Origin of the sequence: Pseudomonas sp. NFACC37-1 (genome assembly GCF_900101575.1) — a bacterium.
In the GTDB taxonomy this organism is placed as follows: domain Bacteria; phylum Pseudomonadota; class Gammaproteobacteria; order Pseudomonadales; family Pseudomonadaceae; genus Aquipseudomonas; species Aquipseudomonas fluorescens_AA.
The window spans coordinates 226,145-281,647 of sequence record NZ_FMUZ01000006.1; the positions used below are offsets into that span (position 1 = coordinate 226,145).

53 protein-coding genes and 5 pseudogenes (2 of these 58 only partly in view) are annotated in these 55,503 nt (G+C 61.0%); 21 read left to right on the plus strand and 37 right to left on the minus strand.

From position 1 onward, the window contains the following. The 4 genes from kefC to BLP82_RS10300 form a co-directional block, all read right to left on the minus strand. Positions 1 to 1,060: the 5' portion of a glutathione-regulated potassium-efflux system protein KefC gene (kefC, locus tag BLP82_RS10285; protein WP_092167205.1), read on the minus strand. Its footprint begins 767 nt before the window's first position; only the first 1,060 of its 1,827 coding nucleotides appear in the window; it begins with the start codon at positions 1,058 to 1,060; its stop codon lies off the left edge, out of view. 1 nt (position 1,061) lies between these two features. Next, entirely contained in the window at positions 1,062 to 1,583 is a 522-nt protein-coding gene (gene kefF / locus BLP82_RS10290) for a glutathione-regulated potassium-efflux system oxidoreductase KefF (RefSeq protein WP_092167207.1), read from the minus strand. A 176-nt stretch (positions 1,584 to 1,759) separates the two neighbouring features. Next, entirely contained in the window at positions 1,760 to 3,106 is a 1,347-nt protein-coding gene (locus BLP82_RS10295) for a sensor histidine kinase (RefSeq protein WP_092167209.1), read from the minus strand. Then, positions 3,103 to 3,813, minus strand: a complete 711-nt coding sequence (locus BLP82_RS10300) for a response regulator (RefSeq protein WP_092167329.1) — start codon at positions 3,811 to 3,813, stop codon at positions 3,103 to 3,105. Before BLP82_RS10300 ends, BLP82_RS10295 begins: the two co-directional genes overlap by 4 nt. A gap of 383 nt (positions 3,814 to 4,196) precedes the next feature. Here BLP82_RS10300 and BLP82_RS10305 point away from each other — a divergent pair, with 383 nt between their 5' ends. The 4 genes from BLP82_RS10305 to BLP82_RS10320 all read left to right on the plus strand — a co-directional run bounded on the left by BLP82_RS10305 (position 4,197) and on the right by BLP82_RS10320 (position 7,216). Then, positions 4,197 to 4,985: an MlaA family lipoprotein gene (locus BLP82_RS10305; RefSeq protein ID WP_092167211.1), complete on the plus strand. Its 789-nt coding sequence runs from the start codon at positions 4,197 to 4,199 to the stop codon at positions 4,983 to 4,985. Further along, positions 4,978 to 5,214 carry a hypothetical protein gene (locus BLP82_RS10310; RefSeq protein WP_092167214.1) on the plus strand — a complete coding sequence of 79 codons (237 nt, stop codon included), beginning with the start codon at positions 4,978 to 4,980 and terminating at the stop codon, positions 5,212 to 5,214. The genes BLP82_RS10305 and BLP82_RS10310 overlap by 8 nt, the downstream gene beginning before the upstream one ends. Before the next feature lie 152 nt (positions 5,215 to 5,366). Further along, on the plus strand, positions 5,367 to 6,668 hold the full coding sequence (locus BLP82_RS10315; RefSeq protein ID WP_092167216.1) for an Nramp family divalent metal transporter: 1,302 nt from the start codon (positions 5,367 to 5,369) through the stop codon (positions 6,666 to 6,668). Between the two features lie 68 nt (positions 6,669 to 6,736). Beyond that, complete coding sequence (locus BLP82_RS10320; RefSeq protein ID WP_092167219.1) at positions 6,737 to 7,216, plus strand: VOC family protein; 480 nt, start codon at positions 6,737 to 6,739, stop codon at positions 7,214 to 7,216. Positions 7,217 to 7,366: 150 nt separating this feature from the next. Here the strand turns inward: BLP82_RS10320 and BLP82_RS10325 are convergent, their stop codons facing one another. Then, complete coding sequence (locus tag BLP82_RS10325; RefSeq protein WP_092167221.1) at positions 7,367 to 7,768, minus strand: RidA family protein; 402 nt, start codon at positions 7,766 to 7,768, stop codon at positions 7,367 to 7,369. Between the two features lie 133 nt (positions 7,769 to 7,901). On the opposite strand from BLP82_RS10325, the pseudogene BLP82_RS10330 reads away from it, so the two are divergent. Together BLP82_RS10330 and BLP82_RS10335 are read left to right on the plus strand one after the other, a co-directional pair. Continuing rightward, positions 7,902 to 8,829 (plus strand): annotated as a pseudogene (locus BLP82_RS10330) (LysR substrate-binding domain-containing protein). 33 nt (positions 8,830 to 8,862) lie between these two features. Next, on the plus strand, positions 8,863 to 9,255 hold the full coding sequence (locus BLP82_RS10335) for a GFA family protein (protein ID WP_092167223.1): 393 nt from the start codon (positions 8,863 to 8,865) through the stop codon (positions 9,253 to 9,255). A 189-nt stretch (positions 9,256 to 9,444) separates the two neighbouring features. Here the strand turns inward: BLP82_RS10335 and BLP82_RS10340 are convergent, their stop codons facing one another. Beyond that, positions 9,445 to 10,398: an alpha/beta fold hydrolase gene (locus BLP82_RS10340; protein ID WP_092167226.1), complete on the minus strand. Its 954-nt coding sequence runs from the start codon at positions 10,396 to 10,398 to the stop codon at positions 9,445 to 9,447. Positions 10,399 to 10,579: 181 nt separating this feature from the next. After that, a complete protein-coding gene (locus BLP82_RS10345; protein ID WP_092167228.1) occupies positions 10,580 to 10,813 on the minus strand; it encodes a hypothetical protein in 234 nt (77 codons plus the stop codon). A 284-nt stretch (positions 10,814 to 11,097) separates the two neighbouring features. Here BLP82_RS10345 and BLP82_RS10350 point away from each other — a divergent pair, with 284 nt between their 5' ends. Further along, positions 11,098 to 11,844, plus strand: a complete 747-nt coding sequence (locus BLP82_RS10350) for a substrate-binding periplasmic protein (protein WP_092167231.1) — start codon at positions 11,098 to 11,100, stop codon at positions 11,842 to 11,844. Here the strand turns inward: BLP82_RS10350 and BLP82_RS30365 are convergent. Beyond that, positions 11,791 to 12,009, minus strand: a complete 219-nt coding sequence (locus BLP82_RS30365) for a zinc-binding dehydrogenase (RefSeq protein WP_139197837.1) — start codon at positions 12,007 to 12,009, stop codon at positions 11,791 to 11,793. The two genes, BLP82_RS10350 and BLP82_RS30365, sit on opposite strands and share 54 nt — an antisense overlap. 151 nt (positions 12,010 to 12,160) lie before the next feature. Between BLP82_RS30365 and BLP82_RS10355 the strand changes: the two genes are divergently transcribed. Further along, entirely contained in the window at positions 12,161 to 14,098 is a 1,938-nt protein-coding gene (locus BLP82_RS10355; protein ID WP_256576580.1) for a M10 family metallopeptidase C-terminal domain-containing protein, read from the plus strand. Positions 14,099 to 14,110: 12 nt separating this feature from the next. Here the strand turns inward: BLP82_RS10355 and BLP82_RS10360 are convergent, their stop codons facing one another. Then, entirely contained in the window at positions 14,111 to 15,034 is a 924-nt protein-coding gene (locus BLP82_RS10360; RefSeq protein ID WP_092167237.1) for a LysR family transcriptional regulator, read from the minus strand. A gap of 122 nt (positions 15,035 to 15,156) precedes the next feature. Here BLP82_RS10360 and BLP82_RS10365 point away from each other — a divergent pair, with 122 nt between their 5' ends. Beyond that, positions 15,157 to 15,624, plus strand: a complete 468-nt coding sequence (locus tag BLP82_RS10365; protein ID WP_092167239.1) for a DUF6196 family protein — start codon at positions 15,157 to 15,159, stop codon at positions 15,622 to 15,624. A 49-nt stretch (positions 15,625 to 15,673) separates the two neighbouring features. Here the strand turns inward: BLP82_RS10365 and BLP82_RS10370 are convergent. Next, positions 15,674 to 15,856, minus strand: a pseudogene (locus tag BLP82_RS10370) (alpha/beta fold hydrolase); the annotation flags it as partial. On the opposite strand from BLP82_RS10370, the pseudogene BLP82_RS10375 reads away from it, so the two are divergent. Further along, a pseudogene (locus BLP82_RS10375) lies at positions 15,838 to 15,996 on the plus strand (helix-turn-helix domain-containing protein); the annotation flags it as partial. The pseudogenes BLP82_RS10370 and BLP82_RS10375 sit on opposite strands and share 19 nt — an antisense overlap. A 69-nt stretch (positions 15,997 to 16,065) precedes the next feature. On the opposite strand, the gene BLP82_RS10380 reads toward BLP82_RS10375, so the two are convergent. Both BLP82_RS10380 and BLP82_RS10385 read right to left on the minus strand, forming a co-directional pair. After that, positions 16,066 to 17,676 (minus strand): GMC family oxidoreductase, encoded by a 1,611-nt coding sequence (locus tag BLP82_RS10380; protein ID WP_256576581.1) that lies wholly within the window; start codon positions 17,674 to 17,676, stop codon positions 16,066 to 16,068. A gap of 64 nt (positions 17,677 to 17,740) precedes the next feature. After that, positions 17,741 to 18,514, minus strand: a complete 774-nt coding sequence (locus tag BLP82_RS10385; RefSeq protein WP_092167242.1) for an alpha/beta hydrolase — start codon at positions 18,512 to 18,514, stop codon at positions 17,741 to 17,743. A gap of 87 nt (positions 18,515 to 18,601) precedes the next feature. Between BLP82_RS10385 and BLP82_RS10390 the strand changes: the two genes are divergently transcribed. The 4 genes from BLP82_RS10390 to BLP82_RS10405 all read left to right on the plus strand — a co-directional run bounded on the left by BLP82_RS10390 (position 18,602) and on the right by BLP82_RS10405 (position 24,177). Next, entirely contained in the window at positions 18,602 to 20,041 is a 1,440-nt protein-coding gene (locus BLP82_RS10390; protein ID WP_092167245.1) for an HD domain-containing phosphohydrolase, read from the plus strand. Between the two features lie 182 nt (positions 20,042 to 20,223). Then, entirely contained in the window at positions 20,224 to 20,724 is a 501-nt protein-coding gene (locus BLP82_RS10395; protein ID WP_092167248.1) for an RNA polymerase sigma factor, read from the plus strand. A gap of 2 nt (positions 20,725 to 20,726) precedes the next feature. Next, positions 20,727 to 21,653, plus strand: coding sequence for a FecR family protein (locus tag BLP82_RS10400; protein ID WP_092167250.1), 927 nt, complete (start codon positions 20,727 to 20,729; stop codon positions 21,651 to 21,653). A 124-nt stretch (positions 21,654 to 21,777) separates the two neighbouring features. Then, the gene (locus BLP82_RS10405; protein ID WP_092167253.1) at positions 21,778 to 24,177 is read left to right on the plus strand and encodes a TonB-dependent receptor; all 2,400 of its coding nucleotides are present in this window, start codon (positions 21,778 to 21,780) and stop codon (positions 24,175 to 24,177) included. 1,843 nt (positions 24,178 to 26,020) lie between these two features. Here the strand turns inward: BLP82_RS10405 and BLP82_RS10415 are convergent. The 3 genes from BLP82_RS10415 to BLP82_RS10425 form a co-directional block, all read right to left on the minus strand. Further along, entirely contained in the window at positions 26,021 to 26,440 is a 420-nt protein-coding gene (locus BLP82_RS10415) for a hypothetical protein (RefSeq protein ID WP_256574138.1), read from the minus strand. After that, a complete protein-coding gene (locus tag BLP82_RS10420; protein ID WP_092167258.1) occupies positions 26,440 to 26,745 on the minus strand; it encodes a hypothetical protein in 306 nt (101 codons plus the stop codon). The genes BLP82_RS10415 and BLP82_RS10420 overlap by 1 nt, the downstream gene beginning before the upstream one ends. Before the next feature lie 107 nt (positions 26,746 to 26,852). Then, the gene (locus tag BLP82_RS10425) at positions 26,853 to 27,125 is read right to left on the minus strand and encodes a hypothetical protein (protein WP_092167261.1); all 273 of its coding nucleotides are present in this window, start codon (positions 27,123 to 27,125) and stop codon (positions 26,853 to 26,855) included. Between the two features lie 497 nt (positions 27,126 to 27,622). On the opposite strand from BLP82_RS10425, the gene BLP82_RS10430 reads away from it, so the two are divergent. Then, positions 27,623 to 28,582, plus strand: coding sequence for a hypothetical protein (locus tag BLP82_RS10430; RefSeq protein ID WP_092167264.1), 960 nt, complete (start codon positions 27,623 to 27,625; stop codon positions 28,580 to 28,582). Between the two features lie 91 nt (positions 28,583 to 28,673). Next, positions 28,674 to 29,306: a pyridoxamine 5'-phosphate oxidase family protein gene (locus BLP82_RS10435; RefSeq protein WP_092167266.1), complete on the plus strand. Its 633-nt coding sequence runs from the start codon at positions 28,674 to 28,676 to the stop codon at positions 29,304 to 29,306. Positions 29,307 to 29,394: 88 nt separating this feature from the next. Here the strand turns inward: BLP82_RS10435 and BLP82_RS10440 are convergent, their stop codons facing one another. From BLP82_RS10440 to BLP82_RS10450, 3 genes and pseudogenes are all read right to left on the minus strand, one after another. After that, complete coding sequence (locus BLP82_RS10440; RefSeq protein WP_371914130.1) at positions 29,395 to 29,727, minus strand: c-type cytochrome; 333 nt, start codon at positions 29,725 to 29,727, stop codon at positions 29,395 to 29,397. An 88-nt stretch (positions 29,728 to 29,815) separates the two neighbouring features. Further along, positions 29,816 to 29,944: pseudogene (locus BLP82_RS31585) on the minus strand (HIT family protein); the annotation flags it as partial. A gap of 357 nt (positions 29,945 to 30,301) precedes the next feature. Further along, positions 30,302 to 31,168, minus strand: a complete 867-nt coding sequence (locus BLP82_RS10450) for a LysR family transcriptional regulator (RefSeq protein WP_092167272.1) — start codon at positions 31,166 to 31,168, stop codon at positions 30,302 to 30,304. A 110-nt stretch (positions 31,169 to 31,278) separates the two neighbouring features. Between BLP82_RS10450 and BLP82_RS10455 the strand changes: the two genes are divergently transcribed. After that, positions 31,279 to 32,208: a DMT family transporter gene (locus BLP82_RS10455; RefSeq protein WP_092167274.1), complete on the plus strand. Its 930-nt coding sequence runs from the start codon at positions 31,279 to 31,281 to the stop codon at positions 32,206 to 32,208. Between the two features lie 174 nt (positions 32,209 to 32,382). Here BLP82_RS10455 and BLP82_RS10460 read toward each other — a convergent pair whose 3' ends face one another. From BLP82_RS10460 to BLP82_RS10480, 5 genes are all read right to left on the minus strand, one after another. Beyond that, on the minus strand, positions 32,383 to 32,925 hold the full coding sequence (locus BLP82_RS10460; RefSeq protein WP_092167277.1) for a hypothetical protein: 543 nt from the start codon (positions 32,923 to 32,925) through the stop codon (positions 32,383 to 32,385). A gap of 77 nt (positions 32,926 to 33,002) precedes the next feature. Continuing rightward, the gene (locus BLP82_RS10465) at positions 33,003 to 33,641 is read right to left on the minus strand and encodes a response regulator transcription factor (protein WP_092167279.1); all 639 of its coding nucleotides are present in this window, start codon (positions 33,639 to 33,641) and stop codon (positions 33,003 to 33,005) included. Beyond that, complete coding sequence (locus BLP82_RS10470; protein ID WP_092167282.1) at positions 33,628 to 34,686, minus strand: sensor histidine kinase; 1,059 nt, start codon at positions 34,684 to 34,686, stop codon at positions 33,628 to 33,630. The genes BLP82_RS10465 and BLP82_RS10470 overlap by 14 nt, the downstream gene beginning before the upstream one ends. Positions 34,687 to 34,744: 58 nt before the next feature. Continuing rightward, positions 34,745 to 36,049, minus strand: a complete 1,305-nt coding sequence (locus BLP82_RS10475; protein WP_092167284.1) for an ABC transporter ATP-binding protein — start codon at positions 36,047 to 36,049, stop codon at positions 34,745 to 34,747. Between the two features lie 10 nt (positions 36,050 to 36,059). Next, positions 36,060 to 37,808, minus strand: coding sequence for an ABC transporter permease (locus BLP82_RS10480; RefSeq protein ID WP_092167287.1), 1,749 nt, complete (start codon positions 37,806 to 37,808; stop codon positions 36,060 to 36,062). 729 nt (positions 37,809 to 38,537) lie between these two features. On the opposite strand from BLP82_RS10480, the gene BLP82_RS10485 reads away from it, so the two are divergent. Further along, positions 38,538 to 39,071: an REP-associated tyrosine transposase gene (locus BLP82_RS10485; protein ID WP_092167289.1), complete on the plus strand. Its 534-nt coding sequence runs from the start codon at positions 38,538 to 38,540 to the stop codon at positions 39,069 to 39,071. Between the two features lie 473 nt (positions 39,072 to 39,544). Here BLP82_RS10485 and BLP82_RS10490 read toward each other — a convergent pair whose 3' ends face one another. The 9 genes and pseudogenes from BLP82_RS10490 to BLP82_RS10530 form a co-directional block, all read right to left on the minus strand. Further along, on the minus strand, positions 39,545 to 40,618 hold the full coding sequence (locus BLP82_RS10490; RefSeq protein WP_092167292.1) for a protein-glutamate methylesterase/protein-glutamine glutaminase: 1,074 nt from the start codon (positions 40,616 to 40,618) through the stop codon (positions 39,545 to 39,547). 2 nt (positions 40,619 to 40,620) lie between these two features. Beyond that, a complete protein-coding gene (cheD, locus tag BLP82_RS10495) occupies positions 40,621 to 41,118 on the minus strand; it encodes a chemoreceptor glutamine deamidase CheD (protein ID WP_092167294.1) in 498 nt (165 codons plus the stop codon). After that, the gene (locus tag BLP82_RS10500; RefSeq protein ID WP_256574274.1) at positions 41,115 to 41,951 is read right to left on the minus strand and encodes a CheR family methyltransferase; all 837 of its coding nucleotides are present in this window, start codon (positions 41,949 to 41,951) and stop codon (positions 41,115 to 41,117) included. Before BLP82_RS10500 ends, cheD begins: the two co-directional genes overlap by 4 nt. Then, complete coding sequence (locus BLP82_RS10505; protein ID WP_060741651.1) at positions 41,948 to 42,484, minus strand: chemotaxis protein CheW; 537 nt, start codon at positions 42,482 to 42,484, stop codon at positions 41,948 to 41,950. Before BLP82_RS10505 ends, BLP82_RS10500 begins: the two co-directional genes overlap by 4 nt. A gap of 39 nt (positions 42,485 to 42,523) precedes the next feature. Beyond that, a complete protein-coding gene (locus BLP82_RS10510) occupies positions 42,524 to 44,182 on the minus strand; it encodes a methyl-accepting chemotaxis protein (RefSeq protein ID WP_092167296.1) in 1,659 nt (552 codons plus the stop codon). Between the two features lie 33 nt (positions 44,183 to 44,215). Continuing rightward, a complete protein-coding gene (locus tag BLP82_RS10515; RefSeq protein WP_092167333.1) occupies positions 44,216 to 46,318 on the minus strand; it encodes a chemotaxis protein CheA in 2,103 nt (700 codons plus the stop codon). Between the two features lie 28 nt (positions 46,319 to 46,346). Further along, positions 46,347 to 46,631: an STAS domain-containing protein gene (locus tag BLP82_RS10520; RefSeq protein ID WP_092167299.1), complete on the minus strand. Its 285-nt coding sequence runs from the start codon at positions 46,629 to 46,631 to the stop codon at positions 46,347 to 46,349. 15 nt (positions 46,632 to 46,646) lie between these two features. Beyond that, positions 46,647 to 47,015 carry a response regulator gene (locus tag BLP82_RS10525; RefSeq protein ID WP_003203044.1) on the minus strand — a complete coding sequence of 123 codons (369 nt, stop codon included), beginning with the start codon at positions 47,013 to 47,015 and terminating at the stop codon, positions 46,647 to 46,649. An 11-nt stretch (positions 47,016 to 47,026) separates the two neighbouring features. Continuing rightward, positions 47,027 to 47,971: pseudogene (locus BLP82_RS10530) on the minus strand (methyl-accepting chemotaxis protein); the annotation flags it as partial. Positions 47,972 to 48,658: 687 nt separating this feature from the next. On the opposite strand from BLP82_RS10530, the gene BLP82_RS10535 reads away from it, so the two are divergent. After that, positions 48,659 to 50,005: an MATE family efflux transporter gene (locus BLP82_RS10535; RefSeq protein ID WP_092167304.1), complete on the plus strand. Its 1,347-nt coding sequence runs from the start codon at positions 48,659 to 48,661 to the stop codon at positions 50,003 to 50,005. A gap of 78 nt (positions 50,006 to 50,083) precedes the next feature. Further along, entirely contained in the window at positions 50,084 to 50,752 is a 669-nt protein-coding gene (locus BLP82_RS10540) for an HAD-IA family hydrolase (protein WP_092167336.1), read from the plus strand. 125 nt (positions 50,753 to 50,877) lie between these two features. Here the strand turns inward: BLP82_RS10540 and ppnN are convergent, their stop codons facing one another. Further along, positions 50,878 to 52,251, minus strand: a complete 1,374-nt coding sequence (ppnN, locus tag BLP82_RS10545) for a nucleotide 5'-monophosphate nucleosidase PpnN (protein WP_025213122.1) — start codon at positions 52,249 to 52,251, stop codon at positions 50,878 to 50,880. A 218-nt stretch (positions 52,252 to 52,469) separates the two neighbouring features. Here ppnN and BLP82_RS10550 point away from each other — a divergent pair, with 218 nt between their 5' ends. Beyond that, positions 52,470 to 53,003 (plus strand): DUF3087 family protein, encoded by a 534-nt coding sequence (locus BLP82_RS10550; protein ID WP_092167306.1) that lies wholly within the window; start codon positions 52,470 to 52,472, stop codon positions 53,001 to 53,003. Positions 53,004 to 53,007: 4 nt separating this feature from the next. Here BLP82_RS10550 and BLP82_RS10555 read toward each other — a convergent pair whose 3' ends face one another. The 4 genes from BLP82_RS10555 to BLP82_RS10570 form a co-directional block, all read right to left on the minus strand. Beyond that, positions 53,008 to 53,478: an arsenate reductase ArsC gene (locus BLP82_RS10555; protein ID WP_092167309.1), complete on the minus strand. Its 471-nt coding sequence runs from the start codon at positions 53,476 to 53,478 to the stop codon at positions 53,008 to 53,010. Between the two features lie 141 nt (positions 53,479 to 53,619). Next, entirely contained in the window at positions 53,620 to 53,799 is a 180-nt protein-coding gene (locus BLP82_RS10560) for a con-10 family general stress protein (RefSeq protein WP_060741657.1), read from the minus strand. 125 nt (positions 53,800 to 53,924) lie between these two features. Continuing rightward, positions 53,925 to 54,488 carry an ATP-dependent Clp protease proteolytic subunit gene (locus BLP82_RS10565; RefSeq protein WP_092167312.1) on the minus strand — a complete coding sequence of 188 codons (564 nt, stop codon included), beginning with the start codon at positions 54,486 to 54,488 and terminating at the stop codon, positions 53,925 to 53,927. A 133-nt stretch (positions 54,489 to 54,621) separates the two neighbouring features. Continuing rightward, positions 54,622 to 55,503: the 3' portion of a DNA topoisomerase IB gene (locus BLP82_RS10570; protein ID WP_092167315.1), read on the minus strand. Its footprint extends 156 nt past the window's final position; the window shows 882 of its 1,038 coding nt (coding positions 157–1,038); its start codon lies beyond the right edge, outside the window; it ends in the stop codon at positions 54,622 to 54,624.

The following is a 55,503-nucleotide window of genomic DNA, read 5'->3' on the forward strand; positions in this document are numbered from 1 at the left end:
CGGTCAAGATGCCGGCCACGGTCGCCGCGCCAAATACCACGAAGGCGAACTCGCTGCCCTGGCCCAGCAACACCGCCTGCCAGGAGCGCTGGCCGGCGGGGACGTTGAGGAACCGGCCCGCCATCTTGATCACCAGCAGCTTGATCAGGATGAAACCCAGGGTCAGGGTGATGACTTTCAGCGGTGCGTTGACCAGGGTGCCGAAGTCGATCGACATGCCGACGCCGATGAAAAACAGACCCAACAGTAAGCCCTTGAACGGCTCGATGTCGCTTTCCAGGGCATGGCGGTACTCGGAACTGGCCAGCAGCACCCCGGCGAGGAACGCGCCCATGGCCATCGACAGGCCGGCTTCCTCCAGCAGAAAGCCGAAGCCGAACACCAGAAAAAGCGCGACGGCACTGAAAATCTCCCGCAGGCCTGAGCGTGCGGCGAAGCGCAGCAGCGGTCGGGTCAGGTAGCGCCCCAACAGCACGACGATGGCGATGGCGGCGACGATTTTGCCAATCGATAGCAACAGCGCCGTGCCCGAAGGCGTGTCGCCGTGGGCTGACAACAACGGGATCATCGCCACCAGCGGAATGGCCGCGATGTCCTGGAACAGCAGCACGGCAAAGCTGCTGCGCCCGACTGCGGTGGCGGTCAGGTTGCGTTCGCTCATGGCCTGCATGGCGATGGCCGTGGAAGACAGGCTCAGGGTCAGGCCGACCAGCAACGCTGCCGTCCAGTTCAGGCCCAAGGCCGTGCAGAACAACCCAATGGCAGCGCCACAGGCGAGCATCTGCAGGGCACCGCCACCAAACACCATCCGGCGCAGGGCCCAGAGTCGCTTGGGGTCGAGCTCCAGGCCGATGATGAACAGCATCAACACCACGCCGATTTCAGCGAACTCCAGGATGGCCTTCACATCGGTAATCAGCTTCAGCCCCCACGGGCCGATGATGCATCCGGCCAGTAGATAACCCAACACCGGGCCCAGGCCGAATCGAACGGCAATCGGTACGATCAGCGTCGCCGAGGCCAGGTATATGAGCATTTCAATCAGGCTGTGAGTTTCCACTTCAATCTTCCTTCCAGGCGGCCAGGCGAGCGGCATAGTGTTCGATTTGGGCGTGTTGGGCGTCCGCTTCGGCGGCATAGGCGCCATGCACGACGACCGGCTCCAGCCAGCGCATGCCGCAATAGATGGCCGTGGCGTGGAGGGGTTGGGCCAACGCGGCAAAACCTGGGTAGTCGCCGATCTGGAAATGTCCCTGATCGCCGCCGGTGGTCACGGCCCACAGCAGGCGCTTGTCCTTGAGAACCGTGGCGCCTTTGCCATAGGCCCAGCCGTGGGTGAAGACTTTATCGATCCACAATTTCAGCAAGGGCGGAGAGCTGTACCAGTACATCGGGTGCTGGAGGACGACCAGCTCTGCTTGTTCCACCGCACGCTGTTCCGCCTCGACGTCGATGTCGAAGTCGGGATACAGCGCATAGAGCGAACGTATGACCACGTCCGGATGGCTGGATGCTCGCTTGAGCATCTGCTGGTTGACCCGCGATTTGTCGGGGTAGGGGTGCGCATAAATGATAAGAATCATCGGTGAATTCCTTGGTTTGGCTCCGTCGATTCTTGTCTGTCGTGGGCGCGAACGATGGCGCTGGGTCGGGCGATACAAACAAGAGCGCCTTTCCGGGACAGGGTCAGGCCGGAAAGGCCGGACATCCTACCGAGGAAGGCGCCGATTGTTTAGCGCGGATCGACACATCGGGGCCTTCAGTCAAGCGGCAGCGAGATCCTGGCCTCCAATCCGCCACCCTTGCGATTGCGCAGGGTCAGCGTCCCGCCATGCTCCAGCACCGTCGCCCGGGCCGCCGACAGGCCGAGCCCGACGCCGCCGGTGTGCTTGTTGCGAGAACCTTCGATACGAAAGAACGGCGTGAAGACCTGCTCAAGGTATTGGGCGGCGATGCCCGGCCCTCGGTCGAGGATGCGAATATCCACACGGTGGGCGTCGGCTTCGAGTCGAACCGTCGGCTCGCCACCATATTTGATCGCGTTGTCGATCAGGTTGACCAAGGCACGCTTGATGCCGATGGGCCGACCGACATACACCAAGCGCTGGGCACCTTCGAACCCAACTTCGGTGCCGGCGTCCTTGAGGTCATCGACGAGGGTGTGCAGCAGTTCGGCCAGGTCGAACGCGGTGGCATGTTCGAGCCGGGCATCGTCGCGGAAGAACTCCAGGGCTGAGTTGACCATCGCCTGCATTTCATCCACGTCCCTGAACAGGCGCGATTGCTGCTCGGCATCCTCGATGAACTCCCCGCGCAGGCGCATGCGAGTCAGCGGTGCGCGCAAGTCATGGGAGATGGCGGCGAGCATCTGGGTGCGGTCCTGCAGGAAGTGCTTGAGCTGGGCCTGCATGGCGTTGAACGCGAGGATCGCCTGGCGGATTTCGTGGGGGCCGATGACCGGAATCGGTGGCGCCTGATGGTCGACGCCAAAGCGTCGGGCGCCTTCGGCAAAGCGTTCCAGCGGTGCGGCGAGGTGCCGGGTGGCGATCAGCGCGACGATCAACGTCGAGAGCAGGATCAGCGCGATGATGATCCCGTTGCGCGCCCATTCGCCCAGCCCCCAACTGCGCGACGGCACGGAGAAGATCACCCACGAATGGTCGGCCAGTTCGATGATCACCGCGTAGCGTGCATCCGGTTGGTCGGCCGGCCAGTCCCCCGGTTCGTAGGCTTCGATCCGGGCATCCGGCCGGCCCAATTGCTGGCGCAGGAGCGCCGAACCTTCACTGAACTGCGGGTCGTCGATCACCGGCAGGCGCGCCTCTTCATGCCGCTGCAACCAGTGCGCGTTGAACGCCTGGTCGCTGGCGGCCGCGGTAATCGCGGGGCGTTGTTCGGGGGCGACGGAGTCGATGATGCGGGTGATGGCGGCGGCCTTTTCCATCAGGCCGGTTTCCATCAGGGGAGGGCGTGCCCAGGCACCGGCCAGCAGGCTGAACAGTTCGTTGAGGGCCAGCAAGGTCAGCATGGCGATCATGGTGGTCAGGGCGATCCAGCGCGCCACCGTGTCCCGTGGACGTTGAGTGCCCGAGCGCGCGGGTTTCATCGCTTCACCACGTGAGGGCTGAACAGGTAGCCGCTGTTGCGCACGGTGCGGATCATCGACGTCCCGGTGATGTCGGTCTCCAATTTGCGCCGCAGGCGGCTGACCTGGACGTCGATGCTGCGGTCGAACGCCTCGAAGGTTTCGCCGCGGGCCAGGTCCAGCAACTGTTGGCGAGTCAGCACCCGGCGCGGGTGTTCGGCAAACACCAGCAGCAGTTCGAACTCGCCGGTGGACAGCGGGATCATGACCTTGTCCGGTGAGCGCAACTCGCGGCGGGTGACGTCCAGTTGCCAGTTTTCGAACTCCAGGATGGGCCGGGAGGCGTCCCTCAGCGCCTCCCTGGTTTCACCGGTGCGCCGCAGCACGGCACGCACCCGGGCCAACAGCTCCCGCGCATCGAAGGGCTTGGTCAGGTAATCGTCCGCCCCCAGCTCCAGGCCGACGACGCGATCACTCAACTCGCCCATGGCGGTGAGCATGATGATGCCGACCGTATGCTCGGCCCGCAGCCGTTGGCACAGCACCAGCCCGTTGTCGCCCGGCAACATGACGTCGAGGATGATCAGGTCCGGCACCTGGCGTTCCACCGCCTGCCACAGGGCGTTGCCGTCGGCGGCCACATCCACGCTGTAGCCATGTTGTTCGAGGAACTTGCGCAAGAGGGCGAGGACTTCGAGGTCATCGTCCACCAGTAATAAATGGCTCACGGTGGGCACGCAGGGTAATGAATACAGGAGGGGATACTAGGGTCAATCCAGGGCCCGCGTCATATATTTCAACCCGGTAATAAAGTTGCCGGCGGGCAATATTCCGGAAATCTGCGGGCAAGAAAACGGCGGCAGGATGGCCTCAATGTCGGTCAGTAAAAGATAGCCGGTCCCACACAGAACCTGTGGCGAGGGGATTTATCCCCGCTGGGTTGCGAAGCAGCCCCAAAACTGTCGATTCAATGAACCAGACACACTGGGATGTCTGGTTTGAGGGTCGCTTCGCAACCCAGCGGGGATAAATCCCCTCGCCACAAGAGCTGTGTCTGGCACCGTTTCTTAGTTGATTGGCAGCATCCCATTCCTCGCCGAGATCACCCTGTATGCCGATCACCAAGCCCGCTCCGTTGTTCGTTCGATCCACCGTCGTGGTTGTATTGGTGGCACTCGCCAGCGGTTGCTCCAGTACGCCCGCTGCAACGCCGGGCTCGTGTGAAAGCGCGACCTACACCGTTTACGATCCCGCGGAACCGGTTAACCGCGGCATATTCGCGTTCAACCGAACCGTGGATGACTATGCGCTGGCCCCGGTGGCCCGTGGTTATCTCAAGTTGCCGGAGATGTTCCAGGCCGGCGTCCACAACTTCGTGGCGAACTTCGGCGAGCCCAAGGTGTTCATCAACGACCTGCTGCAAGGCAATGGCCAACGCTCGGTCAACACACTGGGGCGGTTCGTCATCAACACCACCGCGGGCATCGTCGGGCTGATCGACGTGTCGGGCAAGCTGGGCATCGAGCGCCATAAGGCCGATTTCGGCCAGACCTTCGGCGTCTGGAACCTTGCCCCCGGCCCCACCATGGAACTGCCGCTGCTGGGCAGCGCCAACCTGCGGGACGCGACGGGCAAGGTGTTGAGTTTTGCCGTCGACCCGTTCGGCGACAACAGCAGCACCGTCGACACCCTGGGCACGATCAACACCGTCGGCGGCGTTGTCGATGGCCGTGCCGAGGCATTGCCCCTGACCGACGCGTTGCAGGCCGAACCGGATTACTACGTGGCGCTTCGCGATGCCACGGCGCAGCGGCGTGCCGATCTTGTCGCGCAGGGCAAGTTGGGCGCGGTGATGGAGGACAACCCGCAGTGTCGGGATGGAGGCGTCGCGGATGAATAACCAGGTGTTGGTCTTGCATCGGCGAATGCGCTTGCTCGAGCCGGATGTATTGCACTGTCGTGAAGTTGAATTGCGCTTGGCCGAGGATGGTCGCCATGTGCTGCTCAACCGTTATGTCGAGTTGTATCGCCATGAACACGTCAGTTGGTGCGCCATCCAGCAGCATCGGGTGCCGTTGGCGAAGATGGTGCGCTGGTTGGTCGATAACGGCGAGCAGGTGAAGGATTAGTGGCAATTTGCTCTTGAATACAGCGGTATCTCGGGGGGGAGGTCATGAAACATTTTTACATAATTACGCATGAATAATGGTTGTACGACGTCGTATCTAGTATGTTCGACTGTGGCCGTTTCTCACAAAAAAAATAAACGGAGATTCCATCCATGACGAGCATTCCTTCCGCTGAAGGCAAGGTTGCGACGCCCGTGCAAGGCCGTTTCGTGCGCCTGCTCAAGCTTCTCGGCCCCGGCATCATTGCCGTTCTTTCCTGGCTGGGCGCTGGCGACCTGATCACCTCATCCGTGGCGGGGGCGAACTACGGCTACGCAATGATGTGGGTGCTGGCGGTCTCTCTGCTGCTGCGCTATCTGATCGTCAACATCATCGCGCGCTTCCAGCTCTGCAATAACCAGGGCATGACCATCCTGCAAGGCTATGCCCAGCTCAATCCGTTTTTCGCCTGGTTCCTGCTGGTGTATGCGCTGCTCATGGGGCATCTGATGAATGCCTACATGATCAAGGGTGCTGGCGAAGCCCTGGCCATGTTGCTCAAGGTCGACTATCCACTGCTGTGTTCGGTGGCGGTGGTCTTGGCGGTGTGGATGCTCGTCGGGCGCAATATCTATTCGATGATCGAAGGCGTGATGAAAGGCCTGCTGGCGATCATGACGCTGGCGTTCCTGGCCCTGGCAGTGATGTCCGGCCCGGATGTCGCAGGCATCGTCAAAGGCACCATCGGCTTCAGCATTCCGCCCGACGAAGGCGTGCACGGCGCGCTGCTGGTGGCCGTTTCGGTGATCGGTGCGGTGGCCGGCTCCATCGCGAACTTCGTCCATCCGTATGTCATGCGCCAGAAGGGCTGGGTGGGGCCTGAACACAAGCGTATCCAGCGTAACGACCTGCTGTTTGCGGTGTTCGTCGGGATCATCATCAACCTGGCGATCTGGATCGTCGGTGCGGAAATCCTGCGACCCAACGGCATCGAGGTCAAAACCCTGGGCGATCTGGGCAAGGCCCTGGAAATGTTTTTCGGCTCGATCGGTTGGTACGTGTTCTTTATCGGTGTGTTCGCCACGCTGTTCGCCAGCATCTCCGGCAAGACCACGGCGTTTCCGATGCTGATCACCGATGCCTTCCAGCACGTGCGGCCCGAGCGCCGGGAGCGCTACGGCAAGGAATTCCACCATGATCCAATGCACAAATGGTTCATGCTGTTCATTCTCGTGACGCCGTTGATCTGGTCGCTCCCTGGCATGCCGGATTTCGTCACGCTGACCATCGGTGTCAACGCGCTGAATATCGTCGGCTTGCCGGTGATTTCCCTGGGCCTGCTGATCATGTCCAACCAGAAGTCACTGCTGGGCAAGGAATATCGCAACAACCTGTTCGAGAACATCGCGCTGATGTTTGCCACGGGCCTGGCGTTGTGGGTCGCGTTCCAGCTGGGGGTCGATCTGTTTACCTGAGGCCCGGCCATCTGCAACTTTCGGGGGACTGCTAGACTTTATCGTCCAGTCCCTTTCGGAGAAGCGGAATGAACAATAAAAACAGGATCTGCCTCTGGTACGACGGCAGTGCCCACGAAGCTGCGCAGTTCTACGCCAAAACGTTTCCCGACAGTGCGGTGAACGCCGTCTATCAGGCCCCGAGCGATTATCCGTCGGGCAAGGAGGGGGATGTGATCACGGTGGATTTCACGGTGATCGGCATCCCGTGCATTGGCCTCAACGGCGGGCCGGTGTTCAAGCACAGCGAGGCCTTTTCATTCCAGATTGCAACTGAAGACCAGGCCGAAACGGACCGCTTGTGGAACGCGATCATCGACAACGGCGGCCAGGCCAGTGCCTGTGGCTGGTGCAAGGACAAGTGGGGCTTGTCGTGGCAGATCAGCCCGCGTGTGTTGCTTGAAGCGGTCGCCAGTCCTGACAAGGCCGTCGCCAAGCGGGCCTTCGAGGCCATGATGACAATGACCAAGATCGACATCGCGGCGATTGAAGCAGCGGTGAAGGGTTAGCCGGCGCAGCACTTCCATTCCCTTGTGGGAGTGAGCTTGCTCCCACACTGGATCGTTGGTGGCTTCGATTTTTCGGCCTGTCCAAATCCCCTGTGGGAGCGAGCTTGCTCGCGATGGCGTCGACACATTCAACGCGCAAAGCTCAGTTCATCACGAGGTGGCCTCAGGCAACCTGGCAATCACCTTGATCTCGAACTGAAAACCATACAACCACGTCACGCCCACCGCCGTCAGTGTCGGATGCGGCGCGCTGCCCCAGAATTCGGGCACAACGCTCCAGACCCGTTCGAAGGTCGACTCGGGATCGACCATGAACACCGTCACATCCACCACATCGTCAAAGCTGCAGTCGGCCGCGGCGAGGATCGCCTTCAGGTTGTTGAACGCCAGCCGCACCTGAGCCTCAAGGTCGGGTTCCGGCGAACCGTCGGCGGTGCTGCCGACTTGCCCCGACACGAACAGGAAACCATTGGAACGAATCGCCGGTGAATAGCGATTGCGCTCATACAGTGCCTGGCGTGCGGGCGGAAAAACTACATCGCGCTGTGTCATGAAATACCTCCATCAAAAAGTGGGTCCCAAAGGATGAATTCACTCTAGGGGCTTGTGTCCGGGGGATAAACGAGCAACCTTGGCGATCACTGTTTGTAAATTCCAAACAATCGGATCGATACCTGGGGCAGAAATGGATCGTTTTGATGCGATGCAAGCATTCGTGCGAGTCGTGGAGGCGGGCAGCTTCACCAAGGCGGCTGAAACCCTGCACATGAGCAAGACCACCGTGACCCAATTGGTGCAGCAGCTCGAGGCACGGTTGCGGGTCAAGTTGCTCAACCGCACCACGCGCAAGGTCAATGTCACCGCCGACGGTGCCCTTTATTACGAACGGGTGATCCGTTTGCTGGCCGACATGGATGATGCCGAGACCAGCGTCTCCAGCGCCCAGGCGCTGCCCCGCGGACGCCTGCGGGTGGACGTGCCGAGCCCGCTGGCAGTCATGATGCTGGTACCGGCCTTGCCGGCGTTCTATGAACGCTATCCAGACATCCAGATCGACATGGGCGTCAGTGAATCGCATTGTTGACATGATCGATGAAAGTGTCGATTGCGTGGTGCGCGGCGGTGAGCTGACGGATCAGTCGCTGGTGGCCCGACGCGTCGGCGATCTCGCCCTCGGCGTCTTCGCCGCCCCGAGTTACCTGGCACGGTTCGGCCGGCCCGCGCATCCGCGCGAACTGGAAGACTCACCGCATCGCACCGTGGGTTTCCTGTGGGCGCGCACCGGTAAATCCTTGCCTTACGCCATGCGCCGTGGCAGTGAGCTGCTTCACGTCAAAGGGCGCTACGCCCTGGCCATCGACGACGGCAACGCCTACCTCGCCGCCGGTCTGGCGGGGCTGGGCGTGCTCTGGTTGCCGGCGTACATGTCCCGGCGTCACCAGGCGCAAGGCGAGTTGGTGCAGTTGTTCGAAGACTGGCACCTCGACCCGATGCCGCTCTACGTGGCTTACCCTCCGAACCGCCACGTCAATGCCAAGCTGCGGGTGTTCATCGATTGGGTGGCGGAATTGATGGCGCAGCATGCACCTGTCATTGACCGACCGGTTTCGTGAAGTTTGTCTGTCCAGTTGTAGAGGAGATGCACAATGAACCCATTCACCGGCGGTTGCCTATGCGGCAATGTTCGACTTGAAGCCTCAGGGCGCCCGTATCGCGTCGGCCTCTGTCATTGCCTGGACTGTCGCAAGCATCACGGGGCACTGTTCTACGCGGCGGCCGTGTTTCCCCAGGATGCGGTGACGATCGAGGGTGAAACCCGGGACTACGCCGGGCGATTTTTCTGCCCTCGCTGTGGCTCGTCACTGTTTGCCCGCTCTGGCGACGAAATCGAAGTTCACCTGGGCACCCTGGATGCGCCGAATCAACTGATGCCCACCTACGAAAGTTGGACCGTGCGCCGTGAGTCGTGGTTGCCGGCGTTTCCGTTCACCCGATGCTATGCCCATGATCGTGAGGGTACGGGGCGGTCTGAGGAATAGATGCAAGGTGTTCCACCGTCATCGCGAGCAAGCTCGCTCCCACAGTTGATCCGGGATGTACGCCATGTCTGGAGTCACAACCGACCCCCTGTGGGAGCGAGCTTGCTCGCGATGACGGCAGCCCATTCAACACCCATGCAAGCAGGCCCGCCGCTTTCGCGAGCAGGCCCCTCACAACCGATCCAGGTGTTATTCCTTGAGGAAGGTCAGCAGATCCTGGTTCAGGCGGTCCTTGTGCGTCTCGGTCAAACCGTGCGGTGCGCCAGGGTAGACGATCAGTCGGGCGCCTTTGATCAGCGCCGCCGAGGCCCGGCCTGCTGCGTCGATGGGCACGATCTGATCGTCATCGCCATGGATGACCAGGGTCGGCACGTCGAACTTCTTCAAATCGCCGCGGAAGTCTGTCGCCGAGAACGCCGCAATCGAGTCATAGGTATTCTTGCTTCCACCCTGCATGCCCTGCACCCAGAACGATTGGATCAGCCCCTGGGAGGGTTTGGCACCCTTGCGGTTGTAGCCGTAGAACGGGCCCGAGGCGATGTCCAGGTACAGCTGCGAACGGTTCTCCAGGGACGCCTTGCGCAGGCCGTCGAACACCTCGATAGGCAAGCCGCCGGGGTTGGTGTCTGTCTTGAGCATCAACGGTGGCACCGAAGAAACCAGCACGGCTTTCTTCACCCGACCGGTACCGTGGCGGCCGATGTACCGCGCCACTTCACCACCCCCCGTCGAAAAGCCCACCAGCGTCACGTTCTTGAGGTCCAGCGCTTCAATCACAGCCGCCAGGTCGTCGGCGTAGTGGTCCATGTCGTTGCCTTCCCAAGGCTGGCTGGAGCGACCATGACCGCGACGGTCGTGAGCAATCACCCGATAGCCTTTCGAGGCGAGGAACATCATCTGGCCTTCCCAGCTGTCGGAGTCCAGCGGCCAGCCGTGGCTGAAGGTCACGACCTGGCCATCACGCGGGCCCCAGTCCTTGTAATACAGCTGAACGCCATCCTTGGTGGTGATGTAACTGGCAGACTGGATCACGCTGCCGACAGCGGATGCGCTTGCAGCGGCCTGGACCGGCGACGCGGCCTCGGCGCTGAGGGTGGCCAAAGCCAGGGTCGCGACAGCCAGGGTGCGGTTGAAGGTGTTCATTGTGTCTCTCTCCATAAGGTCGGTTTGATCTGCGGCGATCGTCATCGATCGCGTTGGTGGGCAGATTAGAGAGAGAGGCCAATGACGAGAACGGCGTGGGCATCGATAGCAACTATAGGAAAATCGGATAGCTGCGTTTCGCTGCGGTTGCCGTGATCAGTGGTGGCGCCTGAAGTCGCCCTCAACCAAAAGAGGGCATCGGCCCCAACGAATTAAAGATCCACACGACCACCGCTACGGCCGCCAGCACCGCAACCACAATGCTGATAAACACCCATTTAAGGATTTTCAAGCCTTTCGACGGCTGGGACGTGGCGGCGAAAGCCTCTTCCGAGAGCCTCATTTTTTCGGCGCAGCGCGGACAAGCAGCGTTTTCGTCAGGAATGACGGACCTGCATTGATCACAGATTTTCATGGGGCGAGGCTCATAAGAAGGGGTGGCCCATCATGGGCGGTGATGATGCGTTGAAACGACCGGGGATCGATAGGATTCATACGGGCTGGGTCGCAGGGAGGAGGGCGCAAGGGGAGCGCCGCGTATCCGGTCGCGCTGATCCTACACCAAGGTCCGGAGGCTGCTAAGGGGTGGAATGTGGACTGCGTCAACTGTCAGGCAAGTGTTTGGGTCTATGCTTACCTTGCCCCTCTTGAATCAGGCCCCCCCATGCACGAACACCGAACGGTCCACAAGGAGTACGCGTGAGACATTCGATATCGGTTGCAGCGCTGCTTTGTCTCTTGCTCGGCACGGTTGCCAGGGCCGAGCAGTATCAGATCGTCACCGAAGAATGGGCACCGTACAACTATCTGGAAAACAGCCGGCTCACCGGCATGACCACCGAGATCGTCCGGGCCATCATGGCGCTGACCGGGGATGATTTCGAGGTGTTGCTGCAACCCAGCATGCGTGCCACCCAAATACTCAAGCACCGCCCCAAGACCATCATGTACTCCCTGTTTCGCACGCCGGAACGCGAGTCGCTGTACAAATGGGTCGGGCCAATCGTGGAAGAGTCCATCCACCCCTATCAACTGGCCAAGGCGCCGCCGGTGAACTCCCTGGAACAACTCCTGAGTGCCCCGCAGATCACCACGCGCCACGCCGGCCTGATGCCCCAGAGGCTGCAGTCGTTGGGCTTCAACAACCTGGACAAAAGTGCCACCGAAAGCAAGCTGCTCTATCGCATGCTGCTTGCCGGGCGCACCGGCATCATTGTCGGCGACACCGATGCGGGCGTGGCTTACTACAGCCGCCAGTTGAACATCGCGCCGGGCACTCTGCGGAAAATTCCCATCGAGCTTTATCGTTCGTCGTTGTATATCGCCTTTAGCTTGGACTCTGAAGACGAAGTGGTCGCGGCGTGGACCAAGGCTTTGGAGCAGTTGCGGCGATCAGGGGGGCTGGAGCGGATTCGGCGGCGGTATGAAGGGCAGGTCGGGCCATAAGAGCGCGATCAGCACGACCTTGCCCTGGAGACCGCCGCGTGAAGCTCGTCGGTGCGCAGCCGAGGCTTCGGCCAGCGGATAGGTGCTGTCTAGGGTGATATCAGGACGCTGTACGGCTTCAACCAGCCTGGCACAGTTGCCCGAGACTGGTTGCGTCGATAGCAGAGTAGAGGGTCGTCCAAGAACCTTTCTTCGTTTCGTAAAGTGGCAACCAGACTAAGTCGTGTCTATTGTTTTTTGGCGACAGATAGCTATCGGAGGCATGGACATGGGGCAGAGCACTTCGCCCGCCGCTTCGGCTGTGGGTGACACGGGCATGGTAGCCACAACCTTATGGGGCTCGGACAAAATCGGCGGAATCACGGTCGATCCAGACGGTATTATCTGGCTGGGCGCCTACAGTCGCCTGGGGCTGGGGGGCGAAGAGGATTCAGGCTTCACCGGCAGTCTGGTCCGGTTCAATGCCAACGGTAGCCTGGACCGCAACTTCAGTGGAGACGGTAAATCCCTCCTGCCTGTGACCCTCGATATCGAGGACGGCGGTAATGCAGCGGTGCAGCCGGGAGGGGGCTACCTGGTGACGCGATACGTGAAAGTAGGCGACGCCTGGGTGTCGGGCGTGAGTCGCACCTTGGCTGACGGCAGCCTCGATACGAGTTTCGGCAACGGCGGCGCCGCGACAGTGCCTTTCTACTGGAATGAATCTCTAGGCCAGCAAGCGTCGCTCTCTGTACAACGCGACGGCAGCTTTTTCGCAAGCGCTGCGTACCCCTCTGGGGAAATCCATATCGCCCGCTTCGACGCGACGGGGGGCTTGGTCTCGTCTTTCGCAGAGGGTGGGATCCTGCACTTGCCAGCATCCGTCGGCATTCAACCCAGCGGCACGATCGACGTTTCGCTGCAGGGAGACGGGAAGGTATTGGTCACGGGGCGAGATACGCTGACCCGCCTCAACCAGGACGGCACCCTGGATAGCAGCTTTGCCAACGGCGGCAGCCTGGCCCTGGATGTTCACGCAGATGCCCTCGTTATCCAGGATGACGGCAAAATCCTGCTGGCGGGCGCCTCGGGTGGCGTGGCGACCGTCATCCGACTCAACGCCGACGGCTCGCTCGACACCGATTTCGGTGATCAGGGTTGGGTAAGTTGGGGCTCAGAAAACGCGCCTTTCGCCGTAGCCGACATTATCGTGCGGGCCGACGGCAAGCTATTGATTGGCGCAAGCCAAGGTACGAGCGCGGACGGCTATCTGGCCGCCCTGGTTCAGTTGAACCCCGACGGTAGCCTGGACCACAGCTTTGGCAATCCCGACGACGGCTATTACCATCTTGACGGCGGTCGCGATGATGACTTCTTGCTGGGTACCAACTCCTTTGATGATGCGATCGTTGGCGGGGCCGGTAACGATCTGCTCGATGGCCAGCAAGGTCGCGACCTGCTGACGGGCGGTGCCGGGGCCGATACGTTCCGTTACGAGTCAGTCACAGACAGCTACCGAACCGCAACCGCGGCCCATAGCGACCGAATCATCGACTTCGACCCCAGCATCGATACGATCGATCTCTCCTCCCTGGGCTTGCTCGGGCTGGGCAATGGACATGACGGAACGCTGGCGATACGAGTCAATGAAAGCGGGACGCGGACCTACCTCAAGAGTTTTGATAGCAACGCGGATGGGGAACGCTTCGAATTGGTCTTCGATGGTGACTTGAGCCAAACGCTGAATGAAACCAACATCCTGTTCCAGCAAGCCAGGTTGCTGGGCACCGAAGAAGCCGATCGTTTACAGGGCAACGCTCGAGGCGAAATCATCGAAGGGTTCGCAGGCGATGATCGCCTTTATGGCGCGCTGGGGAATGATGTATTGGTTGGCGCAGAGGGACGGGACCTGTTGGTGGGTGGCGCTAACAATGATGTGTTCCGCTTCGACGCACTGAGCGACAGCTACCGTACCGTCACCGAAAACCACACTGATCGCCTGCTTGACTATACCGCGGGTGAGGACACGATCGACTTGTCCGCCTTGGGCTTTACCCGGCTGGGAAATGGTTACAACGGCACGTTGGACGTGGTTGTCAATGAAGCCAAGAACCTGACTTACTTGAAAAGCTATGAAGCCGACGCCAATGGGGCTCGATTCGAGTTGAGCCTGGTAGGGGACCACTCCGGTTACCGTAACCTGGACATCATCTTCGCCGAGCCCCCGGGAGAGGAAGTCTTTCAATTGATCGGAGTGGCTGACCTTTGGGTGTAAAAACGCCAAATATCAGCCCTCGCGGCTCCGGGCTTGCGGCATGCCGAGAGCAACGACTACTTCGTCTATGAAGCGCCTGACCTTTGCCGAGGGACGACGGTCGGCTGGATATATCAGATTCACGGGGTAGGTAGGTCCTTCGAAGTCTTCGAAGAGTACGACCAGCTCCCCACGTTGCACGTAGGGCGCAAGCACGTCCTCCACACAGAGCGTGATGCCGAAATCCAACAACGCTGCGTTTACCTTGGCCAGGGTGTTATTGACTTTCAGTCGGCTCGCAATGGGGATCGCAAATGTCTGCCTGTCTTTCGTAAACCGCCAAAGCTTGTCTGTCATTCGATCAGAAAACAGATACCCCAGACAGTCATGGTCCACGAGTTGCTGGGGGTGGAGCGGGGTGCCTTTGCGCGACAGGTAACCTGGAGATGCGCAGGCGAACATCCTGAAAGGTTTCAAACCGCGTTGCACCAACGCTGCACTGTCGGCTAATCGCGGTTTTCCTAGCCGGAAAACCACTTCGTATCCCTCCTCCACGATATTCACAAACCTGTCTGTCAATTCCAATTCAATTTCGGTTTCTGGATAGCGCGTCAGATATTGGGTAAGGAACGGGATTAATCGATGGGAGCCGTAATTATAAGGTGCGCTAATCCTTATCTTTCCGCGCGGTGTTGAGTTCCCTGCAAGTGCCAGCGCTTCGGCGTCTTCAACGTCGCTCAGGATGGCCTTGCAGCGCAGATAATATTCTTTTCCCAAGGCGGTCAGGCTTTGTCGGCGAGTGGTTCGGGTGATCAGTTTGAGACCTAGCTGCGATTCCAGATTGCCGACCTGTTTGGCAATCTGTTGCGGGGTAACGCCCAATACAGCCGCCGCTGCCGAAAAAGAACTTGATTCGGCGGCTGCAACGAAAGCCGCCATGCTTTTCAGCTTATCCATATCTACAACCTTTGGTTGTCAATGTTGTTCTATATCGAACGTTTATCTTGGAAATCCTCCTGCTTAACATGCCTCAGGTCAATCAAAGGTAGCGCCTTGCGCTTATAGGTCGGAGATCTGGAATGGTGAACATATCGCATGAAACGGCAGAGACCGCGGAGCGGCGACTGTTACGCGTGACTACCCAGGCGCGCGTCAGGTTCTTTACCGGCACGTATGCGTTTTTAGAATTTCCGTTGTCATCTTTTCCAAACGCAGTACGTCCTGACGCGCTGGCGCTCGTTCGGGATGACAACGTATGGAGTCAACTGGTCCCTTGCGATGCCGTCGAGCAGGAGCTATTCGGTGTCTTCCGCTTCCATTTTCCAGAGGGTGCGGACAACAGTGGGTTTGTAGGTTGGTTGGCTACTCGACTGAAACAGCGCTTTGGAACGGGTGTTTTCGTCACTTGCGGCCAACATCGAGATGACGGGGGAATATTTGATTATTGGGGCGTACCGGCCACGTTGGCCTCGGATGTCTTCAGAGAGATCCAGACTCTGGTTGATGGGCCCTTGACCGTTGCATCGCAACGAGACCTCATGCCCTGAATATCAGACTTCGCTCCGGGCAAGGAATGGCTTCAGTACGGCCAGTACTTGCGCTGATCAGCGCAGCGTTAAGTTCGATTACACCGTCGACATACATGACGCCACCGAGGTCAGCGTCACCATAGGCGGCCAGGTAGTTGGATATGACCACGCCGCCCAACGACCAGCCGACCAATACCGGATGGTTGCTGCCCGTTGCCTTGATCACCGCTGCGAGAGCATCAACCTGTCGAAACCGTCGCCAGCCAATTGGGGTACGGCTCATTGGCCGCCTTTAGCCGGGCTTTCAAACGTTCGGTGGGCTTGTCCCCAAGTGCTGTCCGGGCCGCGAGCACCGTAGCTGATCAGACAACCGCCACAATTGCAGGGTGATCTTCATGCACCTGCGGGCAGTCAAGGCGCCCTCGGCATGACGGACCCGCTTTGCCTCGCTGGCTGACGCTATCGCCGAGTTGAGGGAGTCGTTCCTTTTTTGGCTGAAAGAGGTCTGTTCTCTAACGCATCAACACCCTGGGCCGCGAGGACGAGATCGGCTGCCCGCTCGCCAATGACCACGCAAGGCGCCATGGTGTTGCCGACGGTGATGCGCGGCATGACCGAGGCATCCGCGATCCGCAATTTCTCGATGCCATATACGCGCAGCTGGTGGTCGACCACAGACATCTCATCTCGGCCCATTTTCGCGGTGCAGGACAGGTGCCAATAGGACACGGCAGAGTTGCGGATGAATTGCTCCATGGCGCGGTGAGCTTTCGGCCCGGGCACCACCTCGCGCTTTACCAGGTCGTTGAAGGTTTCGCTGTTCCCGAGTGCCCTGCAGAGGTCGATCGATGCAAACGCCGCCGCCATATCCTCGGGTGCGCTCAGCGAGTTCGGCTCGATGAGTGGAGCATCCGACGGCCCGGCGCCCGATAGACGCAGGCGCCCTCGACTGACAGGCCTGGCCAGCCCTGCGAACATCGTCCAACCCTGTTGCGGTGGCTGGATACCCACTTCAGCAGGAGAGGGCACCGCAAATTCAAGCTGGCAGTGCAGCAGGTCCGGGGCGTCCAGGCGACTGTCGCTTTTCCAGTACAACGTGGTTTCACAACCGCCGCCACCAACCGCCTGGGGTTGCAGGTATTCCCAGGTACAGCCAAAGGCAATATGGTCCTGAAGATTCTGACCCACGCCGGGAAGGTGACTGATCGGGACGATGCCATGGGGGCGCAGCTCACTCTCCGGGCCGATGCCTGACTGCATGAGCACCTTGGGCGTGTTCACCGCGCCCATGGACAAGACAACTTCGGCTTCGGCATAGAAGCACTGCCGTTGCCCTTCGATGATCACTTCGACACCGACCGCCCTCGTGCCGCTAAGCAGGACACGGGCCACCAGCGCGCCGGTGAGGACAGTCAGGTTCGGTTGGTGCAGCCGTGGCCGGACATAGGAATCGTAAACGGATTCGCGCCTGCCCTGGTTGATGCGTAGATCGGTGATCGCGGCTCCGCCCGGGCCTTCCATCATCGCTCCGTTGGGACTGTCATATCGGGGGATACCCAAACGACCGGCCGCTTCCAGGGTTGCCCAGGCGAGGGGTTGAGGCGAGGCTGGCTGCTCGACATGCACAGGCCCACCTGAACCGCGCCGTGCGGCATCCGGGCTGCCGTGCCAGTTCTCGATCCTGCGGTAGTAATCCAGTACTGAATCGTATCCCCAGGCGCCATCGCCGGACTCGGCGGCGAAGTAATCCCAGTCCGATCGATGCCCGCGTGCCCAGACCATCACGTTGATGCTGGAGCCACCTCCAAGCCCCTTGCCCATGTTCAAGGGAAGACGACGACCGTTGAGGTGGGGATTGGGTTGTCCCGCGAATGCCCAGTCGCGCTCTGAACCGAGGTTCAGCGGCCACTGCGCCGGCTCTACAACCTCAGGGCCGGCGTATTCGTTGCCTGCTTCAATCAACAACACGCGTGCGTTGTCCTGTTGGGCAAGGCGGGCCGCGACCACGCAACCCGCCGTACCCGCACCACACACGATGAAGTCGTAGTTCCGATCATGCCGATGATTCATGCGTCCGTTCCGTATCGATGCGGCGTTTGAGTTCAGGACTATCAGGGGTGTCGCGTCGCAGCGATCACTGCGCGCCGACGCTTTTCACGGCCTCGAGAATCACCTTGGCCACTTCGGCCGGCTGCGACTGCTGGGGCACATGGCTGGTGTGCACCTGTGCCAGGGTGGCGCCGATACGCTTGGCGGCAGAACGCTGGACATCGGGATGGATCATCCGGTCCTCGGTGGCGAGCAGATACCAGGACGGTTTGGTCTTCCAGGCAGAGACGGTTGTTTTGTCCTCGAACGCGGATGCCTTGATGGGGCCTTGCGTCGCGGTCATCACGGCGGTCTGCGCCGCGGGAAGATCCTGGGCGAAGTCCTTCGCCATGCCTTCCGGGGTCAAGTAGAGGAAACCGTTGCCGTCAGCCTTGATTTGACTGATGCCCGGGGGTGTGGGCGCGCCTTTGCCTTGTTCGCCGCTGGTTTGGCCGGCATCGGGAGCGAAGGCGGCGACGTACACCAGGGCGCGGACTTTCTCGTCGCTGCCGGCCTGGGTAATCACGGTGCCGCCCCAGGAATGACCGACCAGTACGACCGGCCCCGTCTGATTGTTCAGCGTTCTTTGCGTTGCAGCGACATCGTCGGCAAGCGAGGTGAGCGGGTTTTGCACGACCGAAACGGCAACCCCCTTGGCCTGCAGAAGCGGCACGACCTTGGCCCAATCGGAGCCGTCGGCGAACGCGCCGTGTACGATGACCACCGAAGGCGTTGTATCTTGGGCCTGGCTGATACCTGCGGCCAATGTGCTTGCAAGGGCGAAGGCGAGGGTGACGGCTTTTGATCTGAATGTTTTCATGGCATGAACTCCTGTGTGGGAGCTCAATTCTGCTGACTGGCCTGCTTCGTGGGCATCGGTCATTTATCCGACCCCAAGGCATTTTTCATGGATAGTGCGTTGCAACTGGACATTTCATTGAGCGCAGCGCTGCAGGCGATCGGTCAGGTCGGGGACCTCAGCATGGGCCAGCCACTCGGCCATTCCCGACGCGTTGCCGCACTGGCGCGCAGGCTGGCGCAGGTCTCACACGGCGATGGCGAGCACCTGAGGGTGGCGGAGCAGGTTGCCTTGCTGCGCTGGTCCGGCTGCACCGCCAATGCCGAAGGGTTTGCGGATCTGCTCGGTGATGACGTCGATGGCCGCCGCGCGATGCTCGACCTGACCCTGAGCAAAGAGGCCATGAACGCGGTGCATCAGGCGACCCCGCTGGCCGTTGTGCACTGCGAGGTCTCCGGCGAAGTCGCGAAAACCCTCGAACTGGGGGCCGCTGTCGAGGCAGGCCTGTGCCGCGTATTCGAAACCTACGACGGGACTGGCCGGCCGCTGGGCTTGACCCATGAGCACATTCCGGAGGTCGCCTATCAGGTGGTGCTTGCCGGTGATCTGGATATTCTCAGTCGAGCACATGGCTTGGACGCGGCGCTGCGCTGGATCCGCGACCAGTCGGATCGGCGCTATCCCGCTGCCCTCGCGTCGTTGCTCATGGATAACGCCAGGGCGTGGCTGGCAGACCTGGATGGCCGCTCTCAAAACCCGGTCCATGGGGAGGCCGAACGCTCCGTCTCGCTGACCTTGGTGGGGGACGTGATTGACTTGAAGTTACCCTGGCTGGCGGGGCATTCGCGGCGGGTGGCGCATGTCGCCATGGAGGCTGCGCGCCTGTGGGGGCTAGGTGAACCCACCCTGGCAGCGCTCGGAAAGGCGGCCCTCGTCTACGGTCTGGGTCGGGCAGCCGTTTCCAACCAGCTCTGGAACACCGCCGGGGCGCTTCCTTATGGCGCCGCGGAGCGGGTACACCTGGTTCCCTACTGGACGCAACAGGCGCTCAGGCCTATCAGTGAACTGGCCGTGCCTGCCGAGATTGCCGCCCATGCCTACGAACGGCTCAACGGCAGTGGCTACTTTCGAGGTGTGATGGGGGATGCACTGTGTGCCGAGCATCGACTGCTCGCCACTTCCGTAGCCTGGGTCGCACTCAGGGAAGCCAGGCCCTGGAGGGCGGCCCACGGCGAATCGGAGGCGGCCAGACTGCTGGAGCAGGAGGCCGCCAGTGGTTTGTTCGACAAGGCTGTATGCGAAGCGGTTATCGCCGCTGCACGTGGCGAGCGTCTGACTCATCAGTCGAAGAGTTCGTTACTCACCGCACGGGAGTGTCATGTACTCCTGGAAATCAGTCGTGGCGCCAGTAACAAGCAGGTGGCGCGACTGCTGGACATCAGTCCGAGCACCGTTCGCACCCACATGGAAAGCATATTTCGCAAACTGGAATGCTCGACCCGAGCTGCCGCGACCCTGAAGGCATTAACGCTGGGCTTGATCGCCTGATGCCGAGTCGCGGCAGGTTGATTATTCGAAGCTTGGCAACAAGAGGTCCGGCAGGCCTTCTCCTTTGACGTTCAACCTCGTACGGGGGAGGGCCGCGACCCGCGTGTGTTCATTTTTGGTGTTATTGAAAGTCATTATCATTTGATATATTCTCGCGACTCTTCCTCGCTTGAGTCGCTTGCGTGTCCAGGCCATCCGATCCTCATTCCACCGACGGCCAGTTCGAGAGCCATTCGAGTGAACTGCTGCACTTCCTCACACGCCAGGTGAAGTGCGCAGAACTGGCGGCCGACCTGCGCCAGGAGACTTGGTTGCGCTTTCGCCGGCGCGAGTCCGGGCAAGAGATCGGCAATCTTCGTGCGTTTCTCTATCGCATCGCGCGCAACCTGATCATCGACTACCGCCGTCAGCAAAAATCCCGCCCCGTCGAGGAGGAGATATCCATCGAATTGGTCAGTGCCCAGCCGGGTCCGGAGCGAGCGGCAAGCGACGCCCAGCGCCTGGAGCGACTGCAGCGCGTGGTCCAGGATTTGCCACCGCACCTGCGCCAGGCGTTGTTGTGGAATCGCCTGGACGGGCTGACCCAGCGTGAGATCGGCGAACGCCTGGGTGTCTCGGAAAGCATGGCCGGACGCTATATCCTGAAGGCCCTCGAACACTGCCAGCAGCAGATGGACCCGTAGCCGTGACTCATCCTTCGCTTCTCGATCAGGCCCGGCAATGGCAGGTGCTGCTGCATTCTGGCCGCGCCACCGCTGCCGATCGCGCTGCCGCGCAGGCCTGGCGCCAGGCGGCGCCCGAACATGAGCAGGCGTTGCGTGAGGTGGAAGGGCTGTGGTCGTTGCTCGGCCAGATAGAACGTCCGACCGAGCAGCCTCAGGTGCGCGTGCTGCGTCGTCGTCGACACTGGGCGGCTCCACTGGCCTGCGCCGCGATGCTGTTGCTCGCCCTGTGGCTACCGCGCGGCACCTGGATTGGCCTGTATGCCGACATCAGTACCCAGCCGGGGGAGGTGCGCGAGGTGCGTCTGGCCGATGGTTCGCTGTTGACCCTCAACGGCGATTCGGCGCTGGACTGGCAGTTTGTCGACGGTCGCCGCGAGGTCAGGCTGTACCGCGGCGAGGCGGATTTCCAGGTCGCCCATGACCCGGCCCGGCCGTTCATTGTCAGGGCCGGCGAGGCGCGCATCCGCGTCACTGGCACGCGCTTCGATGTGCGTCTGGAGGAGGGCGGTGTCGACCTCGCGGTAAGCGAGGGCCGCGTGCTGGCCTCCAGCGAGGGGTGCGAGCCGCTGCCCGTGGTGGGCGGGCAGCAGGTGCAGTGGCGCGGCGGGGCGCTGCAGGCGCCGCAAGCATTGGATGGGCGCCAGCGCTTGGGCTGGCAGCGCGGCAAGCTGGTGTTCCGCGACCGGCCGCTGGAGCAAGTGTTCGCCGAGCTTGAGCGAAGCCAGTCTGCGCGGGTGCTGTTTGTCGACGAAGCCGCTCGCCGGCTACAAGTGACCGGCGTGTTCGCCCTTGACGACCCACAGGCGGTGTTGAGCTCTGTGGAAACCACCTTGCCTGTGCGTCTGGTGCGCCTGCCGGGGTTGATTCTGGTCACGTCCCGCCGCTGAGGCCCGCGCCTGTCCCTTCAAAAAAAGAAAATATTTAGGCGGCGATGGTTCAGAAATCATCGCCGCCTTCGTCTTCCGTTCCTGCAAATGCGACTTCTTCGTATTGAAAGCCAAGGACATCAGCATGCGGTCGACCTCCTTCCTCGCGGCGCTAGCCGTTCTTCCCCTGGCCATTGCCGCCGCACAGGCGCAAGCCGTCGAGCTCGACGTGCCTGCCCAGCGGCTCGACGCGGCGCTCACCGATTTCGCCGAGCAGGCCGACGTGCGGCTGCTCTATGACGCCGGCCTGACCCGTGGCAGCGCCGTGGTGCCGGCGCTTAAGGGCGACTATTCGGTGGTCGACGGCCTGCAGCGGTTGCTGGAGGGCAGCGGCCTGACCTTCCAGACCGGCAACGACGGCACCATCACCCTGGTGCCGCTGCCCGAGCAGGGCTTGCTGGAGCTGGGCCCGACCACCATCAGCGGGCTCGCCGAAGGCCGTGTCGACCTGCCGGCCGAGTACGCCGGCGGCGAGGCGGCGCGAGGTGCCCGCATCGGTGTGCTGGGCAACCAGGACATGCAAGATGTGCCCTTCGCCTTCTCCAGCTACACCTCCGAGCTGATCGAGAAGCGCCAGGCGCAGACCCTGGCCGATGTGCTGGCCAGCGATCCGGGCGTGCGTCAGTCGTTCGGCTTCGGCAACTTCTCCCAGGTGTTCGTCGTGCGCGGGTTTCAGCTGTTCAGCGACGACATTGCCTTCAACGGGCTGTACGGCATTCTGCCGCGCCAGATCATCTCCACCGAGTCGGTCGAGCGGGTCGAGGTGTTCAAGGGGGCCAACGCCTTTGTCAATGGCGTGTCGCCGTCGGGCAGCGGTGTCGGCGGGGCGATCAACGTGGTCTCCAAGCGTGCCGAAGACACCCCCACACGCAGCGCCACCTTGGACTATGCCAGCGACAGCCGAGTGGGCGGGCACCTCGACCTGGGCCAGCGCTTCGGCGAGGACAACCGCTTCGGCGTGCGGGTGAACCTGGCCCAGCGCGAGGGCGAGACCGCGGTGGACGATGAGCACTCGCGCTTCAGCCTGGCCACCCTAGGCCTGGACTACCGCGGTGACCGTCTGCGCCTGTCCGCGGATCTCGGTTACCAGAAGCAACGGGTCAATGAGGGGCGCTCGGTGGTCTACCTCACCACGACGGGACCTACCAGCACACTCAACGGCAAGACGCCGTCGGCACCGGACTCCGACCACAACTACGCGCAACCCTGGAGCTGGTCGCAGCTCGAAGACACCTATGGCATGTTCAGCGCCGAGTACGATCTGTCGCCCACGTGGACCGCCTACCTGAGCGCAGGCGGCAAATACACGCGGGAGAACGGTGTCTACGCCTCCAACTACGTCTACGGCGCGAATGGCGACGCCCGTATCGGCCGCCTTTATTCGCCGCTGGACCAGGAAACCCTGAGCGCCGTCACCGGGCTGCGCGGCGAACTCGCCACCGGGCCGGTCAGCCACAGCATCAACCTGGCCGCCAACGGCATCTGGCAGGAAAAGCGCAACGCGTTCGAGACCACCGCGGCGGGCAGTCGTGGTTTCGGTAATCTGTATCAGGGCCAGCCCGTCGCCGAGCCACCGGCCACCAGCGTCTCCGGCGATATCCACGACCCGGACACCACCGCCAAGGTGCAGAACCGTAGCCTGGCGGTGTCCGACACCCTGGGCTTGCTCGACGACCGCGTGCTGCTGACCCTGGGCGTGCGCCGCCAATCCATCGGTGCCGACGCCTGGAGCGCGGCCAGCGGTGCCCGCACCTCCAGCTATCAGGAAAGCATCACCACGCCGGCCTATGGCCTGGTGATCAAGCCCACTGAGTACCTGTCGCTCTACGCCAACCGCGTCGAGTCTCTGCAACAGGGCCCGACCGCGCCGGCCGCCGCACTCAACAACGGCGAGATGTTCGCACCCTATCGCTCCAAGCAGACCGAGATAGGCGCCAAGCTCGACTGGGGCACCTTCGGTGGCAGCCTCAGCCTGTTCCGCATCGAACAGCCCCAGGGCGTGCTCGGTGGCGACGGCTACTACCGAGTGGATGCCGAGCAGCGCAATCGCGGCGTGGAGCTCAGCCTGTTCGGCGAGCCGCTGGACGGCTTGCGCCTGCTGAGCGGTGCCACCTGGACCAAAGCCGAACTGCGCGGCACCGCTGGTGGTCGCGACGATGGCAACCAGGCGGTGGGGGTGCCGAAATTCCAGTTCAACCTGGGCGCCGATTGGGATGTGCCCGGCTTGCCCGGGGTGAGCCTGAACGGCCTGCTACTGCGCACCGGCGGCCAGTTCGTTGACAGCGCCAACGACTACAGCATCCCCGCCTGGACCCGCGTCGACCTGGGCGCGCGCTATCGGACGAAAATGGATGGCCGCGGGGTGACCTTCAACGCGATGCTGGAGAACGTCGCCGATGAGAATTACTGGGCCTCGGCCAACGGTGGTTATCTGACCCAAGGGGCACCGCGTACGCTGAAGGTGTCGGCTACTGTGGATTTCTGAGGTTGCTGGCGATTAAAGAGGTGTCGTTGCAAGTTGTGTGATTACGCGAAAGGCGGTTTCACTAAACCCTCCGAGAGGCTGCATTTGTGGCCTCTGTTGTTATTGTTGTTATTGTTGTGATTGGGTCGATTGGCGCTTTTCGCTAGGCAGGAGCCGGCCCAGAGTGTGTAAAAACGCTTCGCCAAGATTGAAGTGCGCGCATCTACGTTAAATCTGAAATTTATCGGCACGTCAGCAGATGTGGATTTCGCGTAGAAGCGCGATTTTAAGTCCGGTTTTGAGTACCTGTCGCGCTCAAAAACGTTTTTACACAGCCTCGGCCAGAAGCTGCCCTTCAGGAAGGCCAGCAATCGTCCAGAAGCAGGCTTTCACCTACATTGACAAAGCAGCGGCCGATCCAATTGGCTATCGATTTAGAACATGTGGCTGTTTGTGGTCGAAAGCCGGTCGTGGGGAAGCAGCGAATGTACCGGGAATGTGCGTGAAACGTTGTCATCTTTCTTCCTTCAGATGTCCCGCGCACAGTCTCATCTGTTATTCTGATTCAAAAATCATGCGTGTGGATGAGACGCTATGTTGCATTCAATACAGTTATCAAGCGGTAGATATGTCGGCTAATTAATAGTTGGGGAAACTGAGTATGCACCGCTTAATAGCAAATGGACTTGTTTTCATCAGCATTGCGATATTGTGTTCTGGCTGCACATCCTATTCGTCCCAGCCGACAATCAACGAACACGTTGAATCCGAAGAAAAAGAAAATATCTTCAGCTTCAGTTACGAAATAAACTCTCCATGGAAAGATAGTCGCTTTGCCAGGGACGCATACGCAACGACACTAAAATTTATTCCAAGCGCGCAAAATACTAGCTCAAACCTTACAGCTTTACCCCTTCCTACCTTAGAAATAAAAATCTCGGAATTTTCATCTGGCGGCGCTTGCGCACAAGAATACTTAACGGGCTTGAGTCTTGGTTTAATTCCTAGTTGGTGTTCAAGGCCAAACCTTTTCAAGTTTAATTTCATACTGAATAAAGACCACAGCTTTTGCAGGCAAAGAACTTATTCAATAAGTTCCACGTCCTTCTCACATCTCACGATGATTCCCTTCGCCCTATTCAATGCGGAAAATCAACCATTAACGCTCTATCAGGCCGCGCTAAAAGATTTCCTTCAAAGAGGTCAATGTACAACGTCCTAACAGGTACGTTCACATGCTTCGCCCGCCGCTACGGAGGCCCCATGTCAAGCATTGGGGCCGTTTGAGGTGGAAACTTATCTTAGGTGACCGTCTGCTTCTGGCCGAGGCTGTGTAAAAACGTTTTTGAGCGCGAAAGGTACTCAAAACCGGACTTAAAATCGCGCTTCTACGCGAAATCCACATCTGCTGACGTGCCGATAAATTTCAGATTTAACGTAGACGCGCGCACTTCAATCTTGGCGAAGCGTTTTTACACACTCTGGGCCGAAAGCAGTCCTTGATGAGCACCGTAGATAGCCAATCTCTGACCCTCTCGACCTTGAGGCTAGGGGGGCGAAGCAACTGGCAGGTAACGATGAGCGCGCGCTATGAGATTAGCTCTGAAAGAAGGGGTGGATGTATTTGAACAGAAATGAATCTACCCTATTCTTTACACCATCAGCCGTTAGCCTGAAATAGACTGCCATCATCGTTCAACGGCCGAAAATAACCTTTAATACAGCTAATCTCACGTACGCAAATCTGGATATGGGTTTTTTCTCGAAAACTTGTCCCAGGATATAGTCCTACACCTTCATTAAAAGGTGATCGAGCAGTTTCGTAAGCGGGGAAATCAAGTTTTGTACGGGCTGTATGCATGTTCTAAAATACAGCGCAGTCCAAGTGACATTTCAGCAGGTCCAAGTCGCTTTCGAACCCTGGGCTATTAATCGGAAGAGGGTTGCCGGTGGCGGCTGCGGTTGCTTCCAATAGGGCGTAAGCGCTCTTAAGCTCTAATAAAGCACCTTCCTCGGTCAAGTTGAAGCAGAGACCAAGATCGAGGACAGCGCCGATGACATAAGGATTCTTGATTGCCCCTTTACCGCGCTTCTTGTAGCGCTTGATACTTTCAGCATAACTCAGAGCTCGCTCTGGACTATTTTCCCAAAAGTAGATGCCTTGCCCTAGCCAGTCATAGTCGTTAGTGCTTGGTGTAAGGGACTCGCCGGCAAGTACAGCCTCGCCGACATCTCGATCACATCCATGGAAGCCCAAAACGAACGAAGGGAGGTTTTGATACATTATCGATAAGCAGCCGTAAGTTCGCCTGCTTCAGAGTACACCCCCGTCTTCTTCGCAAATACCTTGGCTTCCTCCGGATCTTCAGAAAGGAATTGAGCCAACTGCAGCATTCGTTCAGCTGCGTCAGAATGGGAGTTGTACATCTGTTTTGATGATGCAGCGGCTTCCCCTCGGGGAGTCTTCGGTTTGGCGGCAGCAGATAGTTCTTTAGCCGTTGTAACTTTGGCCGGGGCTTTTAAATTAGCTGCGAGAGCTTTCACAGGCTCGGCGGTCTGGGCGGCTGCAATCTTAGATTTTTTGGCCATTTATAGCCTCCTGCGACACAATCCAGTGCTTGGCCGCTGTGGGTTGTTCTCTGTCGCTCATGGTCACGGATAGAAAAAACGGGCGTTCTCAGACGCCCGTAATTCCATCAGTTTTCAACCTGCGCCTGAAGCCGCCGACCAATCACCTCCAGCAAATCACACCCATCCCGCAGCGGAATCACCAAAAGCTGTGCAAAATCCGACAGCACCACGGTGTCGCTGGCGATCTCGGAGCGAAACGCAATGTTTTCCAAGACCTGGGTAACCACGCGAATACGGTAGTCAGCGGTTGCATGCAAGACGTCAAGCGGTGCTTGGGTATCGATGAGTAGGGACGCAGGGGTACAGTCGATGCCGGTGATAGGAACGTATCTTTCCATGTTTGAAGCTCCGATCTAGTGAGGTTTTAACCACTCAATCGTCGCCAAACAATTGGGTGGCAGTTGCACGCAGGTTGGCGAACCGGGATCGGAACCGGCAGACCCGAAGGTCTCCCGCGCACAACTGCCATAACGGACAGCCGCGCAAGTGTGCCAAAGCCATCGCAAAAAACGCAGCACTTTTGCACGTGATCCCAGGTCGCCAAACCTGATCGCCATTTGGGCGACGTGAGGGACTATAGATTTGCGCACCCAAGACGAACAAGGTGAGAGATTCCGAGGCCTTCGTAGGAATCATGAGAACTCTCCAAGGAAACGAACCGACTTTATCCATTTCTGTAGGAGCAATTACTCACACCGAAGAAAACCCCACCCCAACCCCGAGGCCGCGACATCCGGTATCCTGCGCCTCTGGAACACCATCCCGGCCCGAGGCGTTCCAATCGTCATCCCGGCCCCTCGAACAGTCTGCAAAGCAACGCAGCAGGAGGCATGCAATGTTGATAGGACATCGGTTCGAGCGCACCGCGCAGGGTGACCTGTACATCCATTCGCGCAACGTGGTGCAGAGCTTGGTCGTGTTGGTGATAGGGGCGTTGGCCTTTATCTTGCCGATGGCGTTCGCCGTGTTTTTGATGGTTGATGGGGCCTCGTTGATGGCGGAGGTGGATCCACTGTCCGCTCTATTGATGGTGCTGCTGTGGCTGCTGATTCCTGCCCTTGGCCTGCTGCTGGTGGTGTACACCGGCGTCCACGAGACGTTGGTGTTGTCGCGGGTCGACGGCGAAGGCAAGCGCCTGACCCGAAACTTTTTCGGGCGCCGCGAGTGTGTGCAATCGGCCTTCCGTATCGATGTGGCCAAATCCCTCGAACTGCGTCGCTCCCCGCAGGTTGAGCGAGCTCGCACCCAGCTGTGGCTGATACTGCGCGATGGCACCGCGCAGCGCCTGACCACCCACAACGTTCCGGTGGTGCCGGGCAGTCAACGCACGGACGTGTGGCTGCGGGAGCTGGCCGATTACCTGGGCGTGGCGTTGCCCACTGAGGTCGTCGAGGGGGCGGCGCCGGTTGTGAAGGTGCCCTATAGGCCAACTCCGGCCCCTAGCAGCGGCAAGGTAGTAAGGGCAGCCCGTCAGCGCCGGGAACAGGGTGACGCGCCTGCGCTTGAGCTGACTGAGAAACTGGGCGTGCCCGCGCGTGCCTTGCTCACGCTATTGGGCGCCTTCTTTGCGGTGCTGGAACTGACTAACGTCATGACCTTGGTGCCGGCCATTTTTACCGGGCGGCTGCGCGTCAGTGGCTTTCGAACGGGCTCGACGACGTTCTATTGGGCCGAGCAGCCGCTGAGCTTTTCCTTCAACTTGCTGGTGGGTGTCGCCGAGGGCGTGATCGTCGGCTTTATTGCCTGGGGTTGCCTGCGCGTGGCGATCCAGGGGCGCATGAGCTCCAAGACCTGAGAGCGGTCGATTCGGTCGTCGTTGGGTTGGAAGGTTGAGAGGGCGCGGCGCAACTGAATGCGATTTTTAAACATCTACAGAGGAGACGAGTATGGAGCGCGACAACGACAGCAGCGCCTACATCACCACGACGCAAGCACTGGAAAGCCTCTACGGCCCCGTCGCGACGCCCTCGATGCTCAAGGAAGTCGACCATATCCATCCGGTTTACCAGCCCTTCATAGAGGCTGCATCCTTTGTGATTCTTGCTTCCTCAGGCCCCGGAGGCTTGGATGCGTCTCCGAGGGGCGATGCGCCGGGGTTCGTTCATGTCCACGACAGCAAGACGCTGTATTTGCCCGACCGCCGCGGCAACAACCGTATCGATTCGCTGCGAAACATCGTTGAGGATCCCCGGGTCGCGCTGCTTTTCCTCGTGCCCGGCGTGGGGGAAACCTTGCGCGTGAATGGCACGGCCAGGATATCCATCGAGCCAGCCCTGTTGTCCCGCTTCGCAGTGAAAGGGCAACTCCCTCGAACCGTTCTGGAAGTCACCGTAACCAGTGTTTACTTCCAGTGCAGCAGGGCGGTGGTCAGGGCGGGGCTATGGGATGTGAAGCGGCAGATCGAGCGCAGTGCACTGCCCACGGCAGGCGAGGTGTTCAAACGCATTTGCCCATCGCAGGTCGATGGCGACGCTTATGACAAGGCACTGCCGGAGCGTGTTGCCAATACGCTTTACTGACGGTTTTTTAAAGCACTCCAATACCCAGTCCGAGAAACCTGGGCATTGCCTGTTGTTATCGATAAGCCGAGGTGCAGTCCCCCTAAGATCATTTATTTGAAATGACCTCACTCATGTATTGATGCAGATCGCGCAGGTCGTTGACGCTCCAAGGGTGCGGCGGGATCTTCACGCCATTCTCTTTCAAGGTCCTTGGAATCAGGTTTCCATTGGGGCGAAGTATGATTGAAGAGACAATCACACCCGGGTAATCGGTCAGTCGTTTCTTGAAGGCGGGTGTCGTAAGGTCAGGGGTTGGCGGGCTGCTTTTCTTGGCCAATGGTCCTGTTCCCTTGATGTCCGCGCCATGGCACACGGCGCATCGCTGAAGATAGAGTGTTTTCCCATTGGCGTTGTCCGCGAAGGACGCTGACGCTTGCATGAATGACAAGATGCCGAGTAGAGCAACGGATGATGTTTTGATGTTCATGTGACCGGTACAGCTGATTTGAATGGCTGACGCAACCTGCCAATTGGGCCAATGAATTCACGTGAGCCTTGGCGCCGAGCATGAGGTAGCCGGGCAGGGCGGATGCCAAGTGATGGTTGACTGTCCAATGGTTCGTTTCATGGAGGATAAACGGTGGTGCTGGTTCCAAAGCTGACTCCCTGTCGTAGTGCGGTTAGGACCGATCCTTCAACTATGTAACATTTTTCAGCCGTGCGCTGACAGGCAAGATTGATGAGAACCTGTGGCGAGGGAGCTTGCTCCCGCCGGCCGCGAAGCGGCCCTTCGAACAAGCCCTGAGATTTGGCTTGGTACACAGGTTTTCAGGACTGCTTTGCAGTCCAGCGGGAGCAAGCTCCCTCGCCACGGGGTTTGTGTTGGTCGGTGGACCGAGTTGTCGGCTTTTAGGGCCGCTTCGCGCCCCAGCGGGGATAAATCCCCTCGCCACAAGAAGGGGCGGCGGGATGTCGCTCAGCGCAGTTCAATGGTGTTTGTGGCGAGGTTGCAACTACCCTTCGAACTCCGTCTTCAACATCGTCAAAAACGCTTCCCTGGCAGGATGCCGGCCAGCGTTTTCATGCCAGTAGAACAGGTTGTCGATGCCCGTCAGCTCAGGGAACTCATACCCTGTCCAGCCAGCCCCCTGGCGATACTGCTCATAGATCCCACGAGGCACCAGCGAGACGCCGGCACCGGCACTGACGCAGCCGACGATGGCGCCATAGCTGGCGATGCTGATGATCGGTTGCACTTGGTCATGGCGCAGCAACCACTGCTCCAGGGCAAGGCGGTACGGACAGCCCGGGGGCCACATGAAGATGGCCTTGCCTTGCAGGTCTGCGGCGTTGCGCAAGGGGCCGTGGGATTCGGAGGCGATGAGCATCAGGTCTTCGCGGTACATCACGGCGCGCTTGAGCCCCGGCCGTTCCACATCGACCGCCACGATCACACCGTCGAGCCGATGGTGCTGGGTATCGTCCAGCAACTGTGCCCAAGTCCCCGTGCTCAGTTCCAGCGACACCTGAGGATACTGCGCGTGGTATTTGGCCAATAACTGAGGCAGGCGCCCGGTGGCGCTGGATTCGATGGCGCCTATGCGCAGCGGTCCGCTTGGCGTGTGGCTGGGGTTTACCGCGCGGCGGGCTTCCTCCGTCAGGCCGAGGATTTTGGTCGCGTACCCCAGGAACACCTCGCCCGCCGGGCTGACCCGCAAGCCGCGACCTTCACGAAAAAACAACGGTGTACCCAGCTCCCGCTCCAGGGATTTGAGCCGTGCCGTGATGTTGGACGGCACGCAGTGCAGCACTTCGGCGGCACGGGCGATGCTGCCGGTGTCGCAGACGGTCTTGAGCATGCGCAGTTGGGACAGTTCCATGGCTCACCCAAAGTGAATGGTTGGCTGAGTTTAAGTCACTTGTATTGATGATGGGTGGTTTTGATACTGCGGCGTAAATCGACCAGACGCTCAGTGCGCAGGAACTCTGAATGGAAACCCGATGTGTGCCGTTGGAAGGCTTGAAGAACCCCTGCAGACCCCGCGTGAAATTGATTCTGGCGACGCTGTTCGTGATTCTTTGCTGGGCCTATTCGCCGATTGGTATTCGCATCGGCTTGCAGGCTTACGAACCGGGTCAGCTGGCATTGATGCGGTTTCTCATCGCTTCGGTGTTCATGGCTGTCGTCGCGATAGCAAAGGGTATTTCTTGGCCGCGTCTCGGGGATTTACCGTTGCTGGCGGTATTGGGTTTCTTTGCCGTGAGTCTGCACCACATCGCCCTCAATTACGGTCAGCGGGGTGTCAGTGCTGGGGCGGCCAGTATTCTGGCCCAGTCCACGCCTTTGTTCAGCACTTTGCTGGCGCATTTTGTCTTCAAGGACAGAGTCGGCGCTTGGCAATGGGGCTGTGTCCTGTGCGGCTTGCTTGGTGCTGCCGTGGTCGTCACGGGGGATCGAGGCTTGGGCGACATGGACGTCCGTGGGCTATTGATCCTGCTGGCGGCGCTGTCCTGGAGTGTGTATTTCGCTTTGCAGAAGCACCATACCCATCGCTACGACGGCTTGACCCTGGTTTGCTACACCGTCTGGTCGGGCACACTCCTGTTGTTCATTTTCGCGCCGGGCATGTTGAGCGCGGTGCGACAGGCTTCGGCTTCGGTGAACCTGGCGGTGTTGATTCTCGGTATTTTCCCCAGCGCGCTGGCGTACCTTGCTTGGGCTTACGTGCTGGCCCACAGCGACGTGAGCCGCGCTTCCATGGCCCTTTACCTGATACCGCCCACGGCGATGTCGATGGCTTGTCTAGTCCTGGCCGAACGCCCAGCGGCGATGGTGATGGTTGGGGCGGTTATCGTGTTGGCGAGTGTGCTTGCGTTGAATTTTGAGCCGGCGAAGGTGGCAAAAGCCGCCGCTGACTGAGGATTACCTGACCGGATGGTGATGTGCCAGGCCGGCTGACGCGGATCGATCGTTCCCATGCTCCCGCGTGGGAATGCCACCAGGGACGCTCTGCGTTCCGCCCTTGGCATGTGACGCAGAGCGTCACGGGATGCATTCCCACGCGGAGCGTGGGAACGATCAACGCAGCGCCCCTTATTTTTTAACCTGATAATCCTGGCCCCACACGCGCACGGTGTTGATTTTCTCGTTCAACCCTTCAAACACAAACTTCTGCCGCACGGCCGTCTTCGGCGGAATGGTGACTTCATCCGGGTTTTCAAACCCTGCGAGCTTGTTGGCGTAACCGGCCTGGTCGATGGCGAGCAAGGCGCCCGTCTGGCCAAGGTTGATCAGGCGCAGTTGGGTGTCGGTGCTGTTCTTGAAGCCGAGGGTGACGCTGAAGGTGTCGTCGACGGGCTCCAGCTTCAGGACTTCGATGGTGACGCGGTCTTTCAGTTGCTCATTGGAAGAAATGATCGTCGCGCCGTCGGCACCCTGGGCCGATTCGCGGCCATCGAGCACGCCTTCGCTGACGCCGCCCAACAGGTTCTTGCCGGCGGTAATGAAGCTTGAGACGGCTGCCTTGGTCGAGTCCTTGATGAGGCTGCCGTCGGTTGGCTCGCCTTCGGCGAAGCACAGCGAGCTGAGCAAAAGGCTGGAGACGAGGAGGGTGGAGCGTGACGGCAGAAGGTTCATACCTGAGTCCTTGAGGGGGGGCAACGACATCGCCCGTCAACGGGGCGAACGGCAATGATAGCCGTGATCATGGGCCGCTAGCGATCTGCTTCCTTGAGTTTTTCCGACATCTTCACCAGCGTTGCCAACGAGTCTGCATTCATCTTGCGCATCAACGACCCGCGCCGCACTTTCACGGTCACCTCGCTCAATCCCAGTCGGGCGGCCACCTGCTTGTTCAACAGCCCTGACACGACCAGGTCCATCACCTCGCGCTCGCCGTCAGTCAACGCGTCATGCCGACGTTTCAGAGCGTCGACACTCGCCGCGGCCTTGCGCCGTTCCTGGTCGCGGTTCAGGCCCAGGGTGATTGCATCGAGCAGGTCCTGTTCGCGAAACGGCTTGGTCAGGAACTCCAGCGCCCCGGCCTTCATGGCTTTGACCGACATGGGAATGTCGCCATGGGCGGTGATGAACACCACCGGGACCTGGATATTCAAACGCGCCATTTCCTGCTGGAAATCCAGCCCACTCAGGCCCGGCATGCGCACGTCGAGGATCAGGCACGCCGGAACGTCCGGCCGTTCGGCGTCCATGAATTCACGGGCCGAGCCGAAGGCCATGCTCGCCAGGCCCACGGAGGCCAGCAGGTCTTGCAGGGAGGCCCGTACCGAAGGGTCGTCGTCGACGATGAAGACCCTCGAGTCGGGCTGGTCATGCATGTCAGTCTGGCTCATCGGATTCCCTTGTGACGGCGGGCAGGGTGAAGTGAAAGGTCGAACCTGAGGGCGAATGGCTGGTGGCCCAGAGTCGTCCGTCATGGGCCTCGATGATCGAGCGGCTGATGGCCAACCCCATCCCCATGCCGTCCTGCTTGGTGCTGTAGAAGGCGTCGAACACCCGTTCGCGGTCGCTGGCCGGCAAGCCATTGCCTTGGTCGGATACCGAAAAGAGCAGTTGCCCAGGCGATTCGAGCGTCACCTGAAACTGCAGAACCCGCTGGTCGACGTCAACCTGACGCATGGCGTCGAGCGCGTTCATCGCCAGGTTCAGGATCACTTGCTGGATCTGCACTTCGTCCGCCAGCATCGGCGGCAGTCCGTCCTGGACCTGTACCTGCAAGGTGATGTTCTGCTCGTTCAGCTCGCCCGTCATCAAGCGCAACGCGGCATGGACCGTGTCGGCCACGTTCAGCCACTGCTTCGTCGGTGCTTGATGCCGGGCCATGCCGCGCAACCGAGCGATGATGTCGCTCGCCCGGTGGGTGTCGGCGATGATCCGCTCCACCGCCTGGCGGGCCTTGGGCAGGTTGGGCGGCTCGGTCGCCATCCAGCGCAGGCAGGCACCGCCGCTGGCGGCCACGGCAGCCAGGGGCTGGTTGACTTCGTGGGCAATCGAAGCGGCGAGTTCGCCGAGCATGTTGATGCGGGCGATGTGCGCCAGGTGGGCGCGGGTCTGGTGCACCGTGCCCACGGCGGCCGAGAGCCGCAGCGCCAGGTACGTCGTGCCGGCGATGGCCGCGAGGCTGATCAGCACGTTGATCAGCCCGGCCTCCGTGTCGCCAAATCGCGTCAGCCGATAACTCAGGATCGTCAGGACCATGCAGATCAGCGCTACCCCTGCCACGGCGCGTGCCGGCAGGATTCTCACCGCGATCAGCACCACCACGATCTGGAAGACCCCGACCGCGATTTCCAGGTCGGTGACCGTATCGATCGCCGCGATGCCGAGGGCCAATCCCAGCAGGAGCACCAGACGCAGGGTCAACTGGGTTCTTCTCATTGAATGTCCATCGCGCATTGCTCCAACGACCGATCCCCGCAGTTTATACCGCAGCACCTCAGGATGGATTGTCCAGGCTGAACTGATCGGCCACTTCGTCATAGGCGAACAACTCGGCGTAGCGCCCCCATTGCGTGACACAGTCCAGCGTAATAGCGGCATCGTGCTCGGACATGAAATCTTCCAGTTGGTCTCGGAAACGCCTGGCCGGTGCGGTGCGGGTGGGGCGGTCGTCCAGCACCCGGCGCACATGCCCCACCAACGGCACATATTTAAGCAGGTGCCGGGCAAACAGGTGCTTGCGCTCATCCACCGCTGACTCGGCGTAGCGCAGCCCGGCCGGCAGGAGGGTGATGTGGCCGTCCTGCAGGTCGGCCAGGCGCAGGAGCTGCAGCACCTCGGCGACCGGCAAAAGATCACTGGCGGTGTAGCGCAATGCGTCGGCGAGCTCGCGCAAATCCGCTTGGCCGGCAAACGGCTGATCCTGCACCGCTTCGATCAGCCCGGCCAGGGCATTGCTGGAAATCGACGGCAGGACCATGCCCACGCCGCTGCCTGCAAAGGTCTCCTGGCGTGCGGAGCCGACATTCGCGCCGCCGGCCATCTGCACGTAAATGTGTTCGACCAAGGCTTGGAACGCCGGGTCGGCGCGATTGCGCGGCTGGCTGAGGTCCACGACGATCTCACTCATGACTCGCCCCGGGTTGGAGGAAAAAATCAGTATCCGGTCACACATCAGCACGGCTTCTTCGATGTTATGGGTGACCATCAGGATCGACCTGATCGGCATGCGCCCCTCACGCCACAACTCCAGCAGATCGGTGCGCAGCGTTTCGGCGGTCAATACGTCCAGGGCGGAAAACGGCTCGTCCATCAACAACACATCCGGGTTGACCACCAGTGCGCGGGCCAGGCCGACGCGCTGGCGCATGCCGCCCGACAGTTCCTTGGGGAAGGCGCTTTCGAAGCCGTCGAGGCCGATCATGTCGATGGCGGCCAGCGCCCGTCGACGTCGCTCGGGCGCCGCCACGCCTAAGGCTTCGAGGCCGACCTCGACGTTCTGTAGCACCGTCAGCCAGGGGAACAGGGCGAAGCTCTGGAACACCATGCGCACCGAACTCGCCAGCCCTTGGGCATTGGGCGGAAAATCCACCACTCCCGTGGTGGGCGAAATCAGGCCCGCGATGGAGCGCAGCAAGGTCGATTTGCCGGAGCCCGAACGCCCCAGCAGGCCGACGATTTCGCCCTCGTCCAGGCGCATGCAGACATTGTCCAGGACCCGGCGCTCGGCACCGCCAGCCGTGCCGTAGACATGGCCGACTTGCTGCACATCCACCAGGCAGCGTTTGTCTATTACTTGCATGGGATTGCCCTCAATCAATTCGAAGCCGACGTTCGGCGAAACCGTAGAGCGGACGCCACAGCAACCGGTTGAAACCCACCACGAAAATCGACATGACCACGACGCCCAGCGCCACCCGATGCAGATCCCCGGTCGTGGTGGCCTGGGCGATAAAGGCACCCAAGCCGGACGCATACAGATGCTGATCACCCCAGGACACCGCCTCGGCGACGATGCTGGCGTTCCATGAGCCACCCGCTGCCGTGAGGGCACCGGTGATGTAGTAAGGGAAGACGCCCGGCAGCGCGACCTGGCGCCACCACTGCCAGCCGCGCACATGGAAGCTGCGCGCCGCCTCGCGCAAATCCGTCGGCAGGGCGCTGGCACCGGCAATCACGTTGAACAGGATGTACCACTGGGTGCCCAGGATCATCAGAGGCGAGAGCCAGACATCGGGGTTGAGTTTCAGGGCGACGATGGCGATCACCGCGAACGGAAACAGCACGTTGGCGGGGAAGGCCGCGAGCAATTGCGCGACGGGTTGCAGGCGTTCGGCCCAGCGCGGGTTCAAGCCGATCCAGACTCCGATGGGCACCCACAATACGCTGGCCAGCACGATCAGCACGCTGACTCGCAACAGGGTGGCCAGGCCCAGGCCGAAGGTACTGGCGACGTCATCCCAGCCCAACGTGCTGCCAATGAAGCGCGACAAGTACAGGAGGCCGGCGATGCAGGCCGCGGCGACCAGGGCGAGCCAGGCCAGGTCGGCGGCGCGGTTGACGCGGGCGCTGGTCTTGAAGCGGATGGACGGCAGCCGCGGGATCTTTTCCAGAAACAACGAGGCCTTGATGCTGCCCAGCGCCAGCAGCACCAAGGGCACCAGGCGAGTCGAGCGCAGTAGGTCATAGACCCTGGACCGTGGGCGTTTCTGGGAGGCGGTCTGTTCGAAGCGGAATTTGTCCGCCCAGGCGACAATCGGCCGGAAGAACAGCAGGTCATAGGCAATGATCACCCCAACCATGGCCAGCACCGCCCAAGCGATGGCGGCGATGTTTTGCTGCTCGATCGCCAGTGCCAGCCATGAACCGATGCCCGGCAGGCTGACGGTGGTGTCGCCGACGGTAATGGCTTCGGACGCGACGACGAAAAACCAGCCGCCGGACATCGACATCATCATGTTCCACACCAGGCCCGGTGTGGCGAAGGGCATCTCCAGCCTGACGAAACGTTGCCATGGCGAAAACGAGAACTGTCGGCTGACATCGTAGAGATCGTTGGGCACGGTTCTCAGCGATTGATAGAAACTGAAAGTCATGTTCCAGACTTGGCTGGTGAAGATGGCGAAGATGGCCGCGCACTCCACGCCGGTTTCCTTGCCCGGGAACAGTCCCATGAAGAACACAACGGTAAAAGTGAGAAAGCCCAGGACTGGCACGGATTGGAGAATATCCAACGCCGGCAGGATCACCATGGCTGCCTTGCGGCTTTTGGCTGCCAAGGTGGCAATGACCAAGGAAAAAACCAATGAAACAAACAAGGCAATGAACATGCGCAACGTGGTGCGCAAGGTATATTCCGGCAGGTGCACCAGGTCCAGGGACAGTGGCGAAGCGTCCAGCACGCCGAGGGGCTGGTTCATCTGATCCAGGCCATGGAATACAAAGGCAGCCAAGAGTACCAGGAGGCCCAAGGACGCTATGTCGGCGCGCCAGGAATGGGCGGGGAGTTGTTCTCTGTTTTTGAAGGGCGTCAATGCAGGTGCAAGGAATGAAGGGCGCATGGATCACCTCTATTACGCTTTGAAAACCAGGGCTGCGACCACACTTGCGATCAATGGACGTGATGACGTTGAAGCGCACTTGAACGGGGGCGTTAAGTGCCCGGCAAGATTAAGTGTTGCCCGGGTCGATGACCACGCTGACTTGGGACATGAAAATATACGTTGGTATATCCGTTCCCTTTGGTGAGAGAAGCATGCAGTAGGGCTTTATCTTTTTTTGCTCATTGACGTTGCGCGAGGAGGGTAGAAGGGCGTGCGTCTGATCCGTATTTTTCTGCGCCAGGTGCCTCTGTAATGAACCCGGGCCCGGCCCCAGAATAACCACGCGGTTAGCCTAGTGAGCTGCCGTGTACTGCAATTTTTTGGTCCAGGAGTACTCATGGCGAAGATGGCGATTTTTCTAGGTGGGTTTTTGGCACTGACTCTTTTGATCGGCGTGCTGGCGACGATTTCGCCCGTGTAGGCACAAGCGGCTGAAGCATCTGTGACGACAAGCCCACTGCGGTCGATCGTTCCCACGCTCCGCGTGGGAATGCCTCTACGGATGCTCCGCGTTCGGCTCTTGAAGGGGACGCAGAGCGTCCCGGGCTGCATTCCCACGCAGAGCATGGGAACGATCATCGAGGGTTTGCCGACCCTTCCCACGTGCTCCGAGCCCTGTTCGTCTATCCTCAAGCGCCTCGGAACCGGCAGCATAGTCATTCCCCTCGCCGCAAAGGAAGGCATCCCATGGGCCGGAGCCGCTACGTCATCACCGAACCGGAAAAACCCCACTTTCTCACCTGCACATTGATGGAATGGTTGCCGCTGTTCATACGGCCCTATCTCGTTGATCACCTGCTCGGGTGCTGGCGCTATCAGCAAACCCATCAAAACTTGCAGTTGTTCGGTTATGTCGTTCTGGAAAACCATCTGCATTTCGTTGCCCAAGCGCCGAATCTGAGCAAGTGCTTGTGTCAGTTCAAATCCTTTACGGCGCGCCAGATCATCAACGACCTACAGAGCAAGGGCGCTGAGCGAGCATTGCAACGCCTGCGGTTCAGCAAGCGAGCGCATAAGCAGGACAGGGTCTATCAACTCTGGCAAGAAGGCTCACATGCGGAGCAAATCTATAGCGAAGCGGTAATGCGCCAGAAACTGGATTACATCCATCTCAACCCAGTGAAGCGCGGGTACGTGGAGTTACCGGAGCATTGGCGCTACTCCAGTGCACGCAATTATGCGGGGATGGAGGGGTTGATTGAGATTCAGCGATGGTATTGACGCTGTGAAGTTGGAACGCGGAGCGTCCCTGGTGGCATTCCCACGCGGAGCGTGAGGAGCGATCGTTCATCGCACCGGCCAATTGATCGTTCCCACGCTCTGCGTGGGCAATGCATCCCGTGACGCTCTGCGTCACCTTGCAGAAGCGGAACGCGGAGCGTCCCTGGTGGCATTCCCACGCGAAGCGTGAGGAACGATCGTTCAGCGCCCCCGTCAATGGATCGTTCCCACGCTCGCGTGGGCAATGCATCCCGTGACGCTCTGCATCACCTTGCAGAAGCGGAACGCGGAGCGTCCCTGGTGGCATTCCCACGCGGAGCGTGAGGAACGATCGTTCACCGCCCCCGCCAATGGATCGTTCCCACGCTCTGCGTGGGCAATGCATCCCGTGACGCTCTGCGTCACCTTCCAGAAAGCGGAACGCGAGGAACGATCGTTCACCTGATCAAGCTCCACTGTAGGGACGGTCGTTGTTACCGATGCAAGATCACCTGCGCGATTTCCTCCAACCCCATCACCCGTTGCGCCGCATTGAGTTTGATCGCTTCCTTGGGCATGCCGAAGACCACGCAACTGGCTTCGTCCTGGGCCACGGTGCTGGCGCCGGCGTCGAGCATTTCCTTCAGGCCACGGGCGCCGTCGTCGCCCATGCCGGTCATGATGATGCCGGTGGCGTTGCGGCCGGCGAATTTGGCGACTGAGCGAAACAATACATCCACCGAAGGGCGATGGCGGTTGACCAGCGGGCCGTCCACCACTTGCACGTGATAGAACGCGCCGCTGCGGGTCACCATCATGTGTTTGCCACCCGGGGCGATGAGCGCCAGGCCCGGGTGGATGCGGTCGTTGTTACGGGCTTCGCGCACTTCGATCTGGCACAGGCTGTTGAGCCGGGCGGCGAACGAGGCGGTGAACTTCTCCGGCATGTGCTGGACGATGACGATGCCCGGGCATACCCGTGGCAGGGCGGTGAGCACCGCTTCCAGGGCCTGGGTGCCGCCGGTGGAGGTACCCAGGGCGACGATGCGTTCGGTGGTCTGCGCCATGGCATGGCCGTTGGCGGCGGGCAGCATGGCGTCGGCGTTTAGTTTGATCGCCGGCGCGAGCGCCGTCGCTGCGGGACGCTTGCCGAGGTTGCGCACGTTGACCTGGGCGGCGGCACGGATCGCCGACACCAATTCGGGCGCCGACTCCAACAGAAAATTCTTCAGCCCGGTGGTGGGCTTGGTGATGATTTCCACCGCGCCGGCAGCCATCGCCTGCAACGTCGTTTCCGCGCCCCGGGGCGTCAGCGACGAACATATCACCACCGGCGTGGGGCGTTCGCTCATGATTTTCTTCAGGAAGGTGATGCCGTCCATGCGCGGCATTTCCACGTCCAGCACGATCACGTCGGGCCACTCCTTGGCCAGTTTATCCATGGCGAAAATCGGGTCGGACGCCGCGCCCATGACGTGGATGTCCGGTGTCTCGCTGAGAATCGCCAATAGCACTTGGCGAACCACGGCAGAGTCATCCACCAGCAGTACATTGATCTTTTTTGACATGGTCAGTGCCGGGTCCTTATGGGTTGGTGCCTGACCCACACATCGCCGCTGCGCAGGTCGAAGATGATGCTGCGGTGGCCGGTGCTGCCCATGTCCTGGGCGATCAGGTCGAGGCGATAGAGGGCGGCCATTTCCAGCGCGGCGTTGACGTTCAGTCGCGCCACATCGCCGTAGGGCACATGGCGTTGCAGCTCGGGGAACATCTCCCCGCCGCCGAACAGCTTGAGTTGGTAGTCCTCGGGGTCGGTGCGGTGCGCCCGGGCCTGACGGATGAACAGTTCGATGGCTTCGTCGGCGTAGAGGCCGTTCAGTGCGGTGGAGCAACGCACTCGACTGGGCAGCATGAAGTGGCACATGGCGCCGATCCTGCGTTCGGGGTGCCACAGCGTGATCGCCACGCAAGAGCCGAGAATCGTGCGCAGGCGGGTCGGGCAGGTGGCGAAGCGAAACTCCCCTGGCGCCAGGTACTCCTCGGCCACTGCTCTGATGGCGGCGTTCATGGTTTGCGGTAAATCGAGGGCGCCACCAGTTTCAACGCATCGGACACACCGTTGAGACTCTCCGAGTGGCTGACGATGAAATACCCGCCGGGCTTGAGCCGGGGGATCAAGCGGGCGACCACTTTGCTTTTGGTCGGTTGGTCGAAATAGATCATGACGTTGCGCAGGAAGATCACATCGAACTCCCCCAGCTCCGGCAAGGTGTCGTTGAGGTTGACCTGGATGAAGTTGACCCGGTTGCGCAACGCCCGATCGATGAGGAACGTGCCTTGCTGGCTGCCGGTGCCCTTGAGGCAGTATTTCACCAGCAGCGACTGGGGCAGGGTGCGGGCGCGTTCCATCGGGTAATGCCCGGAGCGTGCCTTGGCCAGCACCTGGCTGCTGATGTCCGAACCGATCACTTCCCAGGGCGTGGTGCCCAGCCCTTCGGCCAGGGTCATGGCCAGGCTATAGGGTTCTTCCCCGGAAGAGCTGGCCGCGCTCCACAGGCGGAAGGTCTTGCCCGGCGTTGCGTGGGGCAGTACGTGTTGGCGCAGGAAATCGAAATGCTTGGGCTCGCGGAAAAAGTAGGTCTCGTTGGTCGTCAGCAGGTCCAGCGCCACTTGTAATTCATCGGTGCGCTGACCGTTCATGATCAGCTTGAAATACTCGCCGTAGCTGTCCAACCCATAGTGCTTGAGGCGTTTGAACAGGCGCCCGGCCACCAGGGCTTTCTTGGCCTCGGACAGGCTGATGCCGGCGGCCTGGTACAGCCAGGACTGGAACTGGCCAAACTCTCGGTCACTGAGCACCAGCGCGTTCGCGGGGCGTTCCTTGCAGGTGTCGGTGTTCACGGGGCATCCACTTCCAGCGCGTTCGGGCTGGCTTCGGCGAGTTGGGACATTTCGTCGATGGACAACACGCGGTCCACCTCCAGTACGATGACGAACTTGCCATCGACCTTGGCCATGCCGCTGATGAAATCGGCCCGGATCTTCGCGCCGAAGCTCGGTGGCGGCTCGATCTGCGAGGCCGGGATTTCCAGCACCGCCGACACCGTGTCCACCAGCAGGCCAATGTCCTGGGCCTGGCCGTCGGCGCTGGACGCCTCGATGATCACCACGCACGAGCGCCGGCTGATCGCCGAATTCGGCCGGCCGAAACGGGCCGACAGGTCGACGACCGGCACGACCGCGCCCCGCAGGTTGATCACCCCGCGCACGAAGGTCGGCATCATCGGCACCACGGTCAGGTTGCCGTATTCGATGATTTCCTTGATGCACAGGATGCCGATGGCGAACATCTCCGTGCCGAGCATAAACGTCAGGTATTGCGCTTCTTCCTCGACCGCGAGGGCGGTTTGACGTGTGGTCGCGATGGCGCCCATTGCTTTTTCTCCTTTAAGCAAGCCAGTGGAACCGGGCCATCAGAACCGAGTGAATTCCGATTCGTCCGGAGCGCTGGCCATGTTGTAGGCAAACGCCTTGGGCATGATCGGTGCCGGTGCCCGCGTCGGTTTGCGGCCGGAGGAGCCTGGGGTGTTGTCGACCCTGGCAACTTGCACAGCAGACTTGGGCGGTGTGTCCAGGGTGAAGAAGCTCATGGCCTGTTGCAGCTGTTCGGCCTGGCTGCTCATTTCCTCGGCGGTGGCGGCCAGCTCTTCGCTGCTGGAGGCGTTCTGCTGGGTCACCTGGTTGAGCTGGGTCATGGCGGTGTTGATCTGCGCCACACCGGCGGCCTGTTCTTCGGAGGCGGCGCTGATTTCCTGCACCAGGTCCGAGGTCTTGTTGATCGAGGGGACCATCTCGTTGAGCAGGTTCCCAGCCTTTTCCGCCATATCGACGCTGCTGGAGGACAGCTCGCCGATTTCCTGGGCGGCCACCTGGCTGCGTTCGGCCAGTTTGCGCACTTCGGCGGCGACCACGGCGAAGCCTTTGCCGTGTTCACCGGCGCGGGCTGCCTCGATGGCGGCGTTGAGCGCCAGCAGGTTGGTCTGGTAGGCGATGTCGTCGATGATGCTGATGCGCTGGGCGATTTTCTTCATCGCCACCACGGTCTGCTGCACCGATTCGCCGCCGTCGGTGGCTTCCTTGGCGGCTTTGCTGGCCATGCCATCGGTGACCTTGGCGTTCTCGGTGTTCTGGTTGATGCTGGCGCTCATCTGCTCGATGGACGCACTGGTTTCCTCGACACTGGCCGCCTGCTCGCTGGTGGCCTGGCTCATCGATTGCGCGGTGGCGCTGACTTCTTCCGAGGCGCTGGCCAGGTTGTCCGCGGCGTTACGCACTTCGCCAATGATGTGCGAGAGCTTGCCGATCATGTTCTGCATGGCGTTGAGCACCATGCCGGTTTCGTCTTTGGAGCCGCCTTCGATTTTTGCGTTCAGGTTGCCTTCGGCCAATTGCTCGGCGACGGTCGCGGCCTGTTTCAAGGGGCGGGAGATGATGCGCGAGATGAACAGCGCCAGGCCCAGGCCCGCCAGCAGGGCGGCAATCAGCGCGACGATGATCGACAGGCGCGATTTTTCAAACAGCGCTGCGCCACGCTCGCTGGCGGCGCCAGCGCCGGCGTCATTGAGTTCCACCAGTTTTTGCAGGTCGTTGACCACCAGATCGAATTGACGCTTGGATTCGCCCTTGAGCAGTGCGTGGGCTTGCTCGGTCAGGTTTTGCCGAGACAGTGCAAGCAGGTCCTTGCTGACGGCGAGGTACGCGACCCAGTCATTGCGGGTGGTTTCGAACAGCTGGCGATCTTCCGTGCTGGAGAGCAGCTTTTCATAGGTCGCCATGCGGGTTTCAAAACCCTTCCTGGCTTCTTCCGCTTCTTGTTCGACGACGAGGCGTTCCTGCTCGGAATCGGCGGTAATGTGGCGGTTTTCCTTGAGGCGATAGTTTGCCCCGTAGAAACGCATGCCCGAGGCCGCACGCATGGACGGCATCCAGTTTTCCCGGATATCGACGGTGGTGCTGTTCACCTCGCCCAGTTGGATGATCGCGAACACCCCCATGACGGCGGTGAGGGCCAGCACCACAAGAAATGAAGTGATCAGTTTGGTGGCGATTCTAAGATCGTAGAACCATTTCATTGGGAAGTACCTCTCCATGGAATTGCTAAAGCGTCAGCGAGCGTTGGCTTGTTGTAATTGAGTCGGGGTGTAGCGGTTTTCTGTCTGGGCGATCTGGATGAGCAGCGCCGGTACGTCGAGAATCAACGCCACGGCGCCACTGCCCAGGATGGTCGAGCCACTGATGCCGCGAAGGGCGCCAAACAGCTTGCCCAGCGGTTTGATCACGGTCTGGAATTCACCCAGCAAGTCATCCACCACCAACCCGGCCTTGAGTTCGGCGTAGCGCACCACCACCACGTTCTGCCGACGCGCGGCCGGACCTTCGTGGCTGAAGTGATCGCGCAGGTAGACCAGCGGCAGCACCTCGCCGCGCAGGTCGAGGTAGCCTTGCTCGCGGCTGGCGAGCCCATCGTCTTCGCTCAACTCGATGCATTCCTGGACCATGTCCAGCGGTATCACATAGGTCGACTGACCGATGCCCACCAGGAAGCCGTTGATGATCGCCAGGGTCAGCGGCAGGCGGATGCGCACCACGGTGCCCTTGCCGGGCTGGCTGTCCAGGTCGACGGTGCCGCGCAGCAGGGTGATGTTGCGCTTGACCACATCCATGCCCACGCCACGCCCCGAAAGGTTGGTCACGGCCTGGGCGGTGGAAAAGCCGGGTTCGAAAATCAGGTTGTAGATTTCCTGGTCGGTGGGGCTGGCACCCGGTTGCACCAGGCCGCGTTCCTGGGCTTTTTCCAGGATCCGGTCACGGTTCAGGCCGGCGCCATCGTCGGCGATTTCCAGCACGATGCTGCCGGAGTCGTGATACGCGTTGAGGTGCAAATGCCCCTTGGCCGGTTTGCCGGCCGCCAGTCGGGCCTCGGCGGTTTCAATGCCGTGGTCCATGGCGTTGCGCAGCAGGTGCATGAGCGGGTCGCCGATTTTTTCCACCACGGTCTTGTCCAGCTCGGTCTCCGCGCCGCTGATGATCAGGTCGATGTCCTTGCCCAGTTCCTGGCTGACATCGCGCACCACCCGACGGAAGCGGTTGAAGGTTTCGCCAATGGGGATCATGCGCAGGCGCAGGGCGCCGTCGAGGATTTCTTCCACCAGCCCGGAGACCGACGAGGTGGCTTCCTGCAACGGGTCGTTGTGGCAGGTGCGGGCCAGCAGGCTGGCGCCGGCGCTGGCTATGACCAGTTCGCCCACCAGGTTGATCAACTCGTCGAGCTTGTCGGCGTTGACCCGTACGTAGGTGCCGTCCTTGGCCTTGCTGTCGCTGGTCACCGCTTGTTTGTCGGTGGCGATCTGGGCGGGCATGCGCGGCGTCTTGCGCTGGTCGGACAGCAACTCGCCGGTGGCGACCAGCGCGGTGGTTTCCTCGGCCGGTTCCGGTGATGTGGTCACCAGGCCGGTGTTGGTCGGGGGCGCGATGTCGTCATCCTGGGCAACGATCTCGATCTCGCAGTCTTCCCGGACGAAATCGAACACTTCGTTGATCGCCCCGTGGCTGGCGGCCGAGCGAAACGCGATGTCGAAGCCCAGGTAGCAGGACTCGGCGTCCCAGGCATCGGCGGCGGGCAGGGCGTCGGTCAGGGTGGTGAGGTCGACGATTTCACCCAGGGTTTGCAGGTAGCGCAGGAACGACAGCGGGTCCATGCCATTGCGGAACACGTCCTGGCCGAAACGCAGGGAAAGGTGCCAGAGGCGCGTTTCGCCGGGTTCGCGGGTTTCGGTTTCCTGCGCCGGCGTTGGGGCCGCGGCCGGCGAGGGCGCCTGGTATTCCTGCAGAATCTGGCACAGCTCCACTTCCCGTTGCAGGGCCGGCGGCGGCAGCGATCCGCCCTGGTTGGCGGCTACGTTGATCAGTTCCAGCATGTGGTCACTGGACTTGAGCAACACCGCAATCAGGCCGGCGTCCACCTCGACGCTGCCGTTGCGCAGGCGGTCGAGCACGTCTTCGACGATGTGGGTGAAGCTGACGATCGGTTCCAGTCCGAACAGGCCGGCCGAACCCTTGATCGTGTGGGCCGCCCGGAAGATCGCGCCGATGGCGTCATCGTCGCCGGGGTCGGTTTCCAGTTGCAGCAGCGACTCTTCCATCGCCTGCAACTGTTCCCGTGCCTCGACGATGAAGGTCTGTTGTGCCTGATCCAGATTGATGCTCACGCTCATTTCCTTTGTCGTGTCCAACGTCCTAGGCAACCAGGTTGCACAGGGCAAGTGTCTCCGTGACGGCCTGGCTTTGGCCGGTGAGGGTCAATTGGGTCCCGGCCCGGGAGGCCTCGCGCTGCACCATCAGCAGCAGTTGCAGGCCGGCGCCGTCCATCTCGGTGATCTGCGACAGATCAAGGGCCATTCGTGGCGTTGCCCCCAGGTGCGGCAGCCACTGCGCGGCCAGCTCGGCCGCGGTGTAGATCGTCAGCTCGCCGTCGATGTGCACCTGGGTGGTGTCATCCTGTGTTTCGTGGTGCAGCGGCATGGGAGCCTCCGACTATCAAGGAAGAATCAGCTTGGATACCGCCGCCAGCATCTGCGCCGGCTGGAACGGCTTGACCACCCAGGCCTTGGCTCCGGCGGCCTGGCCTTCCTGTTTCTTCGATTCCTGGGATTCGGTGGTGAGCATGATGATCGGCGTGAACTTGTAGCTGGCCAGCTTCTTGACCTCCTTGACGAAGGTGATGCCGTCCATGTTGGGCATGTTCACGTCACTGATGATCAGGTGCACTTTCTGGCCGTTGAGCTTGCCCAGCGCGTCCTTGCCATCGCTGGCTTCGATCACGTCATAGCCGGCACTTTTCAACGCGATGCCGACCACCTGCCGAACGCTCGCGGAGTCGTCGACAACCAATACACTTTTAGCCATGAGCGGCTCTCCTAAAAGAAGGTTATTTCCTGTGAAGTCTGTTGCGCGCTCGAGTCGCCGTGGTGATTGCGGCGCTGCTCGTCGGTGGCGTAAGTGGTTTCCATGCGCGCCAGCCATTGGCGGGCATCGATGGAGATGGCCTGGTCGGGCGACTGACTGGCCTGCTGCAGATGCACATGCAGGTCCTCCATGTTGTCGCGCACGTGGCTGAGGATCTGGCTGACCCGATCCTGGAATTGCAGGCTGACCAGCACCTCGGTGAGTTCATCGCGGATGCCGAAGCTTTCCCGTTGCAGCATGTCGGCCGAGTCGGCCAGTCGGCCGGTGACACTCTTGAAGCGCTCCAGCACCTGCTGGATGCTTTGCTCGGAGGCACTGACCGAATGGCTGTCCTGGTCCGCGCCGCTGGAGGCGGCATGCACCAGTTGGGTGATGGCGGTGTTGATGATGTCGACCTTGGCCGACATCTGCTGGCCGGTCTCGCTGGACTTGCTCGAGAGGCTGCGCACGGCGTCGGCCACCACCGCAAACCCACGCCCGGCCTCGCCGGCACGGGCGGCTTCGATGGCGGCGTTGAGGGCCAGCAGATTGGTCTGCGCGGCAATCGCCGCGACGTCGGCGGCCATGGTCCGCAGCTCGCCGGTATAGGCCGTCAGGTTGCGTACCTGGGCCAGGGTTTCGTCGCGGCTGGCCTGGGTGGCCTTCAGGGAATCGATGACCTTGACCAGTTCACCCTCGCTTTGGGCCAGCACTTGCATGGCGCCGCCACTGCTGCTGCCGGCCAGTTCACCAGCGGCCAGTTGCGAGGCTTGCACGGTGTCTTCCAGGCGTGACGAAATGCCGGTGAAGCGGCTGGTCAGCGAGACGATCGCGGTCTCGGTCTGCTGCCGGGAGCTTTCGACCTGCTTGGCCCAGATCGGCATGGCACCGAGGATGACGTCGTTGAGTTGTGCGTTGGTTTTATGGGCCAGGTGCTCGCTGCCTTGCTGGTCGTGGCGGGCCATGGCGGCGGCGAGGGCGCTGTCGAACTGCTGGCGTTGCGAACGCGCACCCCATACGCCAGCACCGACGCCCAAGACCACGATCGCCACACTCAAACCGATGTTTTGCCCACTCGCGCCATTGAGCGCCAGCACGCCAATGCTCGCGGCAATGGCCACCAGCACGGTACTCCAGAGAATGCGTGGTTGTGATTGGGTAAGGGAATGACCGTGAGAATACGACGTCATGGTTCGGTCCTTGAACAGTGTTGCTGACAGGTTATTTGCGAATAACTGGTTATCTGCAAAGCCGGCACGGTCTTGAGGACCAGTCGTCCGGTTTCGACAAAAATGATGGCGCGGTGATATCTAAGAATAGACGAGATTGGGAGATTGTCGAGATCGCCTGACCTGTGGAGATCCCCTGATTAGGGCGCTTGCTTCCGCCGGACTGCGTTGTAGGAGCTGCCGAGCGAAGCGAGGCTGCGATCTTTCCAAGGCTCGTTGAATATCCAGTGGAAGATCAAAAGATCGCAGCCTTCGGCAGCTCCTACAACGCAGTCAAGCGCCCTCGCCACGAAAACGGACATCTTCTGAAACAGAATCGATGTATTGAGCTAAATTACCCTGCATTGGATTTTCGAACCTGCCATCAGAGTCCCCATGCCGACCCAGCCCCTCTGGAAAACCTATCTCCTGTTCCTGATTCCCATGGTCCTGTCCAACTTCCTGCAGTCCATGTCCGGCACGTTCAACAGCATCTACATCGGCCAGATGCTCGGCACCCAGGCATTGGCGTCGGTGTCGGGCATGTTTCCCATTGTATTTTTCTTTATCGCTTTGGTGATCGGCCTGGGCGCGGGGGCGGGGGTGTTGATCGGGCAGGCCTACGGGGCCGGCGAAACCGGCACAGTGAAGGCGATTGCCGGTTCGACCTTGTTGCTGGGGGCGATCATTGGCCTGGTGGCGGCGGTGCTTGGCAGTGTCTTTGCGCGGCAGGCGTTGCAAGGGCTGGGCACGCCGGCCGATGTGCTGGAGGACGCCGTTTCCTATGCCCGGGTCATGCTGTGGATCCTGCCGATGCTGCTGGTATTCGTGCTGTTCACCCAACTGCTGCGCGGGGTGAGCGATACGGTGTCACCGATGTTGGCGCTGCTGGTGTCCACCAGTGTCGGGCTGCTGCTCACGCCAGCGTTGATTCGCGGCTGGCTGGGGTTGCCGCAGATGGGCATCCAGAGCGCGGCATGGGCGGGGCTGGCGGGGACGACATCGGCGATGCTGATGCTGGCGTGGCGCCTGAGTCGCCGCGAGCATGCCTTGGCGCCGGACCGTGCATTGTTCGCGGCGATGCGCCTGGACCGGGACATCCTCGGCAAGGTCCTGCGAATCGGCCTGCCCACCGGGTTGCAGATGGTGGTGATCTCGTTGTCGGAGTTGGTGATCCTGGCGCTGGTCAATCGCCACGGCTCCCAGGCCACGGCGGCCTACGGCGCGGTGACGCAGATCGTCAACTACGTGCAGTTTCCGGCGCTGTCGATTGCCATCACTGCTTCGATCCTCGGCGCCCAGGCCATTGGTGCCGGCCGCCTGGAGCGCCTAGGGCCGATCCTGCGCACGGGGCTGGCATTCAACCTCTGGCTCACCGGTGGGCTGGTGCTCCTGGGCTATCTGTTGTCCCACTGGCTGCTGGGGCTGTTCATCACGGATCCGGCGGCGCGGGTCCAGGCCGAACACTTGCTGCATATCATGCTCTGGAGCTTGCTGGTGTTCGGTTTCCAGGCGATCGTCGGCGGCATCATGCGCGCCAGTGGCACGGTGCTGGTGCCGGTCGCCATCTCGATTTTCTGCATCGTCGCCGTGCAAGTGCCGGCCGCGTATCTGCTGGACGCGCACTTCGGGTTGCAAGGGGTGTGGATGGCGTTCCCGGTGGCTTACTTGAGCATGCTGTTGTTGCAGACGCTGTACTACAAGCTGGTCTGGCAGCATCAGCCGATTGAGCGGTTGGTGTAATCAACCCACCACCAAACCCTGTGGGAGCCTGGCGATGTTACAGTGGCCGTCACCCGCCACGCCGCCACCGAGGATCCGATGCCTGCCAGTCTTACCACCCACATCGCCTACCGCGCCTTCCTGTTCGACATGGACGGCACCTTGCTCACCTCCATCGCCGCCGCCGAGCGGATCTGGACCCGCTGGGCCCTGCGCCACGGCGTGGATGTGGCGACGTTCCTGCCGACGATCCACGGCATGCGCGCCGTCGACACCATCGCTCGCCAGCATCTGCCAGGGGTGGATGCCCAGGCCGAGGCCGAGCGGATCACCCGCGAGGAAATCGAAGACGTGGAAGGCGTGGAGCCAGTGAAGGGGGCGGCTGCGTTTCTGCATAGCCTGCCGCCAGAGCGATGGGCAATCGTCACCTCGGCGCCGATGGCATTGGCCTTGCGGCGTATGGAAGCGGCGGGGATCCCGCGCCCGGCAGTGATGGTCACCGCCGAGGACGTGAGCGACGGCAAGCCCAACCCCGCCTGCTATCGACTGGCGGCCGAACGCCTGCAGGTGACGCCCCGGGAGTGTCTGGTGTTTGAAGACGCCGAGGCCGGTATTCGGGCAGGCGAGGCCGCCGGGGCCGATGTGATGGTGGTGACGGCAACGCACACGCACCCCGTGGTTACCCTTCATCCGCAGATCAAGGATTACCGCAGCCTGGGTGTCGAGGTGGGTGCGGGCGGGTTGATGCGGTTGACTCCGATTTTGTGACCACAGCAAACCCCCTGTGGGAGCGGGCTTGCTCGCGAATGCGGTGTATCAGCCAACATCAATATCCACTGATCTGACGCCTTCGCGAGCAAGCCCGCTCCCACACCGGCGCTGGGGCGTTGTGGTCAGGTCACCACGCGATAGCACGGCACATACGCCGCGCCGCCCGGCAGTTTCATGCGGTGCTGGGCGACGAAGGCCTGGAGCAGGCGGTCGAGGGGTTCCATGATGGCGGCGTCGCCGTGGATCTCGTAAGGGCCGTGCTCTTCGATCAGGCGGATGCCCTTGTCCTTGACGTTACCGGCCACGATCCCCGAGAACGCCCGGCGCAGGTTGGCGGCCAGTTCGTGGGCGGGCAGGTCGCGGCTCAGGCCCAGGCTGGCCATGTTGGCGTGGGTCGGGTCGAACGGGCGCTGGAAGCCTTCGTCGATCTTCAGCAGCCAGTTGAAGTGGAAGGCGTCGTTGCGCTCGCGGCGGAACTGCTTGACCTCCTTGAGCCCCTGGGTCATCTGCCGGGCCACTTCGGCCGGGTCGTCGATAATGATCTGGTAGTGCTTCTGCGCGGCCTCGCCCAAGGTTGCACCGACAAACGCATGCAACTGGTCGAGGTACGGCGCGGCGCTTTTCGGCCCTGTGAGCACGACGGGGAAGGGCAGGTCCTGGTTGGCCGGGTGCATCAGGATGCCCAGCAGGTACAGGAACTCTTCCGCCGTACCGGCACCGCCCGGGAAGATGATGATGCCATGGCCGACGCGCACGAAGGCTTCCAGGCGTTTTTCGATGTCCGGCAGGATCACCAGCTCATTGACGATCGGGTTCGGCGCTTCGGCGGCGATGATCCCCGGCTCCGTCAGGCCCAGGTAGCGACCGCCATGGATGCGCTGCTTGGCGTGGGCGATGGTGGCGCCTTTCATCGGGCCTTTCATCACCCCCGGGCCGCAGCCGGTGCAGATGTCCAGGCTGCGCAGGCCCAGTTCGTGGCCGACTTTCTTGGTGTATTTGTATTCTTCGGTGTTGATCGAGTGACCGCCCCAGCACACGACGATTTTCGGCTCCACGCCAGGGCGCAGGGTGCGGGCGTTGCGCAGCAGGTGGAACACGTAGTCGCTGATGCCTTGGGACGAGCTGAGGTCGATGCGCTGGCTGTCCAGTTCGTTCTCGGTGTAGACGATGTCGCGCAGGGCACTGAAGAGCATTTCCCGGGTGCTGGCGATCATTTCGCCGTCGACGAACGCATCGGCTGGCGCGTTCAGCAGCTCCAGGCGTACGCCCCGGTCCTGCTGGTGAATGCGGATCTCGAAGTCCTTGTAGGCTTCCAGGATGGTCTTGGCGTTATCGACATGGGCGCCGGTATTGAGGATGGCCAGGGCGCACTGGCGAAAGAGGGTGTAGATACTGCCGGAGCCGGCTTCGCTCAGTTGCTGGACTTCGCGCTGGGACAAGGTCTCCAGGCTGCCCTTGGGGCTTACCGAGGCGTTGATTACATGTCTTTGAGTCATTCAGCTTTCCTTGAAAACGATGCCATGCACACAACGACGGCATCTTGAAAAAAAACGTCCACGCCGAAAGATCGCACGATCCTTGCGCTATCGCCATGGACTTCGATCCGGGCCCGGCGAGTCGGCGGCCATACAAAATGAGCCCCAGCATAGCTAAATCGACCGGGCAGGCGATAATGCGTGACTCTTTTGATGCCGTACAAGGAAATTGCGCCGCGATGTTCGAGATCAAACCGTGGGATGGCGACACCTACCGCAGGCAGACCCGCCGCAGCACCCTGATCATCGCGGTGGTGTTCCTGGCCCTGGCGATGCTGTTGTCCAGCCTGGCCGTGATGCTGTTGGGTACGCCGGGAGGTGATAACTTTCGCTTCAACCTCGGCGGGGTGATTGTCGCGGTGTTGGCGATGGCTGTGCTGATGCGCCGGTATTTCTGGTCGCAGCCGTGGATGGCCGCCGCGGTATACGGCTGGCAGCTCAAGCGCAGCCTGATGAAAATCACCAACGTGATGCACCAAGTGAAGGCCGGTGTGCAGGCCCAGGACCCCACCGCCATGAAGCTGCTGCGCTTCTATCACCTGGGACTGGCCCAGATGCATCGGCTGGACGCCAACTCCAGTGCCCAGGGCTCCCTCACGCGTGAAGCCGACGCGCACCTGGCGAACATGCAGGCGCTGGGCCTGGACACCGAACAGTCGCGCCTGGACCCAAGCTGGATCGAGACGGTGAAGCAGGCGTACAACGCCGGTTGAGCGGTCAGAGAGTGCCGATGCGGTCCAGCTCGGCTTTCAGGGCCTGGGCGTCCAGTTGGTCGAAGGGCAGGGCGAAGAAGGCTCGGCAGCGGGTTTCGATACGATCCAGGGCGGCATGGAAGGCTTGGCCGATCTGATCATCGCTGCCTCTGACGGTCGATGGATCGACCAGGCCCCAGTGGGCCTTGATGGCCGGACCGAAGTACACCGGGCAAGCATCGCGAGCGGCGCTGTCGCACACAGTGATGACGATGTCCGGCGGGCTGCCCTCGAACGCGTCGTTACCCTTGCTGCGCAAGCCTTTTACGCTGATACCGGCTTCTTGCAAGGTGCTCAGGGTGCGCGGGAGCACGTGGCCCTTGGGGAAACTGCCGGCGCTGATGGCCTGGAATCCGGCCGGGGCCAGATGGTTGAACATCGCTTCGCTGAGAATGCTGCGGCAACTGTTGGCTGTGCACATGAAGAGGACTTTCATTGATCGGCTCCGATAAGCGCAAGGTTGGGCTGAGCCGGAGTATATGCGGACAATCGAATATATGGAATTTCGTATTTTTAGCGAGGGCGAGAGCGGACAGCGCCGGGGCGCAGTACCTCTGCGCCCCAACGATTTGGGTGGTTACGATTTTCTGCCGCCTCCTTGGCTGCGTTCGCTACCTTTGTTACCGGCTCCCATGCCTTTTTGCCGGTCGTTGGCAACGTTGCCGCCCGACGCCTGTCCGCCTTTCTTGCCGGCTTCGGATGCTTTTTCACGATCATTGGCGAAGTTGCCTGGGTTTTTGTTTCCGCTACTGGCCATTTCGATAATCCTCATTGTTTGAGCGAGCAACGTGCCTCGCATTATTTGTGAAAGAAAATGGCCGAGTGAAGTTTAAAAAAAACCGCTTGCTGGCGACGAGTGGTCAGCCGCCGGTTGGCTTCCCTTCAGTCCTCGCCGCCGCTGACTTTCCAATGCTTGGCGTCCGTTGGAAAAACCACCTGCTCGACCCGGTGCGCGATGCCAAAGGCCAGGGAGTTTTCCGCTGGGATCACCCGTTCCTCGGCACACAGGCACTTGAAGATATCCAGTTGAGTGGCAGCGCCGGCGGTTTCCTTGACGTAGATCTCCACATACCGCGCCACGTCGTTGTCGAGGCTGGAGAGGTATTCGCGCAAGCGGGAATGGTCCACCGATTTCTGGCCGAAGTACCAGTTCATCGGGTGGATCAGAAAGCGCGAGTGGGGTGTGGTGGTGCGGTCGCTGGCGGCGAGAAACATGACGATGCCCATCGACTCGATGTTGCCGGCGTTTACGGCTCGCACCGGAACGGGAAGGGACTTGATGAAGGTATAGAGCGTAAAACCGAAGTTGGTGCTGCCGCCGACGGTGGAGAGGTTGAGCATCAGCGAGTCGGCGCCTTTTTCAAGGGCTTCCAGGCAATTGTCCCGGAAGCGTTCCGTGGTGCCCTGATCGATCTGGCAATGGAAATGGACAATGTGTTCGGACATCTGCAACTCCTGTCGATTTCACCCTTTGAAGTACCTGCGGATCGGCTGTGCCGTACAGTTGGGAGTTCGCAGGCCTTCGGATGTTCCTCATCTCCGGTTGGGCGCGGACGGCCCCATCACGTCCCTTTTCTGTTCAGCACGCTTGGGCCGCTTCGGCCATGCGCTGCAAAAATATCGCCAGTGCGGCGTCCTCTTCGCTGAGGCCTTTGCGCAGGCGGGGCTTGGGTAATTGCCTCAGGGCACCGAGCAAAAAAGCCTCCACCACCGCAGGATGAATGTAGCACTTGCGACAGACGGTCGGCGTGTTGCCCAGTTGCCGGGCAACCTGCCTGACCATCTCGACGACATGTTTTTTCGCCTCGCTCTCGGTTTCCCAGGACAGCATCCGCAGCCCGGCCAGCGCCGCGGCGCTGCCGGCCCAGGTACGGTAATCCTTGGCAGTGAAATCGGCACCGGTGAGAGACTTGAGGTAGGCGTTGACATCCGAAGAACTGACGGAGTGACGCTCACCGTTCTCGTCCAGGTACTGGAAGAGGTTTTGTCCGGGGATCTCCTGGCAGCGCTTGATGATCCGCGCCAGGCGCCGGTCCTTCACGGTGATCTGGTGCTCGATGCCGCTTTTGCCGCGGAACTGGAAGGCGATAGCGCTGCCGTTGACTTCGACATGCTTGTTGCGCAGGGTCGTCAAGCCATAGGAGCGATTGTCGCGAGCGTATTGGGTGTTGCCCACTCGGATCAGGGTGAGGTCGAGCAGGGTGATAACGGTGGCCATGACCTTGTCGCGGCTGAACCCGGGTTTGGCCAGGATGTCCTCCAGGCGTTTGCGCAAGCGCGGCAGGGCACGTCCGAATTCCAGCATCCGCGAATACTTGTCCGCATCGCGCACCTCACGCCAGCGCGCGTGGTAGCGGTACTGCTTGCGCCCGCGGGCATCGCGCCCGGTGGCCTGGAGATGACCTCGGGGGTCGGTGCAGATCCAGACATCGGTATAGGCCGGCGGCACCGCCAGGGCATT

Excerpts from the sequence above, each read along its gene's own strand:
- kefF (WP_092167207.1), bottom strand. The coding sequence starts at position 1,583 with ATGATTCTTATCATTTATGCGCACCCCTACCCCGACAAATCGCGGGTC.
- BLP82_RS10295 (WP_092167209.1), bottom strand. The coding sequence starts at position 3,106 with ATGAAACCCGCGCGCTCGGGCACTCAACGTCCACGGGACACGGTGGCG.
- BLP82_RS10305 (WP_092167211.1), top strand. The coding sequence starts at position 4,197 with ATGCCGATCACCAAGCCCGCTCCGTTGTTCGTTCGATCCACCGTCGTG.
- BLP82_RS10310 (WP_092167214.1), top strand. The coding sequence starts at position 4,978 with ATGAATAACCAGGTGTTGGTCTTGCATCGGCGAATGCGCTTGCTCGAG.
- BLP82_RS10315 (WP_092167216.1), top strand. The coding sequence starts at position 5,367 with ATGACGAGCATTCCTTCCGCTGAAGGCAAGGTTGCGACGCCCGTGCAA.
- BLP82_RS10320 (WP_092167219.1), top strand. The coding sequence starts at position 6,737 with ATGAACAATAAAAACAGGATCTGCCTCTGGTACGACGGCAGTGCCCAC.
- BLP82_RS10325 (WP_092167221.1), bottom strand. The coding sequence starts at position 7,768 with ATGACACAGCGCGATGTAGTTTTTCCGCCCGCACGCCAGGCACTGTAT.
- BLP82_RS10335 (WP_092167223.1), top strand. The coding sequence starts at position 8,863 with ATGAACCCATTCACCGGCGGTTGCCTATGCGGCAATGTTCGACTTGAA.
- BLP82_RS10340 (WP_092167226.1), bottom strand. The coding sequence starts at position 10,398 with ATGAACACCTTCAACCGCACCCTGGCTGTCGCGACCCTGGCTTTGGCC.
- BLP82_RS10345 (WP_092167228.1), bottom strand. The coding sequence starts at position 10,813 with ATGAAAATCTGTGATCAATGCAGGTCCGTCATTCCTGACGAAAACGCT.
- BLP82_RS10355 (WP_256576580.1), top strand. The coding sequence starts at position 12,161 with ATGGTAGCCACAACCTTATGGGGCTCGGACAAAATCGGCGGAATCACG.
- BLP82_RS10360 (WP_092167237.1), bottom strand. The coding sequence starts at position 15,034 with ATGGATAAGCTGAAAAGCATGGCGGCTTTCGTTGCAGCCGCCGAATCA.
- BLP82_RS10365 (WP_092167239.1), top strand. The coding sequence starts at position 15,157 with ATGGTGAACATATCGCATGAAACGGCAGAGACCGCGGAGCGGCGACTG.
- BLP82_RS10380 (WP_256576581.1), bottom strand. The coding sequence starts at position 17,676 with ATGAATCATCGGCATGATCGGAACTACGACTTCATCGTGTGTGGTGCG.
- BLP82_RS10385 (WP_092167242.1), bottom strand. The coding sequence starts at position 18,514 with ATGAAAACATTCAGATCAAAAGCCGTCACCCTCGCCTTCGCCCTTGCA.
- BLP82_RS10390 (WP_092167245.1), top strand. The coding sequence starts at position 18,602 with ATGGATAGTGCGTTGCAACTGGACATTTCATTGAGCGCAGCGCTGCAG.
- BLP82_RS10405 (WP_092167253.1), top strand. The coding sequence starts at position 21,778 with ATGCGGTCGACCTCCTTCCTCGCGGCGCTAGCCGTTCTTCCCCTGGCC.
- BLP82_RS10415 (WP_256574138.1), bottom strand. The coding sequence starts at position 26,440 with ATGTATCAAAACCTCCCTTCGTTCGTTTTGGGCTTCCATGGATGTGAT.
- BLP82_RS10420 (WP_092167258.1), bottom strand. The coding sequence starts at position 26,745 with ATGGCCAAAAAATCTAAGATTGCAGCCGCCCAGACCGCCGAGCCTGTG.
- BLP82_RS10425 (WP_092167261.1), bottom strand. The coding sequence starts at position 27,125 with ATGGAAAGATACGTTCCTATCACCGGCATCGACTGTACCCCTGCGTCC.
- BLP82_RS10430 (WP_092167264.1), top strand. The coding sequence starts at position 27,623 with ATGTTGATAGGACATCGGTTCGAGCGCACCGCGCAGGGTGACCTGTAC.
- BLP82_RS10435 (WP_092167266.1), top strand. The coding sequence starts at position 28,674 with ATGGAGCGCGACAACGACAGCAGCGCCTACATCACCACGACGCAAGCA.
- BLP82_RS10440 (WP_371914130.1), bottom strand. The coding sequence starts at position 29,727 with ATGCAAGCGTCAGCGTCCTTCGCGGACAACGCCAATGGGAAAACACTC.
- BLP82_RS10450 (WP_092167272.1), bottom strand. The coding sequence starts at position 31,168 with ATGGAACTGTCCCAACTGCGCATGCTCAAGACCGTCTGCGACACCGGC.
- BLP82_RS10455 (WP_092167274.1), top strand. The coding sequence starts at position 31,279 with ATGGAAACCCGATGTGTGCCGTTGGAAGGCTTGAAGAACCCCTGCAGA.
- BLP82_RS10460 (WP_092167277.1), bottom strand. The coding sequence starts at position 32,925 with ATGAACCTTCTGCCGTCACGCTCCACCCTCCTCGTCTCCAGCCTTTTG.
- BLP82_RS10465 (WP_092167279.1), bottom strand. The coding sequence starts at position 33,641 with ATGAGCCAGACTGACATGCATGACCAGCCCGACTCGAGGGTCTTCATC.
- BLP82_RS10470 (WP_092167282.1), bottom strand. The coding sequence starts at position 34,686 with ATGAGAAGAACCCAGTTGACCCTGCGTCTGGTGCTCCTGCTGGGATTG.
- BLP82_RS10475 (WP_092167284.1), bottom strand. The coding sequence starts at position 36,049 with ATGCAAGTAATAGACAAACGCTGCCTGGTGGATGTGCAGCAAGTCGGC.
- BLP82_RS10480 (WP_092167287.1), bottom strand. The coding sequence starts at position 37,808 with ATGCGCCCTTCATTCCTTGCACCTGCATTGACGCCCTTCAAAAACAGA.
- BLP82_RS10485 (WP_092167289.1), top strand. The coding sequence starts at position 38,538 with ATGGGCCGGAGCCGCTACGTCATCACCGAACCGGAAAAACCCCACTTT.
- BLP82_RS10490 (WP_092167292.1), bottom strand. The coding sequence starts at position 40,618 with ATGTCAAAAAAGATCAATGTACTGCTGGTGGATGACTCTGCCGTGGTT.
- cheD (WP_092167294.1), bottom strand. The coding sequence starts at position 41,118 with ATGAACGCCGCCATCAGAGCAGTGGCCGAGGAGTACCTGGCGCCAGGG.
- BLP82_RS10505 (WP_060741651.1), bottom strand. The coding sequence starts at position 42,484 with ATGGGCGCCATCGCGACCACACGTCAAACCGCCCTCGCGGTCGAGGAA.
- BLP82_RS10510 (WP_092167296.1), bottom strand. The coding sequence starts at position 44,182 with ATGAAATGGTTCTACGATCTTAGAATCGCCACCAAACTGATCACTTCA.
- BLP82_RS10520 (WP_092167299.1), bottom strand. The coding sequence starts at position 46,631 with ATGCCGCTGCACCACGAAACACAGGATGACACCACCCAGGTGCACATC.
- BLP82_RS10525 (WP_003203044.1), bottom strand. The coding sequence starts at position 47,015 with ATGGCTAAAAGTGTATTGGTTGTCGACGACTCCGCGAGCGTTCGGCAG.
- BLP82_RS10535 (WP_092167304.1), top strand. The coding sequence starts at position 48,659 with ATGCCGACCCAGCCCCTCTGGAAAACCTATCTCCTGTTCCTGATTCCC.
- BLP82_RS10540 (WP_092167336.1), top strand. The coding sequence starts at position 50,084 with ATGCCTGCCAGTCTTACCACCCACATCGCCTACCGCGCCTTCCTGTTC.
- ppnN (WP_025213122.1), bottom strand. The coding sequence starts at position 52,251 with ATGACTCAAAGACATGTAATCAACGCCTCGGTAAGCCCCAAGGGCAGC.
- BLP82_RS10550 (WP_092167306.1), top strand. The coding sequence starts at position 52,470 with ATGTTCGAGATCAAACCGTGGGATGGCGACACCTACCGCAGGCAGACC.
- BLP82_RS10555 (WP_092167309.1), bottom strand. The coding sequence starts at position 53,478 with ATGAAAGTCCTCTTCATGTGCACAGCCAACAGTTGCCGCAGCATTCTC.
- BLP82_RS10560 (WP_060741657.1), bottom strand. The coding sequence starts at position 53,799 with ATGGCCAGTAGCGGAAACAAAAACCCAGGCAACTTCGCCAATGATCGT.
- BLP82_RS10565 (WP_092167312.1), bottom strand. The coding sequence starts at position 54,488 with ATGTCCGAACACATTGTCCATTTCCATTGCCAGATCGATCAGGGCACC.